This is a genomic window from Companilactobacillus huachuanensis (assembly GCF_005404815.1).
In the GTDB taxonomy this organism is placed as follows: domain Bacteria; phylum Bacillota; class Bacilli; order Lactobacillales; family Lactobacillaceae; genus Companilactobacillus; species Companilactobacillus huachuanensis.
Map to the genome: position 1 here is coordinate 223542 of NZ_BJDF01000001.1, position 43749 is coordinate 267290.

The 43749-nt window shown below is 34.4% G+C and carries 31 protein-coding genes and 1 other annotated feature (1 of these 32 cut by a window edge); of the genes, 18 read left to right on the top strand and 13 right to left on the bottom strand.

Translation table 11 applies throughout. From position 1 onward, the window contains the following. The 3 genes in view from FFM71_RS01010 to FFM71_RS01020 are tightly spaced (at most 8 nt apart) and all read left to right on the top strand, a layout consistent with a single transcriptional unit that may run on beyond the window. A protein-coding gene (locus FFM71_RS01010) for a type I restriction endonuclease subunit R (protein WP_137610315.1) crosses the window boundary here: on the top strand, positions 1–1284 show its end. It extends 1803 nt beyond the left edge of the window; only the last 1284 of its 3087 coding nucleotides appear in the window; its start codon lies beyond the left edge, outside the window; the stop codon is at positions 1282–1284. A gap of 8 nt (positions 1285–1292) precedes the next feature. Next, entirely contained in the window at positions 1293–2942 is a 1650-nt protein-coding gene (locus FFM71_RS01015) for a type I restriction-modification system subunit M (protein WP_137610316.1), read from the top strand. Beyond that, positions 2935–4125, top strand: coding sequence for a restriction endonuclease subunit S (locus tag FFM71_RS01020; protein WP_137610317.1), 1191 nt, complete (start codon positions 2935–2937; stop codon positions 4123–4125). The genes FFM71_RS01015 and FFM71_RS01020 overlap by 8 nt, the downstream gene beginning before the upstream one ends. A gap of 64 nt (positions 4126–4189) precedes the next feature. Here the strand turns inward: FFM71_RS01020 and FFM71_RS01025 are convergent, their stop codons facing one another. The 4 genes from FFM71_RS01025 to FFM71_RS01040 form a co-directional block, all read right to left on the bottom strand. After that, on the bottom strand, positions 4190–5116 hold the full coding sequence (locus FFM71_RS01025; protein ID WP_137610318.1) for a site-specific integrase: 927 nt from the start codon (positions 5114–5116) through the stop codon (positions 4190–4192). Positions 5117–5188: 72 nt separating this feature from the next. Beyond that, complete coding sequence (locus tag FFM71_RS13555; RefSeq protein ID WP_223876448.1) at positions 5189–6292, bottom strand: restriction endonuclease subunit S; 1104 nt, start codon at positions 6290–6292, stop codon at positions 5189–5191. A gap of 268 nt (positions 6293–6560) precedes the next feature. Further along, complete coding sequence (asnA, locus tag FFM71_RS01035) at positions 6561–7568, bottom strand: aspartate--ammonia ligase (protein ID WP_137610319.1); 1008 nt, start codon at positions 7566–7568, stop codon at positions 6561–6563. Positions 7569–7665: 97 nt separating this feature from the next. Beyond that, positions 7666–7916, bottom strand: a binding site (T-box leader). 137 nt (positions 7917–8053) lie between these two features. Next, on the bottom strand, positions 8054–8551 hold the full coding sequence (locus FFM71_RS01040; RefSeq protein WP_137610320.1) for a GNAT family N-acetyltransferase: 498 nt from the start codon (positions 8549–8551) through the stop codon (positions 8054–8056). Between the two features lie 112 nt (positions 8552–8663). On the opposite strand from FFM71_RS01040, the gene FFM71_RS01045 reads away from it, so the two are divergent. Together FFM71_RS01045 and FFM71_RS01050 are read left to right on the top strand one after the other, a co-directional pair. Further along, positions 8664–9512 (top strand): LysR family transcriptional regulator, encoded by an 849-nt coding sequence (locus tag FFM71_RS01045; protein WP_137610321.1) that lies wholly within the window; start codon positions 8664–8666, stop codon positions 9510–9512. Between the two features lie 505 nt (positions 9513–10017). Continuing rightward, a complete protein-coding gene (locus tag FFM71_RS01050; RefSeq protein ID WP_137610322.1) occupies positions 10018–11703 on the top strand; it encodes a putative glycosyltransferase family protein in 1686 nt (561 codons plus the stop codon). A 132-nt stretch (positions 11704–11835) separates the two neighbouring features. On the opposite strand, the gene FFM71_RS01055 is transcribed toward FFM71_RS01050, so the two are convergent. After that, a complete protein-coding gene (locus FFM71_RS01055; RefSeq protein WP_137610323.1) occupies positions 11836–12453 on the bottom strand; it encodes a LysE/ArgO family amino acid transporter in 618 nt (205 codons plus the stop codon). A gap of 124 nt (positions 12454–12577) precedes the next feature. On the opposite strand from FFM71_RS01055, the gene FFM71_RS01060 reads away from it, so the two are divergent. Together FFM71_RS01060 and FFM71_RS01065 are read left to right on the top strand one after the other, a co-directional pair. Next, complete coding sequence (locus FFM71_RS01060) at positions 12578–14026, top strand: aminotransferase-like domain-containing protein (protein WP_137610324.1); 1449 nt, start codon at positions 12578–12580, stop codon at positions 14024–14026. A gap of 146 nt (positions 14027–14172) precedes the next feature. Then, positions 14173–17136 (top strand): SLAP domain-containing protein, encoded by a 2964-nt coding sequence (locus FFM71_RS01065; RefSeq protein ID WP_137610325.1) that lies wholly within the window; start codon positions 14173–14175, stop codon positions 17134–17136. A gap of 125 nt (positions 17137–17261) precedes the next feature. Here the strand turns inward: FFM71_RS01065 and FFM71_RS01070 are convergent, their stop codons facing one another. Continuing rightward, entirely contained in the window at positions 17262–18713 is a 1452-nt protein-coding gene (locus FFM71_RS01070; RefSeq protein ID WP_137610326.1) for a MutH/Sau3AI family endonuclease, read from the bottom strand. A 206-nt stretch (positions 18714–18919) separates the two neighbouring features. Here FFM71_RS01070 and dcm point away from each other — a divergent pair, with 206 nt between their 5' ends. Continuing rightward, complete coding sequence (gene dcm, locus FFM71_RS01075) at positions 18920–20311, top strand: DNA (cytosine-5-)-methyltransferase (protein WP_137610327.1); 1392 nt, start codon at positions 18920–18922, stop codon at positions 20309–20311. Between the two features lie 59 nt (positions 20312–20370). Here the strand turns inward: dcm and vsr are convergent, their stop codons facing one another. Beyond that, complete coding sequence (gene vsr / locus FFM71_RS01080) at positions 20371–20808, bottom strand: DNA mismatch endonuclease Vsr (protein ID WP_137610328.1); 438 nt, start codon at positions 20806–20808, stop codon at positions 20371–20373. 77 nt (positions 20809–20885) lie between these two features. Here vsr and FFM71_RS01085 point away from each other — a divergent pair, with 77 nt between their 5' ends. The 5 genes from FFM71_RS01085 to carB all read left to right on the top strand — a co-directional run bounded on the left by FFM71_RS01085 (position 20886) and on the right by carB (position 29756). Then, entirely contained in the window at positions 20886–21866 is a 981-nt protein-coding gene (locus FFM71_RS01085; RefSeq protein WP_137610329.1) for an FRG domain-containing protein, read from the top strand. A 23-nt stretch (positions 21867–21889) separates the two neighbouring features. Next, complete coding sequence (locus tag FFM71_RS01090; protein ID WP_137610330.1) at positions 21890–24103, top strand: PDDEXK family nuclease; 2214 nt, start codon at positions 21890–21892, stop codon at positions 24101–24103. Next, the gene (locus FFM71_RS01095; protein WP_137610331.1) at positions 24052–25023 is read left to right on the top strand and encodes a hypothetical protein; all 972 of its coding nucleotides are present in this window, start codon (positions 24052–24054) and stop codon (positions 25021–25023) included. Before FFM71_RS01090 ends, FFM71_RS01095 begins: the two co-directional genes overlap by 52 nt. A gap of 482 nt (positions 25024–25505) precedes the next feature. Further along, positions 25506–26564, top strand: coding sequence for a carbamoyl phosphate synthase small subunit (locus FFM71_RS01100; RefSeq protein ID WP_137610332.1), 1059 nt, complete (start codon positions 25506–25508; stop codon positions 26562–26564). Positions 26565–26579: 15 nt separating this feature from the next. Continuing rightward, positions 26580–29756, top strand: coding sequence for a carbamoyl-phosphate synthase large subunit (carB, locus tag FFM71_RS01105; RefSeq protein WP_137610333.1), 3177 nt, complete (start codon positions 26580–26582; stop codon positions 29754–29756). A 43-nt stretch (positions 29757–29799) separates the two neighbouring features. On the opposite strand, the gene FFM71_RS01110 is transcribed toward carB, so the two are convergent. From FFM71_RS01110 to FFM71_RS01125, 4 genes are all read right to left on the bottom strand, one after another. After that, positions 29800–32967, bottom strand: coding sequence for an AAA family ATPase (locus FFM71_RS01110; RefSeq protein ID WP_137610334.1), 3168 nt, complete (start codon positions 32965–32967; stop codon positions 29800–29802). Continuing rightward, a complete protein-coding gene (locus FFM71_RS01115; RefSeq protein WP_137610335.1) occupies positions 32964–34154 on the bottom strand; it encodes a metallophosphoesterase family protein in 1191 nt (396 codons plus the stop codon). The genes FFM71_RS01110 and FFM71_RS01115 overlap by 4 nt, the downstream gene beginning before the upstream one ends. Before the next feature lie 130 nt (positions 34155–34284). Further along, complete coding sequence (locus FFM71_RS01120; protein WP_137610336.1) at positions 34285–35694, bottom strand: C69 family dipeptidase; 1410 nt, start codon at positions 35692–35694, stop codon at positions 34285–34287. 67 nt (positions 35695–35761) lie between these two features. After that, the gene (locus FFM71_RS01125) at positions 35762–36403 is read right to left on the bottom strand and encodes a TetR/AcrR family transcriptional regulator (RefSeq protein WP_137610337.1); all 642 of its coding nucleotides are present in this window, start codon (positions 36401–36403) and stop codon (positions 35762–35764) included. Positions 36404–36499: 96 nt separating this feature from the next. Here FFM71_RS01125 and FFM71_RS01130 point away from each other — a divergent pair, with 96 nt between their 5' ends. Then, entirely contained in the window at positions 36500–37504 is a 1005-nt protein-coding gene (locus FFM71_RS01130) for an NAD-dependent epimerase/dehydratase family protein (RefSeq protein WP_137610338.1), read from the top strand. A gap of 267 nt (positions 37505–37771) precedes the next feature. Continuing rightward, on the top strand, positions 37772–39973 hold the full coding sequence (locus FFM71_RS01135; protein ID WP_137610339.1) for a Tex family protein: 2202 nt from the start codon (positions 37772–37774) through the stop codon (positions 39971–39973). A gap of 216 nt (positions 39974–40189) precedes the next feature. Here the strand turns inward: FFM71_RS01135 and FFM71_RS01140 are convergent, their stop codons facing one another. Next, positions 40190–41032, bottom strand: a complete 843-nt coding sequence (locus FFM71_RS01140; protein ID WP_137610340.1) for a mechanosensitive ion channel family protein — start codon at positions 41030–41032, stop codon at positions 40190–40192. Between the two features lie 85 nt (positions 41033–41117). Then, entirely contained in the window at positions 41118–41369 is a 252-nt protein-coding gene (locus tag FFM71_RS01145; RefSeq protein ID WP_137610341.1) for a hypothetical protein, read from the bottom strand. Between the two features lie 131 nt (positions 41370–41500). Here FFM71_RS01145 and FFM71_RS01150 point away from each other — a divergent pair, with 131 nt between their 5' ends. The 3 genes from FFM71_RS01150 (at position 41501) to FFM71_RS01160 (ending at position 43136) form a co-directional block, all read left to right on the top strand. Beyond that, positions 41501–41713, top strand: coding sequence for a DUF3955 domain-containing protein (locus tag FFM71_RS01150; RefSeq protein WP_137610342.1), 213 nt, complete (start codon positions 41501–41503; stop codon positions 41711–41713). Positions 41714–41777: 64 nt separating this feature from the next. Continuing rightward, entirely contained in the window at positions 41778–42296 is a 519-nt protein-coding gene (locus FFM71_RS01155) for a GNAT family N-acetyltransferase (RefSeq protein ID WP_137610343.1), read from the top strand. Positions 42297–42551: 255 nt separating this feature from the next. Then, a complete protein-coding gene (locus tag FFM71_RS01160; RefSeq protein ID WP_137610344.1) occupies positions 42552–43136 on the top strand; it encodes a peptidylprolyl isomerase in 585 nt (194 codons plus the stop codon). The last annotated feature ends 613 nt before the right edge of the window (positions 43137–43749 follow it).

The window sequence follows — 43749 nt, forward strand, 5'->3', positions numbered from 1 at the left end:
AAGAATAATGAGTCTTTGCGAGAAATCATGAAGGATTATAATGAGACGTTTGGTACTAGTTTTGATGATACACAAGTTAAAGAGTATACAGCTCAGGTGGTTTCCAGATTAAACCGTACAATTGATGATGGGAAATATTTTGATATCGTTATTGTTGTTGATCAACTGTTAACCGGATTCAATGCTCCTCAGATGAATACGTTGTATGTTGATAGAACTTTACAGGGGGCAGCTTTGATTCAGGCGTATTCGAGAACCAATCGTGTTTATGATATGCAGACTAAACCTTTTGGTCGTATCGTTAACTATCGCTGGCCACATCATACAGAGGTATTAATGAAGAAGGCCTTGGCTAAATATGCCAATCGAGATTCTGCCAATATTCAATTAGTTTTGCCAATTGAACCCGTAGAAGTGATTGTCCCTCCAGTAGAAGAAACAAAAGATGAATTAAAGAAGGTTGTCGATCAATTAGCGGATTATTCAAGTAATTTCACTAGGGTCCCTGATAATGATAATAAGGTAAAAGAAATGTACTCTAGTTTGCGAAAGTATAATCATCTAATGTCTATGATTAAACAGGATGACAGTTATGATGAAGAACATCCTGAAGAATTATTGGGTAAATTAGGGATGACTATTGATAAAGAAGAAATTCTGACGACATCCCTCAAGAATGAAGTTAAAAGAAGAATTGCAATTATGGATCATGTTGATATTTCACAAGTAGATTTACAGATGGAACATGTCAAAGCAATTCGTGTGAATTACGATTACTTAGAAGAACTTATTGCTGATTTGATGAATCAGTATCATGATGACGACTTGGATTCAGCTAATAAAACAGCTACTGAAATTAAGAATATTTCTGATAAAGTGGATGACCGGAAGTATGCTGAACAAATTAATCAATTTACTAAGGATATTTTGAATGGCGATGTATCATTCAATAATTATCCGGTAAATCAAAAGGATATTAAATCTTTGGTATCTAATCATAATGACATGCGCTTAAGAAACGATATCTTTGATTATAAGAAGGATTGGGGACTAGCAGATATTGATTCGTCCCAAAAGATAAATAAGATTGTTTTAGGTCACGTTAAAGATGCCGATGATTTAAATATTAATGGTATCTTGGATGAGATTGTTAAAGAAGGAACAACAGTTTATACAACAGATGCTGAATCATCAAGAGTTAAGAAATTATCAAAAATCAAATACAGAACTCATTTGAGAAGAAGTTTTAAAGAATTTGCTGATCAAATGGTTGAGAAGTACTAGGAGAAATTATGAGTAAAGCGCAAGAGATTACTAGTCAAATTTGGGAGATGGCAAACCGTCTTCGTAGCAATATGGATGCCAGTGAGTATAGAAATTATATTCTAGGTTTTATGTTTTATCGCTATTTATCAGAGCACCAAGAGGATCGAATGGTGCAAAATGATTTGCTTGATATTGCTTATGGTCAAAGTGTTAATGATGCCTATGCTGAACAAGCTAGTGGGGAAGACCTAAATGATTATTTGGAAGAATTAGCCGATTCATTAGGATATGCCATTGCACCACAATACACATGGCAGACGATTGTTGATAAAGTTAATAACAATTCTATTGCACCATCTGACTTTCAAGATATGTTAGATGATTTTAATCATAATGTAGATTTGAATACGAATGCTAAACAGGATTTCCACGGTGTTTTTGCGGATATGAATTTGGGAAATTCTCGTTTAGGCCAAACAACAGCTGCACGTGCTAAGGCTTTGACAGAAATTGTTAATTTGGTTGATGAAGTTGAGTATAAAGATGATGATGGTCACGATATTTTAGGGGACATTTATGAATTTTTGATTGCTCAGTTTGCGGGTAATTCTGGTAAAAAAGCCGGCGAATTTTATACTCCTCATCAAGTTTCAGAAGTTTTAGCAAAATTAGTTGCGCAAGGATTAGACCCTAAAGAGGATAAACCAAGTGTTTATGATTTTGCATGTGGATCGGGTTCATTGCTATTAACTGTTCAGGAACAAATAAAAGACCGTAGATTGTTCTATTACGGTCAAGAATTGAATACAACAACATATAACTTGGCTCGAATGAATTTGATGATGCATGATGTCTCTTACATGAACATGGATTTGCGTAATGCTGATACGTTAGAAAGTGATTGGCCTGATGGAATTGATGCTCAAGGTATTGATCATCCAAGAAACTTCGATATGGTTGTTGCTAATCCTCCATATTCAGCTCATTGGGATAATAATGATAATAAAATGAAGGATCCACGTTTTAAAGATTATGGTGGCTTGGCTCCAAAGACTAAAGCAGATTATTCATTCTTACTTCACGGGTTATATCATTTGAGTTCAAAGGGAACGATGGCAATTGTGTTGCCTCATGGTGTCTTATTCCGTGGTGCTAAAGAAGAAAAAATTCGTCGGGCACTTTTGGACAAAAATCAAATTGATGCGATTGTTGGTTTGCCAGCAGGATTGTTCTATTCAACTGGAATTCCAACCGTTGTTATGGTGTTAAAGAAGAATAAAACTAATAAAGATGTTCTATTCATTGATGCAAGCAATAACTTTGAAAAGGGAAAGAATCAAAATATTCTTCGAGCAGAAGATATTGATAAGATTATGGATACTTATAATGAACGTAAAAACGTTGATAAGTATGCTCATGTTGCCGATTTCAAAGAAATTGAAGGAAATGATTATAATTTAAATATTCCGAGATATGTTGATACCTTCGAACCTGAACCGGATATCGACCTTGGAGAAATAACAAAAGAAATAAAAGGAAATAATAAAAAAATTGAAGAAAATAAAAAGGAGTTACTTTCAATGATGAAAGAACTCACTTCTTCTGATGAAAAAACGATGAATGATCTCAATGATTTTATTTCAATGTTGAACGATGAGGTGAACCATAATGGATAAACGTGTACCTGAGGTGCGGTTTAAAGGGTTTACTGATGATTGGGAACTGCGTAAGTTAGGAGAAACCTCAAAAATCACTATGGGGCAGTCTCCAAATTCAATTAATTATACTAGTAATCCTAATGATCCTATTTTGGTACAAGGCAATGCTGATATAAAAAACGGAAAAGTCTCCCCACGCGTATGGACGACTCAAATCACGAAAACAGCACAATCGGGTGATTTCATTTTAAGCGTCAGAGCACCAGTAGGTGATGTTGGAAAGACTGATTATGATGTAGTTCTTGGGAGAGGCGTTGCTGGAATACAAGGAACCGAATTCATATATCAAATTCTTATTAAAATGAAATTATTTAATTATTGGGGAAAGCTAGTAACTGGTTCAACATTTGAATCAATTAATTCTAATGATATTCAAAATGCAGAAATTAATATACCTAAGAGTTTGAATGAGCAAAAACACATTGGAAATTTTTTGAAACATGTAGATAGTTTAATCAAATTGCAAATTGTACAACTATCGTTGTACGAAAGCATGAAGAAAGGAATGATTCAGAAGATATTCTCGCTGAATGATAAAGGAATTCCAAAAATAAGATCTGTTCATTTTGGTGGTGAATGGATACAACGAAAGTTAGGAAAAATAGGTGATTTTTCAAAAAGTAATATTGATCCACGGAAAACACCAGATGCAATATTTTATGAGTATAGTATGCCAGCGTATGACAACGGAAAACACCCCAGTATTGTATTAGGAAAGACTATGCAGAGCAATAGAATAAGAATTTCAGGAACAGTATTATTAATTAATAAATTAAATGTTCGTCAAAAGAGAATTTGGCTTGTCGAAAAAGCAGGTATAAATTCAGTTGCTTCAAGTGAATTTATGCCATTCACTTCTTCAATAATTGATTTATCATTTCTTAAACAAAAGATGTTATCAAACAATATCACAAGAAACTTAGAGTCTATTTCATCAGGAACATCAAATAGTCAAAAACGGATTACACCATCTGATATATTGAAATATAAAATTGAATTTCCATCTGATAAAAGAGAACAAGCAGAAATTGGTCAATTATTAAAAAAGGTTGATAATATTATGATATTAGAAAGAAAGAACATAGATAATTTGAAGATTATCAAAATGTATTATCTAAAAAAAATTATTTGTATAACGTAATAAAAAAATACTTATGGCAGCTGTAAAAAGGTTGATTGCCATAAGTATCTTTTTTGCCTCTTTTTTACATTAGTTTAGACATTTGAAACATAATTTTTTCATTATCTCGTGTTTCTAATTCCTGAATAATATGAAGATAAGTATTTTGTGTAGTGGTCATATTAGCGTGCCCTAATCTACGTGCAACACTAGCAATTGAAACGCCCGCAAATAATAATATCGATGCATGTGTATGTCTGAGGCTATGTACAGTTATCACTGGAATATCCGCATCTTTACAAAGTGTTTCCAATCTATTATTTACAGTGGAATTAAATATACGTTGATTTACAAAAATAGGTTGTTCGACAGGTAAATCCTTAATCATTTGAGAAAATTGCATCGCCATCTGCCAGTCAATTTGAACTTTTCTCACTGAAGAAGGATTTTTCGTTGGTTGAAATCCACCTGTAGTTGAACGATAATTCCATGTTTTATTTACATTCAGAAGTTGCTTAGTAAAATCAAAATCTTTTGGAGTTAATGCCAGAGCTTCTGCAAACCTCAAACCAGTTTTAGCGACTAATAAAATATACCAATCCCAATTAATTCTTGGTTCTAAATTGAGTTGTTTAAGAAGTTGCTGCAACTCGTATTGATTTAAAAATTTGGGTTTCTTTTTACTTGGTTCTTTACCTTTTATAATAATTTTTCGAGTAGGATTTTGTTTAATTAGTCCTTCATCAATAGCATCCATAATTGAACCTTTTACTTGGTGATGAAAGTCCTTGGTGGTTTGCTTTTCATGTTCCAAAGCATAGCCATTAATAATTTCCTGATAATTTCGACGTGTTAAATCACATACACGTAAATTGGGTGCCAACTTAGTCACCCATTTTAAACTCATATAATATTTGTCTAGGGTAACAGATCTAATAGCATTGACTTTATATAAGTTAATCCAATCCTCATAATACTTATAAAATAATTGTGTTGAGTTGTTTTTAAGCACGAAAAAAACCTCCGAGTAATTTTTAACATTATATATTATCCGGAAATCTTTTTATTTTTGCAGTTTAATTTGTTAAATAAATAACTTTTGAAGAAGATATTTTTTAGTGGCTTGTAAATTCTTTATTTTTTTTCGTTGGATATTTATTGAATTATCTATTTCTAAAAGAAAATCTCCAATTTCTTTCTGTTCTTCTACATTAGGTAAATTAATCCTCTGATTTTTTACCAAATCAGAATTCAAGTTAACTTGACTGCCAGGTTGACCATAGTGTCTCCACGACGATTGAAACATTTCCAACCACTGGAACATAAATTCAATTTTGAATTTTGGATTCAAAAAAATTAAAAACCCATCATGTACACCTGTTTTAACATAATTTATTACAGGTTTGCCAACACTGGCTGCTATACTTAATAAAATATGTGGTTCAGTTAAAACTCTAGTTTTATTTTGACCAAGTTTTGAAATATGTTGTTCCAAATATCGAATTCTTCCTTCTTGTTGGGTTACATCTGAAATACGAAGCCATCCAACGTCGGAATCTTCATCAAACCATTTCTTATCTTTTATCGGCCTAGGGCTCGCACCACGAACAATATTTGCTAAATCTCCTAAGTTATATTGTGTCCAATCTTCACTGAATTCATTACGGCGAAGATTAGGAGTTGCATTATCGTTTGCAGGGAAGATATTCTGAATCATTCCTTTCTTCATGCTTTCGTACAAGGTAAGTTTTTCTTGGTACAGTTTAATCAAACTTTCTAAACTAATAAGTACTTGAGCAAGATGGCCTTGTTCTTGAATGTTATTAGGTGTATAAAAAATTGTTTGAGAGACAACTTTCCAGTCAGATCGTGGCATCTTTGTGCCAGTGGACAAATTTGCGGCCGTTTGATATCGGCTAGTTTGTATTAAATAATAAACAAAGCGATTATTATAGTTAATTGGGCGTAATACCCACCAATCTCCGACTGCTATTCCTTTAAAAATGGCAAAAATCCAATTTTTGAGATATGGTCTTAATTTACCGAACAGAATATCATTTGGTTCGAATTCTATTCCTTTTTTTAAATTCTTCTTATTATAGAACTTTTGCTTTAATTGTCCTTCTCCTGAAATAACGTCTTCATATTCAATACGCGGTAAATTAGGATTATCACTAGTTTTAGACACACGAATTACAATACTTTCGAATTTCCGATGTTCCCAAGCGGCTTAGAGTATAAATATAATGAATTAAAATAATGATTTCTTAGTAGATCTATTATTACTTAATGAAGAATAATACGATTTTTTGTATATATATGTTCAACTGTTATCGAATAAATTTCAGTAAATTTATATTAAAATTTCTATATAGAAATATTTAAAAATGGCGCTATATTCTGTAATTTCAGAATATAGCGCCATTGGTTGTATTTAGGGGAAGGATTAATATTTTTTAAAGTAAGTGAATACCATTTTCGTCACATTTCTCACGTAGATCTTCTGGCCAAACAGCAGCTTGAACTTCACCAACGTGAGCTTTACCAAGCAATAACATACATAGACGTGATTGTCCGATACCACCACCGATTGTGTAAGGCAGTTCACCGTTCAATAATTGTTTGTGGAAAGGCAATGAAGCACGATCTTCTGCATGAGCCATCTTCAATTGTTCTCTCATTGATTCTTCGCTGACACGGATACCCATACTTGAGATTTCTAAAGCCTTTTGTAAAGGTTCATACCAGAACAAGATATCACCATTTAATTTCCAATCATCATAATCAGGGGCACGACCGTCGTGACGTTTACCACTCTTCATAGGTCCACCGATTTGCATTAAGAAGACACAGCCGAGTTCTTTACAGATGGCGTCTTCACGTTCCTTAGGAGTCTTGTCAGGCCAGCGGTCTTCGAGTTCTTGAGTTGTTACGAAGTGAATTTCGTCTGGTAAATGGTGGACAGCTTTAGGGAATTTATACCAAACTTCGTGTTCCATATGTTTCATAACTTTGAAAATTTGACGGACGGTGCTTTCCAAAGTTTCAGTTGTACGTTCATCTTTAGAAATGATTTTTTCCCAATCCCATTGGTCAACGTAGATTGAGTGAATGTTATCAAGGTCTTCATCTTTTCTGATAGCATTCATGTTTGTGTAAATACCTTCGTGCATATCGAAGTGATAACGTTTTAAAGCGAGACGTTTCCATTTGGCCAATGAGTGGACGATTTCAATTGTTTCGCCGGGGATGCCATTCATAGTGAACGAAACAGGGGATTCGACACCGTTAAGGTTATCATTAAGACCAGTACCTTTTTCGACCATCATTGGTGCTGATAGACGTGATAAATTCAACTCTTTACCAAATTCGTCTTGGAATGTTTCACGAATATATTGAATAGCTTTTTGTGTTTCTTTAACAGATAATTTTGGATCGTAGTCCTTAGGTATAATTAAGTCCATAATAATTTCTCCTTCATCGGTCAATCAATTGATCGCTTTTTTATTGAATAAATGCAAAATAAAAAAAGTCTTTCGTCCCAATTATTAATTTAATAATAATTGGGACGAAAGACTTTTTCGCGGTACCACCCAAGTTGCCTATATAAAAATAGGCCACCTCAATAAGAGCACAATCATGCTCCACCGATGGTAACGTACCGGTTAACGTCTGAACTTACTCTGATTACTCATTTTGGCCAGAAACATAAGAAAGTGTTATTCAGATAATCCATTTACTAATTGGGTTCTCACCATTCCCAACTCACTGTTAGTGTGGAAAATCTTACTCTTCTTTCTCGTCGTTTTTATCTTGTGACACTTATATTAGCATGTTTTTAAAAAATGTAAATAATAAAATTTGAATTTTATTAATTTTGGCATAATTTCTTAGATTGCCTTTAATGTAGGAACCGAGTATAAACAATTCTCAAATTTTCTTTTCTCAGTTAGTGATTGTCCTTTAGTATCAATTCATAGAGTCGTGAATTACGGTTGGGATAAGGATAATCGGCATTGAAATTATCAGGGCTCACCTGTTTGAAGCCATGATGTTCATAAAAGTAATGTGATCTCGTTTCACCCTCGGGTGTATCAAGAACTAATCGTTTAAAATTTTTCTCTTGTGCAAAGGTTAGTAACTTTTGATACAATTTAGCACCTAAATGCTGAGGCTGACCACGAAACTCTGGATAGGTGAAAAATTTCTTTAGAACAGCGGTTTGTGAATCGATAGGAAGCAGGGCGATGGATCCAACAACACGATTGTCATCTAAAGCTATCCAGAAATTACCGGCCTTTTTTTGATAGTAGTCATTAATTTGAAAAATATCATCTTGTTCTGCCATTTTTATTTTTAGATTAGCTTCAATATTTTGACAATAATTAATTAAATCAACCAATTGAGCCAAGTGCTGGGGATTATTTTGGTAAGATACAATTTTCATTTTGAAACCTCATTTCTTAATTGTTGATTTAATTGTAACCGTGGCCTATCTATATGTATAATTGATATTACGAATAATAATTATCAATTAATTTGATAGATGGGATAAATAAATGGACTTTCGCGAATTAATAACTTTTAAAACTATTTCAGAAACACGTAATTTTTCCAGGGCGGCAGATATTTTAGGCTATACGCAGTCGACAGTTTCGATGCAGATCAAAAATTTGGAATCGGAATTAGGAACTAAATTATTCGAATATAAAAAACGGCAGGTCATGATTACTGACGCCGGACTACAATTGTTGCCAATGGTCGATAAAACTATGGAGAATTTTTCGGAAATCAAAAATTGGAATCAGATGGAAGGCACAGGAGTTTTAAAAATTGCGGCTCCGGAATCATTGACTATTTCCATGTTGGCTCCGAAATTAAAACAGTTTCAATTATTATATCCTCATGTTCAGATTGAACTTCAGAATGCAACTTGTTTACATAACGAGGAAATCTTGTTGCGAGGAGATGTCGATATTGCTTTTATGATGTGGCCTAGTAAGCCTAGTTTGAGATTAATTGATCATGATTTAGGTGAGCAGACAATGATTTTAGTGAGCTCTAAGAAACAAACTTTTCAACAACTTTTAAATGATGACCAGGCTAATTTTATTATAAATGAACCTGAATGTTCTTATCGAAATCAATTTGAAACGTCGCTATGGCAACAACACCAACGACAATTCAAAACGATTAGTTTACCAAGTATCGCTGCCATTAAGTCAGTGGTTATTGGTGGATTAGGATTTAGTTATTTACCATTTGAAATGATTAAAGAAGACATTGAACAAGGACGCCTGTTTGTCATTAAAAATGATATTGTTAATCACGTCCATGGACATCTATTGACTCGTAAGTACAAATATAAGTCAGAATTGATTTCTGGTTTCGTGAATTTGTTCAAATAAGTCCAGTTCTTCCGACCAGTTAATGTTATTAATTGAATGTAAAAATATTCAATTGCGCACGTGTGGTGCTAGTTAAATATCCCGTCTACAGAGCTGGGAAATATTCACTAGCTGTGCGGAACGGTTCGAGCCTGGGAAGCGGTCTCGAACCTCGGTTTGAAGACTTGACATAGTTCGTCAAGTCTCCAAACACGCCCGGTGTTGTAATGGCTAAAGCCATAACAACACTTCCACGGCACATAAATATTTCCCAGCTCTTCCGACTAATTAATCGTTATTAATTAAATGTATAAATATTCAATTACTTTTATATCCGGACCATTTCAAAATACAATTGATGCGAATGTTTTTAATTAATTATCAACCAGCACCATACGTAATTGCGCTTATATCTAGGCCATTCTAAGATACAATTGATGTAAATATTTGTAATTAATTATCATCCATCACCATATGTACTTATAATATATTATGTAGTTACTTATGAAACCATAATGGGGGAATTATGGAGAAAATATTCACTAACCGAAAAATAAAGCTTTTAATTATTCTGCTATCTTATTTTAGTATTGCCGGTATTATGTATCTTCTGATTCAAAATAAGAGTATTTGGTATGGTGATGACATTTATTATCAATTTCAACGTATTCAAGGCATCAGTAAATCGTTGAAACAAGGTCTATTGCCGTCTATTTCAACAATTAATTTTGGAAAGATTGGATATGCGGTCAATATTTTTTATCCTTGGATTACCTTGGTGCCATTTGGATTGGTATCGTTGTTCAACAGCAATCCAATTTCGGCATTTTATATGGGATTATTTATTTATTTCTTAGCATCATTGTTGATCAGCCATTATTCGATGTACGAATTCTCAGGTTCACACTTGCAGGCGGCGGTTTTTACGCTGATTTACAATTTTAGTACCTATCGTTTGATTGATTTATTGAGTCGTGCGGCATTGGCTGAATATATAGCAACAATTTTCTTACCATTATGTTTCTTGGGATTCTATGAAACCTTCTTTCGGAATGGTAAAAAATGGTATCTATTTTCACTAGGATTTGGAGCTATAATTTTGACACACGTACTGACAACTTTTATGACAATGTTAATATTTATTATTTTCTTGTTATTCAATTTGAGAAAAATTAAACCTTTTAAAGAACATGCTATTGCACTTATAAAGGCCGTTATCACAACTATTCTGATAACCTCAATTTACATAGGGCCATTTATTTTGGAAGAATTATTTCAAAAGTTCCCCAAACCAGATCCTCAAATATTGCAAGGCCTGGAGTTAACTAAGTTTCTTAAAGTGACTTTGCAGAGTAACGCCAGTCGTTTTGTTGAAGGAAATCTCTACAATCCAGGATTGATAGTCTTAGTAATATTGTTATTTGGAATAATTTATTTTGTTAGATTTGATAAATTAAATAAGAAAATCTATTTGATGGGATTAGCATTGTTCGTAATGTCGACGAACCTTTTTCCTTGGCATGTTTTACAAAATACACCAATCAGTGTGATTCAATATCCATATCGGTTGTTAATATTTGCAACATTGTTTGTAGCAATTAATGGATCAGTAATGGTAAAGGAATTGGTTGAGTACCGAAGCAATAAAGTTCAATGGACAGTTGTTGTAGTATGTGGGGCCTTAATGTTAGGTATTTGGGTAGGATCCTTTAGAGCAGCCACAATTAATACGATGATTTCAGATCGACATGGTATGATCGACAGCAAAATGATTAAAGAAGACCGAATCCCAGATTCTTATTTGAACCAATATGTTCCTAAAGAGACATTAAATTATTTAGACTCAGTTACAAAACATCAGATGTATATCAACAATAAAGTTATTACAGCGGTTCCACGTGATAATCATGGTACTAGCGTCGTCAAAGTAAAGAAATTGCGGCAGGGGGATGATGTCAATTTACCAATGATTCGTTATCGACTGTCCCATGTGTCTGTGAATGGTAATCCAGTGCCATTTTGGAAGAGTACTCGAGGAACAATTGAGTTTAAAGTGAAGCAAAGTGGCTATAAGAATCGTGTTGTAATTTCGTACGGAAGTAATAAATTGTATGCTGGATTGGTTTGTTTAACAATATTAGGATTTTTGATTATTTTGGGAGATATTTTCTTGCAGAGACGTTTGAAATTGATTGAAGAATTGATTGTATAAAAAAGATGAGGCAAAACAGGGTCAATTTTCGAGCATTTAAACAAACAGGCACTGTAATCCGTTTTGGGATTACAGTGCCTGTTTGTTTGAAAACGAAAATGCCACAAGTTTAATGAATGCCTTAGGTTATCGTTATGCAATTAGTAAAGTAACAAAATTGAACAATAATTTTCCACCGTACAAAATGATGATAACCCCACAAACTAAGTTGATAATACGTAAAACTTTAGCATTGAATTTATCCTTAAATTTGGTAACCACAGCGTTTAACACAATAAACCACAGTGCTGAAGCGATTCCAACTCCAGTGATGAAAATAGGATAACTGTATGATGGCAATGTTACTTGAAACGCCCCCAGCATCATTGATCCATCAATAATTGCTTGCGGATTGAACCAGATTACAACGAAAGCCGAAGTGATAGTTTTAAAAATTGTCATTTCAGGTGCGGCTTCGGCACTGATATCTGTCGTTTGTGACCGTAGTAAATTTATCCCCATATAAATTACGATTAAACTACCAACTAAAAGAATTGCCAGTTGCAACCATTCGAATTTTTTCATAACGGCACCGATACCGAAGAAACATGAGAAGGCTAAAGCTACGTCGAAAATGATGATAATTAATGTTGTTAAAAGTGACTTGCGTCGTGTCTGCGTCAGTGCTACGTTGATGACGAAAAGATTTGCCAGACCGATTGGAGCATCGTAAGCAATCCCCATTGTTAAACCTTGTAAAAAGAAGTTCATGATTAGCCCCCTTTACCAACCAAATAATGTGTTATATATTGACTACAATAACGATTATATCGATATTTAAAAAAGAAGTAACCAACCAAAAAATAATTTTTGACCCAACCAAAAGGAGATAATCATGAAGCGAGTCCGTCCAATTCAAATTGCTTGGAAACCTGATAAGAAAAGTTCGGTTCCAGTTTATCGTCAAATTGTGAAATATATGTGTGACAAGGTTGCTAGTGGTGAGTGGATTATTGGCTCGAGATTGCCTTCACAGAGAGCTTTAGCGGAAGTATTCGACGTCAACCGAAGTACTATTTCAACTGCAATTGATGAGTTGACTTCATATGGCATTATTTCAGGTAAGTCAGGAGCAGGCACACAAATAGTCAGTAATACATGGTCGCTGATGTTACCAACCAAACCAAGTTGGAAAAAATTAATATCATCAGGTTATTTGCAAGAGAACAATGATCGTATGCAACAGATCAATCGTCTAGAATTTGCCCCAGACATTATTAGATTAGGGACGGGTGAATTGGATCCGCGATTGTTTCCTCAAAAAATGTGGACCGAAGTTTTGCAGAAAATGAGTGTGGAAATTACATCACTCGGATATGCCGAACCACTGGGAATTTTAGAATTACGCCAAGCAATAGTTGAGCATATGAAACAATTCGATATCAACGTTTCAACAAAAAATGTCTTGGTAACATCTGGTGCTTTACAAGCCTTACAGTTGATTTCTTCTTGTATGTTGAAGGAAGGCAGCACTGTCTTTACTGAGGCACCAACATATTTGAAATCATTACAAATGTTTCAATCGGCCGGTTTAAATTTAAAAGGGATTTCAATGGATCAGGATGGAATCGAGTATTGGAAAATTGCTAAGCAGTTTCAACAATCAGAATCCTCAATTCTTTATACGATTCCGACCAATCAAAATCCCACAGGTATCACGATGAGCAATATCCGACGTCAAGAATTGATGAACTTTTGTATAAAAAATAGGTTACCGATTATTGAAGATGGTGCCTATCAAGAATTATGTTTTGATGGTAAACCAGCTTTACCATTAAAGGCCATTGATGATAATGGAATGGTTATGTATTTAGGTAGTGCCTCAAAGACCCTAGCACCCGGCTTAAGGATCGGTTGGGTAATTGCCTCGGAACCGGTTATTCAACGCTTAGGGGATGCAAAAATGCAAATGGACTATGGGGCAAGTTCTTTGTCACAGTTAGTGTTTGCAGAGTTTTTACAGAGTGGTAAGTATGATAAATATTTGCTTGACTTAAAACAGACTTTGAAACGGAGACGCGATAATGCATTATTAACTTTGAAGAAGTATTTTCAAGATATCGCCACTTGGGATGTGCCCATTGGTGGTTTTTACATTTGGCTGACATTTAATGAAAACGTTGAAGTCGATGACTTATTTGAACGCGCTTTGGATAAGGGAATCCTTTTGAATCCCGGCGATATTTATGATTTTAAGCATAATCGTTCTTTAAGATTGTCATTTGCATATGTCACATCAGGAGAATTTAATTCCGCAATGCATAGCATGAGAACAATAATTTAATATCATTTTTTCATAAATGTAATAGTTTTTTATGGTTTCTTTTCTGAAAATTTACGCAATGTTTACATGGAATCTACAAAAAATCTACAACTTCCCGATATGATTATAAAGTTATAACTTATAAAAACTATTAGGAGAGATTCTTTATGAAAAAAAGCAAGTCCCTCGTTATCACGAGTTTACTATTCAGTACAATGATTTTGAACCCAAGCGTCATTCAAGGAGTAATTGTCCAAGCTGATGCTAATAATCAAGTTCAGGTTACAAACACACAATCAACTGCTGAAACAAATCATCAAGAAGTTAATGATGCCAAAACAAAGATGGTTACATTTCATCTATTGGTAGAAAATATTAACGGCAAAACAGAAGTTAAAAATTATCAGGTGGCAACTAAGCCTGATCAAAAGACTGTTACAGTTTCAGATTTAAATGAAGCACTTCATAATTTTTATAAATTAGCTGAAACAGATGCAACTAAAACTTATGAAATTGATTCAGACAAGGGTGAAGTTAAAGGCGAGATTGTTGCGTTTAATTCATTCATCGCTTCAACAACAAGAGAAATTGTTGTGAAGTATTTGGATTCAACTAATAATTCAAATAAAATTGCCGATTCATCAATGATCGTTAAAAGAGATGTTTCAACTGTTTTAGGAAAAGATGCTCCAATGCCGCGTGGATATGTATTCAGTGGTACTAGACCTAAGGTATCAATTTCAAACAATACAGTTACTATCAAAGTAAAACCAGCCAATAAAGAACAAGCCCATGAAGTAAGCAAATCGGATGTAATCGTTAAGTATGTTAATGACAAAGATCCAAAAGCTAAAGTTGCTGACGGTGTGATCAAAGATGTAGCTGATAATGCTACTTCAGTTTCCGCAGAACTAGTAACTGCACCAAAGGGTTATAAACTAGTTGCAGATCAAAAGTTTGCTGTTAGTTATGGTAAAGTGACAGTTCATATTGTGCCGGCTGAGACAGCTACTAAAGAAATTAATGTTAAGTACTTGGACTCAACGGACAATACCAAGAAGTTTGCTGACGGTAAGATGACTGTTGCTAAGAATACTAAGAAGGTTGCACGTGAAACAGTTCCATTACCAGACGGTTATGAAATCAGTGGTCGCAGATTGATCAGTATTAAGAATGGCCAAATTTTGGTTCATATCAAACCGGCCAAGAAGGTTGTGACGGCTGATACAACTAAAGAAATTACTATCAAATACCTTGATTCAACAAATAACATGAATAAGCTTGCTGACGGCAAGATGACAGTTGATAAGCATACCAAAAAAGTTGCACATGAAACAGTTCCATTGCCAGCAGGCTATGAAGTAAGTGCTCGTAGATTGATTGTGATTAAGAATGGTCAAATTTTAGTTCACGTTAAGCCAATTGGTTGGAATGCAGGACATGAAGTAAGTAAGTCAGATGTAACTGTTAAATATGTAAATGACAAGAATGCTAAAGATAAAATTACTGACGGTGTAATCAAGGATGTTAAAGATGATGCCACATCAGTTGCAGCAGAATTAGTATCTGTACCTAAAGGTTATAAATTAGTAGCAGATCAAAAATTTGCGGTTAGTTATGGCAAAGTAACGGTTCATGTTGTTCCAGATACAACTAAAGAAATTACTGTTAAGTACCTTGATTCAACAGACAATACTAAAAAAATTGCTGACGGCAAGATGACAGTTGATAAGCATGCCAAAAAAGTCGCACATGAAACTGTTCCACTACCAGAAGGCTATGAAATTAGTGGTCGTAGATTAATCAGTATTAAAAACGGTCATATTTTGGCACATATCAAACCAATTGGTTGGAATGCAAATCATGAAGCCAAAAAGTCAGATGTAACTGTTAAATATGTGAATGACAAGAATGCTAAAGATAAAATCACTGACGGTGTAATTAAAGATGTTGTTGATAGTGCCACATCAGTTTCAGCAGAATTAGTAAAAGCACCAAAGGGTTATAAACTAGTTGCAGATCAAAAGTTTGCTGTTAGTTATGGCAAAGTAACAGTTCATGTTGTTCCAGATACAACTAAAGAAATAACTGTTAAGTACCTTGATTCAACAAACAATATGAAAAAGATTCCTGATGGTAAGATGACTGTTTCAAAAAATGCCAAGAAAGTTGCCCACGAAACAGTTCCAATGCCAGCCGGTTATCAAGTAAGCGCACGTAGATTGATCAAAATTAAAAAAGGTCAAATTTTTGTTCACGTCAAGCCAATCGGTTGGAATGCAGGACACGAAGTAAGCAAATCAGATGTTAATGATAAAGATACAAAGGTAAAAATTGCTGATGGTGTAATCAAAGATGTTAAAGATGACGCTACATCAGTTGCAGCAGAGTTAGTAACAGCACCAAAGGGTTATACATTAGTAGCAGACCAAAAATTTGCTGTTAGTTATGGCAGAGTAATCGTCCATGTTGTTCCAGAAAATACTACAGTAAAACCTGCTCCTGCAAAGCCGAGTAAGCATTCAGTAGCAACAACTTATACAACTGCAGTTCATTTCGTTGATCACAAATCTGGCGATAAGGTTCATTCAACTAAAATTGTTGGTAAGCATGGTCAAAAGCATGAAGTAGCTTTACCAGAAAAGTATGATTTAGCAGCCGGTGAAACAAATAAGATTTCAACTGATAAAAAAAAACAATCAATCTCAATTAAAGTTATAAAAAAGGCAGTAGAAGGTACGATTACAGAACACCGTACAACTTTATCAGTAGTTGGGAATGCACCGCTATATTCCAAAGAAGGTAAAGCTATGAGTGACCGTGCATTGGCACATAACTCTACTTGGTTTACAGATAAGAAACTTGTAGTTGAGGGAGCAACCTATCATCGAGTTTCTACAAATGAATGGGTGAAAGCTAGTGACGTGTATAGTTTTGTGACGGTTAATAAAACAATCAATACATCAGCTAAAACTGCCAAAGCTTTGTATGATACAAAAGGCAATATTATTAAAGATCGTGCACTAGCCGCTAGTTCATCTTGGTTCGCTGATCGTTCAGCAACAATTAATGGCAAGCAAATGTATCGTGTAGCTACTAATGAATGGGTGGCTGCTAGCGATTTAGTTTAAATTTAATTTATTAATCCTCCAATTAATCGCGCTTGATATAGATTACATTATTTATATAAAAAAATCTCTAAACTGAATGATAAAATTTTCAGCTTAGAGGTTTTTTTATTGCGTTATAGTTTTTGCTAAATGTAATCCGTACTATTAATTAAGTTCATCATATATAGTCCCTTAATCCAAATATATTGTTGATACATTTGAATACCATTTAAGTTTAGAGTTTTATTTTTTGCATTAGAACCAGTACCACGAATGAAAAATGTGTAGTTACTGGACTTAGGCAAATTGTTTTGCATTTTTGGTAATTTAGTTTTAGGGGTGATCATTATCTGACCTTTTTTATTGTGCATCATTTCCATTTTGATGTCATCATTCCAAACCAATGTTCGAACTTTATCCCAAGTGATTTTTAGTTGAGATTGTAAAAGATTCTCATCCAGTGTTAATCGTTTAAATCCTTTAAAAATGGTGTCCAAAAGTGGAGTGTCTTTATCAGTTTCTCTAAAAACAATCAGCAAAATTGGATTTAAGAAGAAGTTATAGATATATGAGTTTTCGAAGTTCAATGATTTATCAGACCATTCATTAAAATCTATCGGTTCAAATTTCATATCTTCAGTTCTTTTTTTCTTATTTGTTTGGACAACAGTTTTAGGGATGATGCCTAATTTATTAAAAGTATCAATATCTTTTAATTTACCTTTATCAGACCCGAACATTTTAACAATAAGTCTTTCAGCAATAGATTTATCCGGATTTTTATTAATTGTCATATTAAGTTCAATCGCAATTTGACGCATAGTTTTATCTTTATATTTTATTGTAAAATCATGCAGCTTATGATCGAGCTCGGCATAACTATTAAAGGAGTTTTCGGCCTTGAGTGGTTCGAAATGAACTCCAAAATGTTCTTTAACTATGTTGGTCACCACCGTTCTTTTTAGTCTGAAACGTGGTCGATTGGGCCATTTCGGTGCGGTATCCATATACATCATCTGATTTCGAAGTTTAGATATTTTAGGATACTCCGTATCGATATCATCCTTAGCAACGTTTCTTATAAAATTACGGACAATTAACCAATCATTTTTTAGTATTTCCTGATCTTGGTCGCTAAATTGATGAAATTGATATCCTTGAATGGTGAAATTCGCATATTCTGCAGCCGTTACCGTTTTATCAGAATCGTATAAATAGTAAACAAATAACGTATGGGCCATTTTGTTCCAGAATTTAGATGTTCCAAAATCCTCATTAACAATTGTGTCAGGAGATACAGCTGTTATAGACATAGGTTCTTTAGCTTCAACCGATTTCTTGTCCTTTTTAGAATATCTTATTCCAGTTGTTTTTAATTCGACAGGAATACCATCCACCAATAAATCAGCTTCTTGTTTAGTATCTGCTGGATATTCTAGTACAGACTGTTCGATTACGTCTCCAGCTATCCCTGTTATTTTGGGTTTTGTTTTAGTTCTATCAAAGATATTATTTTTATCAACTTCACCAAGTGTTTTGCCTTTAGTCTTGTTAAGTATTTCTTCTAGTTTATTTTTTTTGAAAATATGGTCAGGCATATATTACTCCCATTAAATTTAATTTGTATAATTACCATACCATACTAAGATTTGATAAATGTTTTCCAAATACGTTTCGTAATATTACTATGAAAGGGTCAAGGTAAAAAGGTTGATCCCTTTCAGAAATTAGTCTATAATTATGTACATTGAGAAATTAATTGAAAGATATATGGATACAAAAATATATATTTAGGGTGATAAGTATGACTAACAAATTTAAAGTGTTTTCTATGTTTGATGGTGTTGGTGGATTTATTGTTGGTCTTAATCATGCCAATGAATCCGCGGGCAAAGATTTTTACAAAACAACTTATACTAATCAATTTGAACCAGGTAGAAAGTCGCAAGATGCCTTCGAAGTAGGCGAGTATAAGTATTCAACTGCCAATCATTGTAATACGGATATTATGAAAGTACCTGATTCATATTTTGATGATATGAAAGATAATGGCGTGAATATGATTGTCGGAGGATTTCCCTGTCAAGACTATTCCGTTGCCAGATCTAAGAAATTTGAAAAGGGAATTGAAGGAAAGAAAGGTGTTCTTTTCTGGGAAATTATTCGTGCAGTAAAGCATATTCAACCTAAATATTTAATTCTTGAAAATGTGGATAGATTGTTAAAGAGCCCTTCAAGTCAACGTGGACGTGATTTCGCAATTATGTTAGCAGCATTTGATCAGCTGGATTATTCAGTAGAATGGCGTGTGATCAATGCCGCTGATTACGGACGCGCACAAAGACGACGTAGAGTTTATTTCTATGTTTATAGAAATGATTCTGGATGGGGTAAACATATAAGTGATACTTATTCTAAACCAGAGGATTTGAATGATATTCTTGAATTAGATGGTCATACATATGACAAGTACATTTTTACTGATGGGTTGTTTGCAAGAAAATTTCCTATTAAAGGTGAACCATACAAGGGAAGAACTCATTCAGAGAAATTATCTATTGATTACACGAGAAATGATGATTCAGATTATATTTTGGATGTTTCTGATAATTTTACAGGTAAGATTTGGAATACCGGTGTTATGAGATATGGTCAGTATTTTACAATTGATACAGAACCAATTAAAACTGATTCGGAAACACTAGGTGAAGTTGTCCAAAAGGCAAAAGATTATTATATTCATAATTATGATGGTGGAGAGGCTGCCTATGAAGAATATATTGATAATTATGTATTAAAAGATGAAGCAAGAATAAAGAAATTTGAATATTTACGTGGCCCTAAGAAATTAGAGAGAACGTCGGCTGACGGACATCAGTATACTTATTCCGAAGGTGGTATGAGTCCATTTGATTCACTAGATTTGCCAGGTAGAACAATGCTGACATCAGAGGGATCGGTCAACAGGTCGACACATTTACTTAAACAGAATGATAAATTTAGAATTATTACTCCTATTGAGGCAGAACTATTGCAGGATTTTCCACCTGATTGGACAAAGTATAAAAAAAATGCAGACGGTGATATTGTTGAAGTATCCGATCGGATGAGAATGTTCTTTATGGGTAATGCTTTAGTTACCACTGTTATTAAACGCATAGGTGAAGAATTAGCACTTATCGAAAAGAATTTGTAATAAATAGGACGTTAATGCCGTGTGGCGTTAACGTCCTATTTATTACAAGCAAACAAATACTACTGAGTACCGTCTCTATTTCTTATGAAGTACATAATTAGTTCAATACAATAATCGGTATTCTTTAGGGCCATCTTTTCCCAAAAGTGTAAAACATACCATCCGTTATCCTCGAGAAGTTTATCATCACGTTTATCGCGGGTCATATTTTCCTCGATTTTTTTTATCCAATATGCCTTATTACGTTTAAGATGATTTTTTTTATTGTCCCAATCATAACCGTGCCAGAATTCACCATCAATAAAAATGGCTATTTTATATTTTGTTATAGCAATATCAGGTGAACCAGGAAGCTCTCTATAATTTCTCCGGTATCTAATATTTCTATGCCATAATTGTGAGGCAATTATATTTTCAGCTGTACCACGTTTTAGATGAACGTGAGACATTCTTTTTCTTGTGTTGTTGTCGGTATTATAGTGTTTTGGATGCTTCATTTTTTCCTTAGTTACCAATTATTTAGGGTATAATTAAAACGATTGTATTTTATTTACCAAATAGGGGGAAGAAGTTTGTGTCAGAAGAAGTCATTTTGCCATATATAAAAAAAATTATGAATGATGTAAATCATTTAAAGAAAAAAATGATTTATTTTAATGAAAGTCCGGTTGTATGTTACAGAGGAGAAAGCGCTGACTACGGGGAAACATCCTTAATGCCTTCAATATTTCGAAAGATAAATGATAGTAATTTCTCTGATAGAAAACTTTTGGAATTGTTGAAGGATTATAACATTGTTAACTCTAAGGATGATTCAGATTTAACTAGAGCAATTGAGGGACAGCACTTTGCTCAATTGAGTAGGTTACTTGATATTACGTTCAGCATACTACCTGCTTTATATTTTTCAAGTGATGATAAAGATAAAGATGGCGTTGTATACTCTTTTGTCTTCCCAGAGTCCTTTTCACCGAACTCTAGTTATTTAAATGATTACTACTCCAGTATAGTAAATCATAAATTCTACCCTTATATAAGGGATTTTAAGGTAATATCACATAGTTATGAGAATGATAGAATCAAGTCTCAAGCGGGTGGCTTTTTAATGTTTTCAGGAACAAGTTTTGTTAAAATACCAAGTTTGTATTACGAGAAAACAATAATTAGTAAATCAGATAAGATAAAAATCAAATCAGAATTATCAGATTTTTTTAATGTTAATGAGGCAACGATATATCCGGAACGAGATAAAAGGGGTGCTTTGCTTGAGAAAAGATTAATCAATGGAGCAAATATAATTGATCCGGATGATAATGAATTTTTTAAAAATGAATTAAATTACCATATTAATAAAATTCAATTAGAGGCATCATTGATGCAGAATGATTCTAAAGATAAAACTGTTAAAAGATTTATTCGGAAATCTAAAGAAGATATTGACAAATTTATTGATAAGAATAATAACCTGTCGATAGATTGCATCAATAAGAAAAGTTATGAAGAATTAAAAAATGAAGCTGATTCTAGGATGAACTTTATAGAAAAAAATATATAATCTTTCGGAGGGAAACAGACAGTATGAGTAATACAATTAATATTATTAATTTGCTTAAGAATAAAGGATATATCGATGATGAAAATGATATCAGTAATAAGTCATATATTTGCGACAGTAAAGTTTTAGAACTAGAAAAACAAACAGATGATGATTTTTTTAAGTATTATTGTTGTGATTTCACACAAATAGAAACGTTTGACAAGGATGATTTGTCCGATATTTTTAACTTGGTATATCAGCCGGAACACATAACTTTCTTATTTATGATATTTAAAAATAGAAATGATGAAATCTTTAGTCAGAATGATTTGATTAAAGGATGTAATAACGCTAAAGAGAAAAGGAAAATAAATGATTTATTTAATTTTAAAACATCAATATATTCAGATAATAATGATAATCTAAAATTAAAAGTGGATCATGATGGAATAAACTATTTAGAATATGGTGTGAAAATCAAGTACGATGGGCTTGATTTTGATTCGGAAATAAATTCAAAGGTATTTAATGTTTCGATGTTTGAATTACAACGACTTTTTAATGTTACAGGATCAAGTCTATTTGATTTGAATATAAGAACGGGAATAGAGAATAAAAAGGCAGGAAAAGAATTAAAAGAAAATTTTAAAAGGTATTTGGAATTTGGAATTATAAATTATCCGGAATTTATTGATGAAAAAAATGAAATATTAGGAATTATTGGAAATCCTGATGGGGATGAAATGGAAGATTCTTACCCAGAACTGTTTTGGTTTTGTCATAATGGAATAAATATTTTTGTAAACAAGAAAAGTGAACATAGTGAAGAGGCAAATTATGTTAGTTTTAATCCTAATGAGGTGAGTGTGATAAATGGAGCTCAGACACTTACCAATTTTTTTAATGCTAAAGAGGAATTGATAAGTGATTTATCTAACTTGGAAGATTTGACTATTAATTCTCTTAATAGATGCATGGATAGTATATTAAAGAAAATAATTTTAAAAACAGTATTTATCTTTGGTGACAAAAAAATATCGAAGCAGATAACATGGGGATTGAATAATCAGATACCAATTAAAATAGAAGATTTTGAAGGTGCGTCAGACCTTGTTGATGAAATAAATAATAAACTTAAAAAATATCAAATGAAAATTTTAAGAACAGGGCAGGAAAATAATATTCTGACTACTTTTACTCCGTTGGAATTCGCAAAAAAAAGTCTTGCGATAGATAATAGACCAGGGAGAAGTAAAAACTTTAAAAAAAGTCAGAATAATATTGATGAAGTATTTGGAGAAGTTCTACATAAATTGAAGTCAGATGCTAGTGCTAAAAGATTCATAGACAATATTAATGTAACAATGGGAATCGACAAATGGTGGCGTGATAAGTCTAAATCTGATGACGAAAAATCAAATATTATTCGGTATGGAAAAATTTATTTTCAGAGTTATGTAATTAATGACTTAAATAGTATAGATGATGAAGATGACTATCCATTTGATGATTTAGATATAAAATATGATGAGTTTGAAAAGTATGCCCAAAATTTACATTTAGAAGCAAATGATTTTAAAACAGATGAAAAATTTGAGGAAATCTTAAAACAATATAATACAGATAAAGAAGAAAACAAAAATAATGAAAATATAGAAGACACAATTAAGGAATTGAATGAATTTGTTAAGAATATGAAAAAGGAAAGTGCGTATCAGAATAATTATTCAACTTCATATTTAATAAAAAAATTCTATGATAATAATAAAATAAAAATTGGCTATTTTCGAACCATTCCATTTCAAAATGGAAATGTCAAAGAAAGTTTTCCATTGCCAAATTCCAGTTTTGATGAACTATATAAGAGGGACGGATACAATGAGAATGATAATTATCTTCCGTTCAATAAATCAAATTTTTTTAGTCAATTGAAAAGAGAGTATCCGATATTCATTATTTACTATAGCAATAATTTAAAAATTAATAATATAGAATATATGAAAATGTTTTCCCTTAATCCTAATAAAAGTGAAAGTCTTGGAGAATCAGTATATTATAAAACGATAGATGCATTTAAAAAAGGTGATATAAAGGAATTTCCTAAGGTAAGCGATCATAAAAAATTTCATGTAAGGCCAAAAGCAAGGAATGGTAACGATACATTCGAATTTACTGATGGGACTGAGATTACCAAAAGAACATTTTGGGCAAATTCAGAATACATACAGGAGCTGATAGAATCGAAAAAAGAATAGAGGCTTATTATAAGCAATTAACAAATCCCAATACCAATTACTTCATAATTGATTCCAGTTCCAGCCCTGAACACAATGACGTAGATTTCAAATTTTATAGTTATCAGAATAAGAGTAATAAACAGTTACACAGTGGTGACTTAATTATTTATCGTCGATCCGGTAGTGCTTCAGAGTGGGGCAATGAATTTTATCTTTATGGTGCAGCTGAATTTGGAGATATTGTTCGTGAAGATTTCCAAACGGGTAATAATTTGGTGACTATCAAGGATCCTTATTTATTTTCACACCATTTAATGAAGGAGAACTTACGAACTTTTGATTGGAAATTTCGCCAGTTCAACGGTAAATGGTCCAATTTTTTCAATATGAATGGCATCACTCAGATATCTAAAGAAGATTTTATAGGATTATTGAAACGTCAAAAAAATTTAGTTCCAGATGAACCAGACTTGTCGCCAGAAGAAGAATCTATTGCTGTGAAATGCTATCAGGCCGAGAAAATGGAGTCTTATTTTATCGATGATAAAGCTAAGGGTATTGAGACTTTCAATGCAGTAAATAAATTTTATTCAGATAAAGTAAAATTTAATTATCACTATAAATCAGCGCTCGTGGCTGATAAAAATGAAGCTGATTTAATTACAACTCGTATAGTTCCTTGGGATGATAACAAGGATATTCGGTTAGATTCTAAAAACGGAATTTGCTTGACCAAAATATTCTCTGAGGCCTTTAAACAAGGATATTTCACGTTCTCAGATGAGGGGCATATATTGGTGTCAGACGTAGCTTCTGGAGATCCAGAGGTAAATAAAGCACTAAAAAAATATAAGAATAGAAAAATATACATGAATAAAGAGTATTCTCCTAATAAAAAATATTTACAGTACCACCGTGAACATGTCTTTCTTAAATAATAACTATTGACGAATCAACACGTCCTTTGTATTATAAGTACAACAACTTTTAACTAAGTCCAGTGAGGCTTGGAAAGTAATCAATTAGTAAGGGGAACCTTCTAAATCGAGCTTTCTTTGTCTGCTGGCGAAGAAAGTTTTTTTATTACCATGATTTTAATCAACTTAAAAATATTTAATGTTGGTACCGTTTAAATTAAAAACATTTTAATTTAAGTATTGACGATTCACCTCGTTGTTTGTATCATTGGAACAATAACTTTTAATTAGATCCGGTGAGGTCTTGAAAGCGAAAGAACTACAGAGAGGATTCTCTGAGTTTCGCGTACTGGTGAAAAGTTTTTAAATTTGAATTTTTAATAGGGTCCAGAGAGATCCCGAAGGTTCAGTCTATATCAATCGTCTAAGACAAAAACTTTAGGGATGCTGGTAAGTAGGCATCCCTTTTTATGTACAAATTTTTATCAATTCGGAGGACAAATATGAAAAGATACCTAGTTTTTGAAGATGGAACATACTTTGAAGGTACGGCTTTTGGAAGCGACACAGAAACAATTGGTGAACTTGTTTTTACAACAGGGATGAGTGGATACCAAGAAGCAATTACTGATCAATCCTATAATGGACAAATTATTAACTTTTGTGCACCAATGATCGGTAATTACGGTGTCGCTAAGAAATTTAATGAATCACAAAAGCCTACTATAAAGGGCGTACTAGCCCGAGAAATAAGCGATGTCGTTGGTAATTATCAAAGTGAAATGACAATCGATGAATTCTTGAAACAAGAAAATGTCCCCGGTATCCGACGAATTGATACACGTGCAATAACTTTAAAGATTAGAAAAGCCGGCTCGTTGAAAGCTGCAATCGTAGACGATTTAAATTCAGGTCTATTAGACCAAATCAGTACTTGGAAATTAGACGATGAACAATTACAAAAGAGTATCAATCCCACACCAGCAACGTTTGAAGGTAGCGGCAAGCATGTCGTATTACTCGATTTTGGATATAAAGAGAGCATCGTTTCAGAACTAACTAAAAGATGTTTGCAAGTAACAGTTGTACCAGGCAATACATCATTGGAAGAAATTGAGAACTTAAGACCCGATGGTATTATGTTGAGCAATGGACCTGGAGATCCAACTAGACATATGGATGTTTTACCAACCATCATTGAACTGGAAAAACGTTATCCACTTTTCGGAATCTGCATGGGCCATCAATTATTATGCCTAGCTAACGGTGCAAAAACTTTTAAGATGAAGTTTGGTCATCGTGGCTTCAATCACCCGGTTAAAGACCTTGAGAGTGGCAGAATTTATTTCACCTCACAAAATCATGGTTATGCAGTTGATGAAGAATCAGTTAGGGATACGGCTTTGAAGGTTACTCAAGTTGAATTGAATGACCAAACGGTTGAGGGAGTTGAGCATACTAAATACAATGCTTTTTCAGTTCAATTTCATCCGGATGCTAAGCCAGGTCCACATGATGCTGATTTCTTATTTAACAAATTCTGGGACATGATCAACAAATAGTTGGAGGGGAATAAATTGCCAAAAAGAACAGACCTTAAAAAAATTATGATTATCGGTTCCGGTCCAATTATTATTGGTCAGGCAGCCGAATTTGATTATTCAGGAACACAAGCTTGCCTCGCATTGAAAGAAGAAGGCTATGAGACGGTTTTAATTAACTCTAATCCGGCAACAATTATGACGGACAAACATATTGCCGATAAGGTGTATATTGAACCGATTACGCTTGAATTTGTTGAAAAAGTTTTGGTAAAGGAACATCCTGATGCCATTATTCCGACCTTGGGTGGTCAAACTGGATTGAATATGGCCGTGCAGTTGCAAGAAGCTGGAATTCTGGACCAGTTAGATATTGAAATTATTGGAACTAAATTAAAAACAATCAATGAAGCTGAAGATCGTGAAGAATTTAAAGAATTGATGAACAGTCTGCATGAACCAGTTCCAGCATCCCAATCAACGCATACCTATAAAGCTGCTAAAAAGTTTGTTGATGATATTGGCTTTCCAGTCATTATTCGTCCCGCTTTTACCATGGGTGGGACTGGTGGTGGGGTAGCTCACGATTATGTTGAACTTGAAGAAATTGTTGAACGGGGACTAAAGGCCTCACCATCAACTGAAGTTTTGATTGAGCAAAGTATTGCTGGTTATAAGGAAATTGAATTCGAAGTTATGCGAGACAGCGATGATAATGCTTTAGCCGTTTGTAATATGGAAAATATTGATCCGGTTGGTATCCATACTGGAGATTCAATGGTCATTTCTCCAATTCAAACCTTGACGGATACGGAAATTCAAAAATTACGTGATGTGTCACTAAAGATTATCCGTGCTCTAAAAATTGAAGGTGGCTGTAATGTACAATTAGCCATTGATACTAAAACCAGTAACTATTATATTATTGAAGTTAATCCTCGTGTCAGTCGTTCATCAGCTTTGGCATCAAAGGCAACTGGTTATCCCATTGCAAAGATTGCCGCAAAAATTGCCGTTGGTCTAACATTGGATGAAATTATCAATCCAATTACAGGGAAAACTTTTGCCCAATTTGAACCGGCATTGGACTATGTTGTCTGCAAGATTCCTCGTTGGCCATTTGATAAATTTTCAAAAGCCGACAGAACTATCGGTACACAAATGAAGGCAACTGGTGAAGTTATGGCCTTGGGTAGAAATATCGAAGAGTCCTTGCAAAAGGCTGTTCGTTCACTAGAAATTGATCAAGAAGATTTGATTATGGATTCTTTGTCTGATAAGTCGATTGAAGAGTTGGAAAAATATATTCAAACACCAACTGATGACCGTTTGTTCTATATTGCTGAACTTTTGAGACGTGATGTTTCTTATGAAACTATCAAAGAGTTAACAGCAATTAATCCTTTCTTCCTAGCCAAGATTAAAAATATTATTAATTATGAGAAAGTTTTGACAAATGGAACTTTGGATAAAGATATTGTTTTGGAAGCCAAACAACTAGGCTATTCTGATAAAACAATCGCACGTTTGAATGATTTGGACGAGGATATTATTCGCCACTTTAGAATTCAGAGTGAAATTTTACCAACTTACAAGACAGTTGATACATGTGCTGGTGAGTTTGAAGCAGCAGCTCCTTATTTCTACAGTACTTATGAAACTGAAAATGAATCATCAAAGATGTCTGATAAATCAGTGCTAATTCTTGGTTCCGGTCCAATTAGAATTGGTCAGGGAATTGAATTCGACTATTCAACTGTTCATTGTGTCAAGGCCGTCCAACAGATGGGATACAAGGCAATCGTCATCAACAACAATCCGGAAACGGTGTCAACTGATTACTCGGTTGCCGATAAATTGTACTTTGAACCTTTGACATTGGAAGATGTTTTAAACGTCTGTGACTTGGAGAATCCTGTTGGAGCAATCGTGCAATTTGGTGGTCAAACCTCTGTTAACTTGGCCGAACCCTTAAAGGAAAATGGCATTAAAATCTTGGGTACACAGGTTGAAGATATAAATCGCGCTGAAGATCGTGATCTCTTTGATCAAATTATTAAAAAATTGAATATCCCACAACCTGCTGGTGGTACAGCCACGTCTCAAGAAGGCGCCCTTGAAGTTGCACATAAGATTGGTTATCCAGTATTAATCCGTCCAAGCTATGTTCTCGGTGGTAGGGCAATGGAAATTGTCAGATCTGACGAAGAACTCGACAAATATATGCGTGAGGCTGTGCAAGTTTCCAATGATCATCCGGTTTTGATTGATACATATCTGACAGGACGTGAATGTGAAATTGACGCCTTGAGTGATGGGAAAGACGTTTTATTACCAGGAATTATTGAACATATTGAAAGATCTGGTGTGCACTCAGGTGATTCCATGGCCGTTTATCCTCCTCAAAATATTCCAGATGAAGTTCAAGCTCAAATTGTTAAGTATGCTAAGTTACTAGCTAAAGAATTGAAATGTGTCGGTATTATGAATGTTCAATTTGTAATTCATGACAATCAAGCATATGTAATTGAAGTCAATCCTCGTGCCAGCCGAACGGTACCTTTCTTGAGCAAGGTTACAAGTATTCAAATGGCTAGAATTGCCACGAAATTAATTCTCGGAGCAGACTTTAATACTCTGGGATTAGAGCCTGGTTTGGAACCAGAATCCCGTTTGATTCATGTTAAAGCACCAACATTCTCCTTCAATAAATTAAATAATGTTGATAGTGCTTTAGGACCAGAGATGAAGTCAACTGGTGAGGTCATGGGTTCAGGACTTGACTATACGGAAGCTTTGTACAAGGCATTTGAAGCTACAAATGAACATATTAAGGATGCTGGTAATGTCCTGATAACTGTCAATGATAATGACAAGCAAGAAGCTAGTTCATTAGCTCATCGTTTCCATGAAGTTGGATTCCAAATTTTAGCAACTAAGGGAACTGCTGCGTATCTAAACAAAGAAGGTATCGAAGCAAAAGTTGTTCCTGAAGTGGGTCAAGCAAAAGAAGATATCATCTACTATTTGAGTCACAATAAGATTCAACTCTTGATCAATACATTAGGGGAAAGTAGAAGTCATCATTCTGACGGGTATATTATTCGTCAAAATGCGGTCTTGAATTCAGTACCTCTATATACTTCACTAGATACTGCTAATGCTATTTTGAAAGTATTAGAGAAACGTTTTATCAGTGTTAATGCTCTATAGAGACAAAAATAGCATCCCGTGCGTGGGATGCTATTTTTATTGCTTATTTATTGATTAATTCTATTTCACTCTTACCGTCACCAAGCTTTTTGACAAGCAGTTGTTGGCCGATACTTTGTTTCATTGATTCGATGTGACTGATGACACCAACCATACGATTTTTACCGATATCCTCGAGAGCATTCATAGCTTCACTGAGGGTTTCATCATCAAGCGAACCGAAACCTTCATCAACGAATAGGGCATCAATTTGTACGCCGTTGGCTGATGATTGAACAACTTCACTAAGTGATAGGGCAATTGATAAGGCGGCGATAAATGTTTCGCCACCAGAAAGGGTGTCTGAGGAACGGATGGCATTGGTCTCTCGATCATAAACATTAATATCAAGACCGTGATCACGCTGTTTATCTACGGCCTTTTCGGAAATAACGAAATAGTAACGATTATGGGAAAGACGATTGAGGAATGTTTCATTGGCGTATGACAAGATTCTTTGGAGATAATTCTGTACAACATAAGTTTCTAGTTTTAGTTTGCTGTCATTACCATCTTTACCATTAACGACATTGTAGAGACTAGTGATGGCAGCTAATTCCTTAGCAAAACTTCCTTGCTGCTTCATAATGTCTGTCACTTTATCAAAACTCTTTTGGGCATTAGTAAAGTCAGTTTTGGCAGTTGCTACTTGAGAGATTATTGATTTACGCTGAAGTTGAACTTCGTCTAGCGCTTGTTTTAATTTGTCAGTATCAGGCTTTTCGAGACCGTCAATTTCTTGCTTGAGTTTATTAATATTTGTCGTCAGCATTTCTTTTTCTTTATTGTAACTAACGATAATATTTTGTAATTCAGTTAGTTGATTTTGATTCAACTCGTGGATCCATTTATCCAATGTATCGTAGTCATTTGTCTTTGCAGCCTCAGAGGATAAAGCTTGGTTTAACTTCTCAGATAAATTCTTGATAGTAACGTCTTGTTTCTTCAAACGATTCTTGATGTCATCTAGGTGAGTTTGATTGTTACTGAAAGTCTTTTCGGCAAGATTCAATGATTCTTGAGCACGTTTCAAATTAGTTTGAAATTCGTTGTAATCAAGTTTTAATTGAGATTGTTGCTGAATCAATTCATTGCTGGATACATCGGGATTATCAAGGGCTTTTAATTTGGAATCTAAGTCATTAGTGTGAGTTTGTTGTTGAGCTAATAATCGTTCTAAGATGGCGTTAGCTGATATTAATTCAGTTTGAATATCTTGACTCTGTTGTTCCAAAGTTTTAATTTCTTGATTTAATTTTTGAGCGTCTTTTAATTTTTGATTTATTTCATCGAGTTTAATTTGGAATTGTTCACGAATTTTTTCCATATTAAATTCGGTTGGTAAATCAAGACTAACTTTTTCAAGTAATTCACTGTATTTAGCTGATAAGGATTTAAAAGCTTCAACTGATTCTTGTTGTTTTTGACTGAATTCTGCTGAAAGTTCATCTAAAGTTTGATTGATTTCTTTTACAGCATTGTCAGCTGCGGCGTAAGCCTTTTGGGAGTCGTCAACTTCTTTCATTGACTTACGTAAGCCATTCTCATCAGCGGTAACGGTGAGTTCAGAATATGGATGTTCTGTAGATCCACAAACGGCACAGGGTTGACCGGTTTCAAGCTCTTGGCGAAGTTGGGCAATCATCAGTGTCTGTCTAGTTTTGATTTTCTCTTGATAGACTTCTTTAGCCTTGGCTAGAGTGGCCTTTTTAGTTTCAGCTTCTATTGTGAGTTTTTTGAGCCGTTCTTGTAGCTTTTGAGCTTCCGAAACGTTTGTATCACGTTTATTTGCGAGTGGGTTCAGTGTGTCAGTAAGATTGTTTTTTTCAGTATTTAGATTATCTTTTTGTTCATTTAAGATTTCTGAATCAATGGCACTTCGCTTTTTAGTTTCAATTGATTGTTTGATTTTTTCGGCTGTTTCAGTTTTATCAGCAAGATTGTGTTGAGCTTCTTCTAACTGAGGTTTGAGCTGTGCCAACAATCGTTTGATGTTTTCAATATCTTGAACTTTTGCAATAGTTACACTTAATTTTTGAACCTGCTCATTTTTATTTTCAAAGTCTTTGATTTGAGAATTAAATTTAGTAAATATTTCTTTAGACAGATCAAATTCCTTTTTAGAGGTGGTTAATTTTTGAGTAACAGTCTGTTCGTCTTTAGTACTTTCTTGTTGTTCAATCGTAATTTTGTCTAAATCACGGACAGTCTCACGTAGTGGTTGCGCCCAAGTTAATTCGTCAACATGGACTTGTTTTAGTTTAATATCTTGAGATTGGTCAGTGATTTTTGCTTGATATTCCTGCTCTAATTCAGCCAATCGTTCAAAGTTATTTTTTATGGTTTCGGCTACACGGTATTTATTATCGGCAGCTTCATATTCAGCATCAATTTTCTTTTCACTTGCTTGAGTTGCAGCTAATTTATTTTGACGTTGTTCAAGATAATTTTGTAGGATGGCAAGCAATTGATCATTGGTAGTCTTGGCCAATTCAACATGCTCTTCATCGGTCCAAACGGGTGATTCTGTTTGAGATTTTAATTCATTATTAAAATCGGTTGATTTAGCATTTGCCGCATCAAAATGATCTTTTAATTTAGCCGTGAAGTCGGTAAATAATTGAGTACCAAATATCTTCTTGAGAATTTTTTCTTTGTCATAGGTGTTGGACTTCAAAAATTCTGAGAAGTCATTTTGAGGTAAGAGGATAATTTTTTTAAATTGATCGGCGTTCAAATTTAGAATCTCAGCAATGGCAATGCCGACATCGGCTGGTTTGGTAGCGATACTTTCAATCTCAATGTCACCAACATCCTCTACAACTGAAAGATTGGCTGTGGGATTTCTAGTAGTGTTACCAGTGCCACGTTCTTTAGCTAATACTTGGAGTGGGGTACGTTCAATTTTGTAAATCTTACCGCTTTGTTCAAAGTAGAAAATGACTTTTGTAATATCCTTAGGACTGGCGAATTGACTTCGCATTTCTCTGGCGTCACGGTCACTAGTGGTGGTATTGAAGAGAGCGTAAGTCATAGCATCAAAAATGGTTGATTTACCAGCACCGGTGTCACCACCAATTAAGAAGATTGGCGATTCATCAAGTTTACGAAAATCGATGACTGAGTGGGCATGAGGTCCGAAATTATTAATTTCTAAGTAAATTGGTTTCATTTGTGCTCTCTTTCTACTTCATTGAAGATGGTTTCAACGATGTTCTTTTGTTTAGTAGATAGGTCTTTGCCAGTGATAGTTTGGAAAAACTTGTCGACGGTATCTTCGGGACTGATTTCATTAATATTCACTGCAACGTGTTTTAAGTCGGTCTGATTTTGGTTGACTTGGTAGTCTAATTCAACGATGGTTCCGTAGCGTTTTTGCAACTCGGCACGAATATTAGTCTGAGTGTGTTCACTGCGGTCAAAGTCTTTAATGGTAATGGCAAACCAATCTTTATTAATGGGTTGTTGTTTGTAAAAATCTGGATTACAAAGTGTTTGCCAATTTTCTTCGAGGACAATTAAATCGGTTTTTGGTGTTAAAGGTTTGAATTCGCGAGTAATACCGGAATCATCAATCGTAACGATATCGACCCCTTTAGCTTTATTCTTAAGTCGAGCTTCTTTGATATTAAATTTAACTGGACTACCAGAATAGCGAATAGTCTCACTAGGAGATGCAAAGCGAGTATGAATATGGCCAAGCATTACGTAGTCGAAAGCCTGAAATTGATCGGCAGTTAATGTTGCTAGACCGCCGACTTTTGACGTAGTTTCGCTAGTAAGATCAATTTCCTCATCCTTATGAGGAGTGACGGCAAAGTGCGTTATTAAGATGTGCTTTTTGTTCCTATCGAATAATTTCACCATATCACTAACGACCAGGTTCATAGCATCACTGATAGTTGTAATGTTTTTGACTTCATCTTCAGGAAGGTGTTGTTGCTTGTAATAGACTCTGGCATCGATTGGATCAAAAAATGGCAATAAGAAAATCTGGGTATCATCGGTTTCAACGGGTGTGAAAGCTTCGCTCAACAAGGTATTTAGGTGAAAATTAGTGTGTTCCATCCACTCGCGACCATAATTGAGTCTTTTGGCACTATCGTGATTACCAGAAATAGCATATATTGGAATATTATTATCCAAATTTATTTCACGGAGCATTTTATCTAAGGCAGTAACGGCCTCGGGATTAGGGATGGCACGGTCATAAATATCGCCCGCAATGACAACACCATCAACGTGTTCATCTTTAGCAATTTGTAGTATCTGCTCAAAGGCATGCTTTTGTTCGTCCAAAAGAGATAGTGCATTTAATGTTCGACCAATATGCCAGTCAGCTGTATGTAAAAATTTCATCAGCAATTCCTCCATTGAGTTCATTGTATCAAAGTTATCATTCTACAAGGAAAAGTATATCATCTTAAAAGAACGTATGTTCGATAAAATGTCAAAAAAAGACGATAATTAATTATCGCCTTAATTGTTATTAGTCGTTAAGATTGTAACGAAGTTTCATGTTCTCAGAACCCATAGTTACCATGTCTCCGAGTAATTTGGTTTGTAGTTCAAATGCAGTTGTAGCTAATTTCTCATTAGCTGATTCTAGATATTTTTCAACATTTTTTTCGCCTTTAATATCGGTGTCAGTATCATTTTGAATTTTACGATAGGCACTCATAGCATCAAGCTCATAATCATTTCGCATGTCAACATAGAAGTCATAGTCAGTATCGCCAAGCAATGCGGTTGTACAACTTAACCAGTACATGTTGTTAAGATCGAATTTACCGGTAGCATTTTTGTATGGTGCAGGGGTGTCATTAACGTTGGCGTAGAAGGGAACGACCGTGTTAAATGTATTGGCACCGTATGCTAACCAGTGAATAGCAGCAATTTCAGTTGGAACATTATTTCTGATTTGAAGAATGTGAACATTGTGATTTCTGTTGATTCCGATTGGACGGAAGAGTTTCTTTTCAGCCTCAGTTCCATTTCCATAAACGTCATACTTGGTGTTTTCAAAATGTGAACTCAAAACAAATTTTACATCTTCAATAGAAATTTTACGGTTAGCATGACAGATGAATGGTAAATCTTGATCCATTGGATCATCTGGTGTGTCATCAGGGCTGAAGAATTTTTGACCATACCAAGTACGAGGGTTGTTGTAAACAGTATCTTTGATAGATGAGCTACCGAAAATATGTCTCAAATTATATTTGTCAAAATCAGGATTCAAGTTGTTATTGTCAATCATTTCCTTCAAATCGTCAGAACAAAGTATATCGTTTGATTCGAAGTCGAAATTATCAATGTTCATGCGATTAGGAGCGACAACATAAGCATCATCGGGGATACGAACGGCAGCAAAGTGGTGTCCACCAATAGTTTCTAACCACCAAACTTCTTCGTTATCAGCAAATGAGATACCGTTTGGTTCATAAGTACCATATTTTTCTAATAATGAGCCAAGACGCATAACACCTTCACGAGCACTGTTAATGTAAGGAAGAACGACAGTGACTAAGTCCTCTTCACCAAGTCCACCTTCAACGAATGGATCTAGGCCTAATACACGTGAATTAGTAGTAATTGTTTCAGTTGCTGACATAGCGACGTTTTTACTGTTAATACCAGCGGCTGGCCAAATGCCGTTTGTTAAAATTGAGTTAGGCATTGATGTGTAACGGAGTGGCTTGTCAGGAAGATCAACTGCCACTTTACTAATAACTGAAGTATAAGTTCTTGGTTGGTTCTCCGGATTCACGACTACAAAACGTTGGGGGTCAAGTGCTTCATGACCATCGTCGTTTCGAGAAATGATTGTTGAACCATCGATTGAAGCCTTTTTACCGACTAAAATTGATGTACATGAACCTTTAATACGTTTTTCCATTATATAATTAGCTCCCTTTTTTGAATTCAATAGTTTAATTATAACTTTTCTAATATGATTAGCCAAATTAGTGATTAATATTCGCGTAAGTATCGTAGTATTCGTTAATAATGACTTTACTGAATTTTTTGATATCATCGGGAATTATCGGTGTTTTATTTAGTAACAAAGAGTGAATTTGATAGGTAAAGTATTCAGCTAAATATTGCTCACCTTTATTTAAAGAAAGCTGATTGTTACGAACATCGTCTAAAATACCACGAATATTAATTCTGTTTTGGAAAAGAATGAACTCGGCGGAGATGTCCTTAATAATCAAGTGATTTTCTTGGGCATTCTCGTAGTAAGATTTTAAATTGGAAAAATAAGTTTCATAACCACGTTTGAAATTACGATAGAGTTGAGGATATTTTTCTCGTAGTTCGCTTTCAAATAATTCTGTCGTTGAACCTAACAATAGTAATGAATTTAAAATTGTTGATAATAAATTCTCATCCTTAGCAGTAGTAGGGATGGGATATTTTTTTAGGAACTCCAAGTGTCTGTCGACAACTGAATTAACAATTTGATCCTTATTCTTAAAGTAAATATATAGTTTAGCTCGGCTGATATCAGCCATTTTAGCGAGATCAACCATGGAAAAGTTACTGAACCCTTGAACAAGGATAATGTGGTTGAATTTGATGACTAGTTCTTCTTTAGGTGTCATGTGCGAATACCTCCAAAAATAATTATAGCATTAGTTTGACATATTAGACAGATGACAGTATTATTTGTCTAAATTAAGTAACAAGAGGATATTGAAATGAAAAAAGTAATCGTAACAGGTGGAACAGGATTTGTTGCTGGCTGGGTCATCGTAGAGTTTTTAAATGCTGGATATGAAGTTAGTACCAGTGTTCGTTCGTTAAAAAAAGCTGAACGTCTTGAAAAGGAAATTGCTGACGCTGTACCAAAGTCAGAAATGGCGAACTTGAGTTTCTTTGAGGCAGATTTAACCAGTGATAAGAATTGGGTGAAGAATATTCAAGGTGCTGCAGGCGTGATCCACGTTGCTTCACCAATGGGCAATGGCACACAGTCAGTTGAAGAATTGGTTGATGTTGCCAAAAATGGTGCTTTGACAGTTCTAAAGGCGGCCAAAGAAGCTGGCGTCAACCGGGTCGTCATGACTAGTTCGCAAGCAGCATCAACTCCAATGAGTGGCAGTGATGCTGTTTTGGATGAAAGTTTTTGGACGGATATTAATAATCCTGACTTAGATCCTTACCGAATTTCAAAAGTTGAATCCGAAAAGGCTGCTTGGAAGTTTGCTCAGGAAAACGATTTAGAATTAACAACCATTTTACCTGGTGCTATTTTTGGACCGATCTTGTCTGATAAAGCTGTCAGTTCTAACGGAGTACTGTTGAGACTATTGAATGGAATGCCTATGACACCACATGTGCCACTAGAAATTTCTGATGTACGTGATTTAGCGCATTTACACCGTTTAGCTTTCGAAAATCCAGTTGCAATTGGAAAAAGATATTTAGCGGCATCGCAAGTATTACAAATGGCCGAAGTAGAAAAAATTTATCAAACTAATTTTCCATATAAACGTATTAAAATACGAATGATGCCTGACTGGGCACTAAAGTTTGTAGCAAGATTTGTACCAACTTTGCGTGCGTTAGTACCAATGTTAGACCGGAAATATCGTCATACAACGTCCGCGGCAGAGAATGATTTAGGATGGACACAACATAGACCAGAAGAAACTGTGATGGATGCTGCCAAGATGTTGATCAAGTATAACCTTGATAAATAATATTTTGTGTTTGTTATAAAATTTTTTAAGTATTATTCAAGGGAAGGTTTGATGAGTGCAGGTATGCTTAATTGATTTCCTTATTAAATGTTTGTGGCTATACATGATATAATTAAGAGTATTGTTTCAAACTAGTAAATGATTTTCATTTTGACTTAGAGGTTTAAATCTAAGTCTTTTTTTGATGATATATTTCTAAAAACAAAATGATAATTGAACACTTTTGCCCAAATATAATAAGCGATTTAATTAAAACTGGAGGACCATATGGTAGTAAGTAAAGCAGAAAATAATTTGGTCGATTTGACTAAACCAGTTCATCAACAATTGGATGAGTATAAAATTCAACAGATTAAAGCAGTTTTAGAGCTGTTGGATGAAGGAAATACAGTGCCATTTATTGCGCGTTATCGAAAGGAACGTACGGGTACTTTAGATGAAGTTGCTATTCGTGCTATTGAAGATGAGGCACATCGATTGATGAAATTAAATCAACGTCGTAATGATGTTATTAATTTGATTCAGGAACAAGGTAAGCTAACGCCTAACTTAAAAAAACAACTTGAAGAAGCAATGGTATTACAACAAGTGGAGGATTTGTATCTTCCATATAAACAAAAAAAGCAGACTAAGGCTAGTGTTGCTCGAGAAGCTGGATTAGAGCCCTTAGCAAATTGGCTATTAAGTTTTCCATCTAGTGGTTTAAACAATAAAGCGAGTTCTTTTATTAATCCTAGTAAAGATTTACCCGATTTAGAGGCAGTTTGGAATGGGGTTAATGAAATTTTGGCCGAACTATTCAGTGAAAAAGCCAGTTTTCGTGAATGGATAAGAGGATATACTTGGCAAAATGGTGAGTTGACTAGCAAGGTAAAACGGGGTGCTAAAGAGAAGGATGAGGGGCAAACTTACGAGACATATTACGACTTTCAACAATTATTGAAACAGATCCCTCCATATCGTGTTTTAGCCATTAACCGTGGGGAACGTGAAAAAATATTAACAGTTGGTATTTCAATTAATGCTGATACAATTTTAAATTTTGGATATTCTCGAATAATTGGTCGTCATCAAGGTCCGGCTGTAGAAAAAATAAAGATTGCCTTTGCAGATGCGTACAAACGGTTTTTGAGTCCGGCTATTGCAAGGGAAATTCGTCGTAAGTTATCGGATCAAGCAAATGAACATGCCATTAAGGTTTTTGGAAATAACTTGTATCACCTTTTGATGGCTTCACCACTGAAAGGCAAAGTTGTTATGGGATTCGACCCAGCTTATCGAACAGGCTGTAAACTAGCAATTGTAGACGCTAATGGACAATTTTTGAAAAAACAAGTGATTTATCCCCACAAACCAGCCAACAAAGAAAAACGGTCCGCAGCCAGTACAGAATTTAAGAAGTTACTTGAAGATTATCAAGTTGAAATGATTGCCATTGGAAACGGAACTGCCAGTAGAGAATCAGAAGAGTTTGTTAGTGAAATCTTAAAAACTCTAAAACGTCCTGTCTACTATGTAATTGTCAATGAGGCCGGTGCTTCAGTTTATTCAGCAAGTGCAAATGCTCGTTCAGAATTTGGTGATCTTCACGTTGAAGAACGCTCGGCAATTAGTATTGGTCGGCGATTACAGGATCCACTGGCTGAATTGATAAAAGTCGATCCAAAAGCAATTGGTGTAGGGCAATATCAACATGATGTTCCTGAAAAAGATTTAGATCAACAATTAGACCGGGTTGTAGAAACGGCTGTGAATCAGGTAGGAGTTAATGTTAATACAGCGAGTCCAGAATTGTTGACGCATATTTCTGGATTGACCTCAACTACTGCAAAAAATATCGTTAATTTTCGAAATGAAAAAGGTGCCTTCAATGATCGGGAATCTTTAAAACAAGTGCCCCGATTGGGTCCTAAGGCTTATCAACAATCAGTTGGATTTCTAAGAATTATTTCTGGAGATGATCCGTTAGACAATACTGACATTCATCCGGAAAGTTACTCGGCCACACGAAAGTTATTAAAAGGCATTGGAATGTCTACTGAATTGATTGGTACCACGGAACTTCATCAAAAATTAGCAAAATTAAATAAGCATGAATGGATTCAAAAATTGAATATTGGAGAGGAAACTCTAACTGATATCATTGACGGATTAAGTAAACCAGGGCGAGACCTTCGTGATAATATGCCAGCACCGTTGCTCCGACAGGATGTCTTAAGCATGTCTGACCTTAAACCAGGTATGGAACTTCAAGGTACGGTTAGAAATGTGATTGATTTTGGAGTATTCGTTGATATTGGAGTTAAGCAAGACGGATTGGTTCATATTTCACAATTGGCTGACCGATTTGTTAGTGACCCAAGTACGATAGTAACTATTGGTGACATTGTCACTGTTTGGGTACTAAATGTCGATGAGACCCGTAATCGAATTCAATTGACGATTCGTGAAAAAAAGGCTAGTAATTGATCCTAATCATAAGATAATAGGACAAAAATATTATTAATTTTCGAATATTAAATCAAAGAGACACTGTAACCAATTTTGGATTACAGTGTCTCTTTAGTTTGAACAGAAAAAATGAGTCCCAAGTTTCTTCGTTATTTTTGAATTTAAAATAGCATGGATATAAAAGCGATTGAATATTCTTACATTCAATTAATAAAGATTAACTAGCAGTACATGTTACTTAGGTAAATCAATTTGAGCATTTTTGATAGCAGATAAATATTTTTCTAGTAAAACATTTTTAGTATTAAATTGGGCACCGGGTTTAGTGTAGGCAGCAACTTGAATCGTTAATGTGCCATCATTTTGATTGGAAAATCCAAGGATTGCCGGGCGTTTAGTAATTTGTAATTTATTTAATTCCAAGTTTTGATTAATGTCTTCAATAATCTTCGTAATTTCATTAAAAGGGGAATCGTTAAAGATAGGGATTTCCATTAGAGCCTGCATATTATTACGAGATTTATTGCTGACTACGGTGATATTGCGATTAGGAATATAGTTAAGGGTTCCGTCGATACTCTGAATTTGGGTGGTGCGAATACCAACGTAAGTGACACGACCTTCAATAGTATTGATTTTAATCGTATCGCCGACGCTAATCTGTTGCTCCAATAAAATAAAGAAACCATTGACCATATCAGAAACAAAACCTTGTGCGCCAAGACCAATTGCCAAACTAAAAATTCCGGCTCCGGCAACTAGTGTTCCAACGGGGATACCGATTGCCGATAAAATGGCATAGATCCAAAAAAACATTAAAATATATTTGAAAACGTTGAGAACAACTGTATAAATCGTATCGAGTTTCTTCGGTGAAATGGAAGCCTTGGTTCCACGTAGTCCAGTCTTGAAGATGTGACGGATAATTTTCTTGCCAATCCAATTAATCAATAGTAAAACAATCGTCAATAATATTAGTTGAAAGATAACTCCGCCAATATGGGCTAAAACGGATTCCCAATCGACTTTGAGGAACATATTTTTCATTATGGAATTGAAACTGAGGGATGTTTTCAATATAACTATTCCTTTCAAAAAGAGCTGTAAATATAGTATAACAAAAGAAAAAAGTCAGAGAATAATCTATTCTCTGACTTTCCTATTATTTCATGTAGCTTCCTGGCACAAAATCTTCAACGGCCACATATAAGCGGTCGGATAAATCTTTATAAAGTTCATGTTCACCTGTTAATAAGGTGAAATTTTGGTTGTCACATGATTCGATTAATTTAATTGCCGCAGCAATTTTTAAATCATCATGTGAGTAATCCATGTCACTGTTACCAGTAATATTAATGTCTAAAGTTGGTCCATCTTGGCCCAAGGTATATTCTTGAATGTTTTCTCTTATCAAATTTTTTCTCCTCAAAATCCTCTGGAGCAATAAGATACAATGTTTTTTAGATAATAGCAATACCATTATACGGATTGTAAATTTTATTAAACCTGATATATTGATGGTAAATGATAATGAGGTGAATTTAGATGAAAAAGGCCCGCGTATCAAGGAATATCATGATTATTGCTTTACTTTTAGGTGTTGGCTGCTTTGCATTATTCTCTATGATTGGATCAACAGTTGACAGTAATGGGATATTGCACGAACCATTCTTCTTAGTGCCGTTTGGTTACTTCTTTCTATTGATAGGAATTATCAGCGGCGCAATTCATTGGTATAAGCGCATTACTGCAAAATAAAGTATGCAAATCGTTGATAAATAGGTGTATCTTAGAGAAAAAGAGAAGTAAAGAAGGTTAATTAATGGCGTTAATTTATATGAGAAAAGCTGCAACTTCCGATATTGATGCAATTATGCAAGTCATTGACGAGGCTAAAGCACTTTTAAAGGCCGATGGCAGTACACAATGGCAAGACGGACATCCAGATAGAGATATGTTGCTTGAAGATATTGCCAAAGGATTTGCCAGAGTTTTAATTGTTGATGGAGATGTTGCCGGGACTGCTACTTTAATGACAACTGACGATCCTAACTACAATGAGATTGAGGGAGCTTGGCAAGATACAATGGATACGTATTCAACGATTCATCGAATTGCCATTTCTGCTAAATATCGTGGTATGAAGTTGAGCAAATTCTTTTTTACTAATTTAATCAGTGATACGTATGCACAAGGAATTCGTCACATGCGAATCGACACACATAAGCTCAATAAACGAATGCAACATCTAGCTGAAGAGTTCGGTTTTGAATATACTGGAATTATTTATGTTCCAGATGCCATTGATGGTAAACGTTTGGCTTATGAATTAAGTATTTAAAGGTTGAAAGTTTATTTAAGCATGCCGTTTCCAGAGCTGAGAGTATTCAATTACACCACTTTCGCTGCGAATGAATACTCTTAGCTCTTCCAACTAGTTTATTTTTTATGGCAGGAACAATAAAAAATTCTGCTCATTTAAATAAATTAGCTCTAGGCTTGTAACAACAATGGTCCTATTAATTTTCACTTTTCAATCTTTAGATATGGTAAAGTAGTTTAACGTTAATTGCATATATAGAAGGGAAACAAAAAAATGACATACCCACAATTAGATTTAGAAAATGCTACTGGTAGTGTAGCAACAATCAATACTAATCACGGAACGATTAAGATTCAATTATTTGATGAACTAGTACCCAAGACAGTTAAAAACTTTGTTGAATTGGCAAAGAAAGGTTATTACAACGGAATTATCTTTCATCGTGTAATTCCTGACTTTATGATTCAAGGTGGCGATCCAACTGGTACTGGTATGGCTGGTGAAAGTATTTATGGAGATAGTTTCGAAGATGAGTTCACTGACCAATTGTTCAACTTGGACGGCGCGTTATCAATGGCAAATGCTGGTCCAAACACAAATGGTAGTCAATTCTTTATCGTATCTAACCAAAATATGCCTAAACGTATGATTAAGGAAATGGCTGGAGCGGGTTATCCTGAAGAAATCGTCGCAGCTTATAAGAATGGTGGAACTCCATGGCTGGATCACAGACATACAGTTTTTGGTCAAGTAATTGATGGAATGGATATCGTCCGCGAAATTGCTCGTGCTAAACGTGATGGCAATGATAAGCCTAAAGAAGACATTTTTATGGAAACAGTTGAAATTTCGGATTAGTATATAAAGACTAGGTAGAGGGATACTCTTCAAGCTAGTCTTTTTTTGTACCTTGGTTTTAGACGAAATTGCAGAATTTGGACTTCCATTGCTGAAAAAACGTGATATAGTAATAAGCAATAAAGTTGAACCAAGTATTAATAAGTGATTTGTTTTTAGCTACTTAATAGGAAGAAACTTGTTTATGATTCAATTGTGTAAAATAAATTGAAAAAAATCATAAAAAGTACTTGCATCGGTTTATCTTTAACGGTAATATATATCTTGTTGTTGCGACAGATGACAACGGCGTCAACGGATTCAAGCTTAATAGCTTTTCCAAACGCCTTTAATTATTTTGAAAAAGTTCTTGACTTGGTCTTGTAGCTTCGGTATGATAATTAAGTTGTCTGTTGAGATGACACCTAACAATTTATCAATTCGTTGATAGATCGTTAGAAAAATTATTTTAAAAAGTTCTTGACATTCATTTGTCAGCTTGATAAAATAATTAAGTCGCTGATGAGCGTAAGCGCTTAATCAGCTGGTAGACCTTTGAAAACTGAACAAAGTTTTAACACTAAAATTGTGTAGGCCAACATTAATTTGTTGGATTTACAACGAAGTCAATTCG

Bases quoted from the DNA above. Each gene is read 5' to 3' on its own strand.
- FFM71_RS01015 (WP_137610316.1), top strand. From the start codon at position 1,293: ATGAGTAAAGCGCAAGAGATTACTAGTCAAATTTGGGAGATGGCAAAC.
- FFM71_RS01020 (WP_137610317.1), top strand. From the start codon at position 2,935: ATGGATAAACGTGTACCTGAGGTGCGGTTTAAAGGGTTTACTGATGAT.
- asnA (WP_137610319.1), bottom strand. From the start codon at position 7,568: ATGGACTTAATTATACCTAAGGACTACGATCCAAAATTATCTGTTAAA.
- FFM71_RS01040 (WP_137610320.1), bottom strand. From the start codon at position 8,551: ATGAAAATTGTATCTTACCAAAATAATCCCCAGCACTTGGCTCAATTG.
- FFM71_RS01045 (WP_137610321.1), top strand. From the start codon at position 8,664: ATGGACTTTCGCGAATTAATAACTTTTAAAACTATTTCAGAAACACGT.
- FFM71_RS01050 (WP_137610322.1), top strand. From the start codon at position 10,018: ATGGAGAAAATATTCACTAACCGAAAAATAAAGCTTTTAATTATTCTG.
- FFM71_RS01055 (WP_137610323.1), bottom strand. From the start codon at position 12,453: ATGAACTTCTTTTTACAAGGTTTAACAATGGGGATTGCTTACGATGCT.
- FFM71_RS01060 (WP_137610324.1), top strand. From the start codon at position 12,578: ATGAAGCGAGTCCGTCCAATTCAAATTGCTTGGAAACCTGATAAGAAA.
- FFM71_RS01065 (WP_137610325.1), top strand. From the start codon at position 14,173: ATGAAAAAAAGCAAGTCCCTCGTTATCACGAGTTTACTATTCAGTACA.
- FFM71_RS01070 (WP_137610326.1), bottom strand. From the start codon at position 18,713: ATGCCTGACCATATTTTCAAAAAAAATAAACTAGAAGAAATACTTAAC.
- dcm (WP_137610327.1), top strand. From the start codon at position 18,920: ATGACTAACAAATTTAAAGTGTTTTCTATGTTTGATGGTGTTGGTGGA.
- vsr (WP_137610328.1), bottom strand. From the start codon at position 20,808: ATGAAGCATCCAAAACACTATAATACCGACAACAACACAAGAAAAAGA.
- FFM71_RS01090 (WP_137610330.1), top strand. From the start codon at position 21,890: ATGAGTAATACAATTAATATTATTAATTTGCTTAAGAATAAAGGATAT.
- FFM71_RS01100 (WP_137610332.1), top strand. From the start codon at position 25,506: ATGAAAAGATACCTAGTTTTTGAAGATGGAACATACTTTGAAGGTACG.
- FFM71_RS01110 (WP_137610334.1), bottom strand. From the start codon at position 32,967: ATGAAACCAATTTACTTAGAAATTAATAATTTCGGACCTCATGCCCAC.
- FFM71_RS01115 (WP_137610335.1), bottom strand. From the start codon at position 34,154: ATGAAATTTTTACATACAGCTGACTGGCATATTGGTCGAACATTAAAT.
- FFM71_RS01120 (WP_137610336.1), bottom strand. From the start codon at position 35,694: ATGGAAAAACGTATTAAAGGTTCATGTACATCAATTTTAGTCGGTAAA.
- FFM71_RS01125 (WP_137610337.1), bottom strand. From the start codon at position 36,403: ATGACACCTAAAGAAGAACTAGTCATCAAATTCAACCACATTATCCTT.
- FFM71_RS01130 (WP_137610338.1), top strand. From the start codon at position 36,500: ATGAAAAAAGTAATCGTAACAGGTGGAACAGGATTTGTTGCTGGCTGG.
- FFM71_RS01135 (WP_137610339.1), top strand. From the start codon at position 37,772: ATGGTAGTAAGTAAAGCAGAAAATAATTTGGTCGATTTGACTAAACCA.
- FFM71_RS01150 (WP_137610342.1), top strand. From the start codon at position 41,501: ATGAAAAAGGCCCGCGTATCAAGGAATATCATGATTATTGCTTTACTT.
- FFM71_RS01155 (WP_137610343.1), top strand. From the start codon at position 41,778: ATGGCGTTAATTTATATGAGAAAAGCTGCAACTTCCGATATTGATGCA.
- FFM71_RS01160 (WP_137610344.1), top strand. From the start codon at position 42,552: ATGACATACCCACAATTAGATTTAGAAAATGCTACTGGTAGTGTAGCA.